Origin of the sequence: Paraburkholderia tagetis (assembly GCF_022213065.1) — a bacterium.
Classification (GTDB): domain Bacteria; phylum Pseudomonadota; class Gammaproteobacteria; order Burkholderiales; family Burkholderiaceae; genus Paraburkholderia; species Paraburkholderia tagetis.
In genome coordinates this window covers 1-56,665 of the sequence record NZ_JAKLJA010000025.1, presented here as the reverse complement: position 1 = coordinate 56,665, position 56,665 = coordinate 1, and the positions used below count along the sequence as shown (strand labels likewise).

At 61.7% G+C, this 56,665-nt stretch carries 51 protein-coding genes and 9 pseudogenes (1 of these 60 cut by a window edge); 33 read left to right on the top strand and 27 right to left on the bottom strand.

What is annotated here, in order from left to right:
- Positions 1-13: the 3' portion of a DUF1003 domain-containing protein gene (locus L5014_RS24870; protein ID WP_238466480.1), read on the top strand. It extends 539 nt beyond the left edge of the window; 13 of the gene's 552 nt are visible here — the last part of the coding sequence; its start codon lies beyond the left edge, outside the window; the stop codon is at positions 11-13.
- Between the two features lie 150 nt (positions 14-163).
- A pseudogene (locus tag L5014_RS24865) lies at positions 164-379 on the top strand (glycosyltransferase family 4 protein); the annotation flags it as partial.
- A 629-nt stretch (positions 380-1,008) separates the two neighbouring features.
- Here L5014_RS24865 and L5014_RS24860 read toward each other — a convergent pair.
- A pseudogene (locus L5014_RS24860) lies at positions 1,009-1,251 on the bottom strand (transposase domain-containing protein); the annotation flags it as partial.
- 282 nt (positions 1,252-1,533) lie between these two features.
- Here L5014_RS24860 and L5014_RS24855 point away from each other — a divergent pair.
- The 4 genes from L5014_RS24855 to L5014_RS24840 are packed head-to-tail and all read left to right on the top strand — an operon-like array spanning position 1,534 to position 2,522.
- On the top strand, positions 1,534-1,737 hold the full coding sequence (locus L5014_RS24855) for a hypothetical protein (protein ID WP_238466479.1): 204 nt from the start codon (positions 1,534-1,536) through the stop codon (positions 1,735-1,737).
- On the top strand, positions 1,724-2,020 hold the full coding sequence (locus L5014_RS24850; RefSeq protein WP_238466478.1) for a hypothetical protein: 297 nt from the start codon (positions 1,724-1,726) through the stop codon (positions 2,018-2,020). The genes L5014_RS24855 and L5014_RS24850 overlap by 14 nt, the downstream gene beginning before the upstream one ends.
- A complete protein-coding gene (locus tag L5014_RS24845; protein WP_338019325.1) occupies positions 1,965-2,246 on the top strand; it encodes a recombinase family protein in 282 nt (93 codons plus the stop codon). The genes L5014_RS24850 and L5014_RS24845 overlap by 56 nt, the downstream gene beginning before the upstream one ends.
- A gap of 54 nt (positions 2,247-2,300) precedes the next feature.
- Positions 2,301-2,522 carry a recombinase family protein gene (locus tag L5014_RS24840; RefSeq protein ID WP_238466477.1) on the top strand — a complete coding sequence of 74 codons (222 nt, stop codon included), beginning with the start codon at positions 2,301-2,303 and terminating at the stop codon, positions 2,520-2,522.
- A 39-nt stretch (positions 2,523-2,561) separates the two neighbouring features.
- Here the strand turns inward: L5014_RS24840 and L5014_RS24835 are convergent, their stop codons facing one another.
- Positions 2,562-3,281, bottom strand: a complete 720-nt coding sequence (locus L5014_RS24835) for a Crp/Fnr family transcriptional regulator (protein ID WP_238466476.1) — start codon at positions 3,279-3,281, stop codon at positions 2,562-2,564.
- A 689-nt stretch (positions 3,282-3,970) separates the two neighbouring features.
- Here L5014_RS24835 and L5014_RS24830 point away from each other — a divergent pair.
- From L5014_RS24830 to L5014_RS24820, 3 genes are read left to right on the top strand one after another with little or no spacing between them, the layout of a single operon-like run.
- Positions 3,971-4,147 carry a CsbD family protein gene (locus L5014_RS24830; protein ID WP_238466475.1) on the top strand — a complete coding sequence of 59 codons (177 nt, stop codon included), beginning with the start codon at positions 3,971-3,973 and terminating at the stop codon, positions 4,145-4,147.
- Position 4,148: 1 nt separating this feature from the next.
- The gene (locus L5014_RS24825; protein WP_238466474.1) at positions 4,149-4,322 is read left to right on the top strand and encodes a hypothetical protein; all 174 of its coding nucleotides are present in this window, start codon (positions 4,149-4,151) and stop codon (positions 4,320-4,322) included.
- Positions 4,319-5,539 carry a DUF2252 domain-containing protein gene (locus L5014_RS24820; protein ID WP_238466473.1) on the top strand — a complete coding sequence of 407 codons (1,221 nt, stop codon included), beginning with the start codon at positions 4,319-4,321 and terminating at the stop codon, positions 5,537-5,539. Before L5014_RS24825 ends, L5014_RS24820 begins: the two co-directional genes overlap by 4 nt.
- Before the next feature lie 268 nt (positions 5,540-5,807).
- Here the strand turns inward: L5014_RS24820 and L5014_RS24815 are convergent, their stop codons facing one another.
- Together L5014_RS24815 and L5014_RS24810 are read right to left on the bottom strand one after the other, a co-directional pair.
- Positions 5,808-6,125 (bottom strand): chaperone modulator CbpM, encoded by a 318-nt coding sequence (locus tag L5014_RS24815; RefSeq protein WP_238466472.1) that lies wholly within the window; start codon positions 6,123-6,125, stop codon positions 5,808-5,810.
- Positions 6,122-7,096, bottom strand: coding sequence for a DnaJ C-terminal domain-containing protein (locus tag L5014_RS24810; protein ID WP_238466471.1), 975 nt, complete (start codon positions 7,094-7,096; stop codon positions 6,122-6,124). The genes L5014_RS24815 and L5014_RS24810 overlap by 4 nt, the downstream gene beginning before the upstream one ends.
- A 483-nt stretch (positions 7,097-7,579) precedes the next feature.
- On the opposite strand from L5014_RS24810, the gene L5014_RS24805 reads away from it, so the two are divergent.
- Positions 7,580-7,927, top strand: coding sequence for a Spy/CpxP family protein refolding chaperone (locus tag L5014_RS24805; RefSeq protein ID WP_238466470.1), 348 nt, complete (start codon positions 7,580-7,582; stop codon positions 7,925-7,927).
- A gap of 130 nt (positions 7,928-8,057) precedes the next feature.
- Positions 8,058-8,357, top strand: coding sequence for a hypothetical protein (locus L5014_RS24800; protein WP_238466469.1), 300 nt, complete (start codon positions 8,058-8,060; stop codon positions 8,355-8,357).
- Between the two features lie 241 nt (positions 8,358-8,598).
- On the opposite strand, the gene pgm is transcribed toward L5014_RS24800, so the two are convergent.
- The 3 genes and pseudogenes from pgm to L5014_RS24780 form a co-directional block, all read right to left on the bottom strand.
- Positions 8,599-10,272: a phosphoglucomutase (alpha-D-glucose-1,6-bisphosphate-dependent) gene (pgm, locus tag L5014_RS24795; protein ID WP_238466468.1), complete on the bottom strand. Its 1,674-nt coding sequence runs from the start codon at positions 10,270-10,272 to the stop codon at positions 8,599-8,601.
- A gap of 71 nt (positions 10,273-10,343) precedes the next feature.
- Positions 10,344-10,529, bottom strand: a pseudogene (locus L5014_RS39035) (hypothetical protein); the annotation flags it as partial.
- Between the two features lie 15 nt (positions 10,530-10,544).
- Complete coding sequence (locus L5014_RS24780) at positions 10,545-10,910, bottom strand: BON domain-containing protein (RefSeq protein ID WP_420800128.1); 366 nt, start codon at positions 10,908-10,910, stop codon at positions 10,545-10,547.
- Positions 10,911-11,389: 479 nt separating this feature from the next.
- Here L5014_RS24780 and L5014_RS24775 point away from each other — a divergent pair, with 479 nt between their 5' ends.
- Positions 11,390-11,860, top strand: a complete 471-nt coding sequence (locus tag L5014_RS24775) for a DUF3096 domain-containing protein (protein WP_238466467.1) — start codon at positions 11,390-11,392, stop codon at positions 11,858-11,860.
- Between the two features lie 92 nt (positions 11,861-11,952).
- Positions 11,953-12,399, top strand: coding sequence for a carboxypeptidase-like regulatory domain-containing protein (locus L5014_RS24770; protein WP_238466466.1), 447 nt, complete (start codon positions 11,953-11,955; stop codon positions 12,397-12,399).
- A 55-nt stretch (positions 12,400-12,454) separates the two neighbouring features.
- On the opposite strand, the gene gor is transcribed toward L5014_RS24770, so the two are convergent.
- Positions 12,455-13,867, bottom strand: a complete 1,413-nt coding sequence (gene gor / locus L5014_RS24765) for a glutathione-disulfide reductase (protein ID WP_238466465.1) — start codon at positions 13,865-13,867, stop codon at positions 12,455-12,457.
- A 217-nt stretch (positions 13,868-14,084) separates the two neighbouring features.
- On the opposite strand from gor, the gene L5014_RS24760 reads away from it, so the two are divergent.
- Positions 14,085-14,324 (top strand): hypothetical protein, encoded by a 240-nt coding sequence (locus L5014_RS24760; RefSeq protein WP_238466464.1) that lies wholly within the window; start codon positions 14,085-14,087, stop codon positions 14,322-14,324.
- Between the two features lie 528 nt (positions 14,325-14,852).
- Here the strand turns inward: L5014_RS24760 and L5014_RS24755 are convergent.
- Both L5014_RS24755 and L5014_RS24750 read right to left on the bottom strand, forming a co-directional pair.
- A complete protein-coding gene (locus L5014_RS24755) occupies positions 14,853-15,299 on the bottom strand; it encodes a hypothetical protein (protein ID WP_238466463.1) in 447 nt (148 codons plus the stop codon).
- A 516-nt stretch (positions 15,300-15,815) separates the two neighbouring features.
- Entirely contained in the window at positions 15,816-17,108 is a 1,293-nt protein-coding gene (locus L5014_RS24750) for an NRAMP family divalent metal transporter (RefSeq protein ID WP_238466462.1), read from the bottom strand.
- 1,001 nt (positions 17,109-18,109) lie between these two features.
- Here L5014_RS24750 and L5014_RS24745 point away from each other — a divergent pair.
- Positions 18,110-18,385: a hypothetical protein gene (locus L5014_RS24745; RefSeq protein WP_238466461.1), complete on the top strand. Its 276-nt coding sequence runs from the start codon at positions 18,110-18,112 to the stop codon at positions 18,383-18,385.
- Positions 18,386-18,593: 208 nt separating this feature from the next.
- On the opposite strand, the pseudogene L5014_RS24740 reads toward L5014_RS24745, so the two are convergent.
- From L5014_RS24740 to L5014_RS24725, 4 genes and pseudogenes are all read right to left on the bottom strand, one after another.
- Positions 18,594-18,911, bottom strand: a pseudogene (locus L5014_RS24740) (DUF1840 domain-containing protein).
- Positions 18,912-19,017: 106 nt separating this feature from the next.
- Complete coding sequence (locus L5014_RS24735; protein ID WP_238466460.1) at positions 19,018-19,176, bottom strand: DUF3309 family protein; 159 nt, start codon at positions 19,174-19,176, stop codon at positions 19,018-19,020.
- Positions 19,177-19,290: 114 nt separating this feature from the next.
- Positions 19,291-20,070: pseudogene (locus L5014_RS24730) on the bottom strand (slipin family protein); the annotation flags it as partial.
- Positions 20,071-20,073: 3 nt separating this feature from the next.
- Positions 20,074-20,880: an IS5 family transposase gene (locus L5014_RS24725; protein ID WP_238466459.1), complete on the bottom strand. Its 807-nt coding sequence runs from the start codon at positions 20,878-20,880 to the stop codon at positions 20,074-20,076.
- A gap of 526 nt (positions 20,881-21,406) precedes the next feature.
- On the opposite strand from L5014_RS24725, the gene L5014_RS24720 reads away from it, so the two are divergent.
- Entirely contained in the window at positions 21,407-21,550 is a 144-nt protein-coding gene (locus L5014_RS24720) for a hypothetical protein (RefSeq protein WP_238466458.1), read from the top strand.
- Positions 21,551-21,582: 32 nt separating this feature from the next.
- On the opposite strand, the gene L5014_RS24715 is transcribed toward L5014_RS24720, so the two are convergent.
- On the bottom strand, positions 21,583-22,848 hold the full coding sequence (locus L5014_RS24715) for a cation:proton antiporter (RefSeq protein ID WP_420800129.1): 1,266 nt from the start codon (positions 22,846-22,848) through the stop codon (positions 21,583-21,585).
- Positions 22,849-23,188: 340 nt separating this feature from the next.
- On the opposite strand from L5014_RS24715, the gene L5014_RS24710 reads away from it, so the two are divergent.
- Positions 23,189-23,449, top strand: coding sequence for a hypothetical protein (locus L5014_RS24710; protein WP_238466456.1), 261 nt, complete (start codon positions 23,189-23,191; stop codon positions 23,447-23,449).
- Positions 23,450-23,569: 120 nt separating this feature from the next.
- Here L5014_RS24710 and L5014_RS24705 read toward each other — a convergent pair whose 3' ends face one another.
- The gene (locus L5014_RS24705) at positions 23,570-32,287 is read right to left on the bottom strand and encodes a GH36-type glycosyl hydrolase domain-containing protein (RefSeq protein WP_238466455.1); all 8,718 of its coding nucleotides are present in this window, start codon (positions 32,285-32,287) and stop codon (positions 23,570-23,572) included.
- A 313-nt stretch (positions 32,288-32,600) separates the two neighbouring features.
- Here L5014_RS24705 and L5014_RS24700 point away from each other — a divergent pair, with 313 nt between their 5' ends.
- The 3 genes from L5014_RS24700 (at position 32,601) to tkt (ending at position 36,212) form a co-directional block, all read left to right on the top strand.
- Positions 32,601-33,188, top strand: a complete 588-nt coding sequence (locus tag L5014_RS24700) for a BPSL1445 family SYLF domain-containing lipoprotein (protein ID WP_238466454.1) — start codon at positions 32,601-32,603, stop codon at positions 33,186-33,188.
- Between the two features lie 61 nt (positions 33,189-33,249).
- Positions 33,250-34,074 (top strand): PRC-barrel domain-containing protein, encoded by an 825-nt coding sequence (locus L5014_RS24695; protein ID WP_238466453.1) that lies wholly within the window; start codon positions 33,250-33,252, stop codon positions 34,072-34,074.
- Positions 34,075-34,133: 59 nt separating this feature from the next.
- Positions 34,134-36,212, top strand: coding sequence for a transketolase (gene tkt / locus L5014_RS24690; RefSeq protein WP_238466452.1), 2,079 nt, complete (start codon positions 34,134-34,136; stop codon positions 36,210-36,212).
- Positions 36,213-36,296: 84 nt separating this feature from the next.
- Here tkt and L5014_RS24685 read toward each other — a convergent pair whose 3' ends face one another.
- A complete protein-coding gene (locus L5014_RS24685) occupies positions 36,297-36,443 on the bottom strand; it encodes a DUF3096 domain-containing protein (RefSeq protein ID WP_175198220.1) in 147 nt (48 codons plus the stop codon).
- Positions 36,444-36,725: 282 nt separating this feature from the next.
- Positions 36,726-36,866: a glycine zipper 2TM domain-containing protein gene (locus L5014_RS39030; protein WP_175198219.1), complete on the bottom strand. Its 141-nt coding sequence runs from the start codon at positions 36,864-36,866 to the stop codon at positions 36,726-36,728.
- 624 nt (positions 36,867-37,490) lie between these two features.
- Between L5014_RS39030 and L5014_RS24680 the strand changes: the two genes are divergently transcribed.
- Both L5014_RS24680 and L5014_RS24675 read left to right on the top strand, forming a co-directional pair.
- Entirely contained in the window at positions 37,491-37,808 is a 318-nt protein-coding gene (locus L5014_RS24680) for a hypothetical protein (protein WP_213309014.1), read from the top strand.
- A 612-nt stretch (positions 37,809-38,420) separates the two neighbouring features.
- The gene (locus tag L5014_RS24675; RefSeq protein ID WP_213309015.1) at positions 38,421-38,594 is read left to right on the top strand and encodes a CsbD family protein; all 174 of its coding nucleotides are present in this window, start codon (positions 38,421-38,423) and stop codon (positions 38,592-38,594) included.
- Between the two features lie 826 nt (positions 38,595-39,420).
- Here L5014_RS24675 and L5014_RS24670 read toward each other — a convergent pair.
- Complete coding sequence (locus L5014_RS24670) at positions 39,421-39,618, bottom strand: hypothetical protein (RefSeq protein ID WP_238466451.1); 198 nt, start codon at positions 39,616-39,618, stop codon at positions 39,421-39,423.
- A gap of 82 nt (positions 39,619-39,700) precedes the next feature.
- Positions 39,701-40,228, bottom strand: a complete 528-nt coding sequence (locus L5014_RS24665) for a type II toxin-antitoxin system HicB family antitoxin (RefSeq protein WP_238466537.1) — start codon at positions 40,226-40,228, stop codon at positions 39,701-39,703.
- A gap of 131 nt (positions 40,229-40,359) precedes the next feature.
- Between L5014_RS24665 and L5014_RS24660 the strand changes: the two genes are divergently transcribed.
- The 3 genes and pseudogenes from L5014_RS24660 to L5014_RS24650 form a co-directional block, all read left to right on the top strand.
- Positions 40,360-40,947 (top strand): BPSL1445 family SYLF domain-containing lipoprotein, encoded by a 588-nt coding sequence (locus tag L5014_RS24660; RefSeq protein WP_238466450.1) that lies wholly within the window; start codon positions 40,360-40,362, stop codon positions 40,945-40,947.
- Between the two features lie 69 nt (positions 40,948-41,016).
- Positions 41,017-41,865, top strand: coding sequence for a PRC-barrel domain-containing protein (locus L5014_RS24655; RefSeq protein WP_238466449.1), 849 nt, complete (start codon positions 41,017-41,019; stop codon positions 41,863-41,865).
- Between the two features lie 27 nt (positions 41,866-41,892).
- Positions 41,893-42,419 (top strand): annotated as a pseudogene (locus tag L5014_RS24650) (Crp/Fnr family transcriptional regulator); the annotation flags it as partial.
- Between the two features lie 68 nt (positions 42,420-42,487).
- On the opposite strand, the gene L5014_RS24645 reads toward L5014_RS24650, so the two are convergent.
- Positions 42,488-42,718, bottom strand: coding sequence for a hypothetical protein (locus L5014_RS24645; RefSeq protein WP_175198212.1), 231 nt, complete (start codon positions 42,716-42,718; stop codon positions 42,488-42,490).
- Between the two features lie 693 nt (positions 42,719-43,411).
- Between L5014_RS24645 and L5014_RS24640 the strand changes: the two genes are divergently transcribed.
- The 3 genes from L5014_RS24640 (at position 43,412) to L5014_RS38670 (ending at position 45,823) form a co-directional block, all read left to right on the top strand.
- A complete protein-coding gene (locus tag L5014_RS24640; protein ID WP_238466448.1) occupies positions 43,412-43,717 on the top strand; it encodes a hypothetical protein in 306 nt (101 codons plus the stop codon).
- A 725-nt stretch (positions 43,718-44,442) separates the two neighbouring features.
- Positions 44,443-44,709, top strand: a complete 267-nt coding sequence (locus L5014_RS24635) for a DUF1488 family protein (protein ID WP_238466447.1) — start codon at positions 44,443-44,445, stop codon at positions 44,707-44,709.
- A 979-nt stretch (positions 44,710-45,688) separates the two neighbouring features.
- Positions 45,689-45,823 (top strand): hypothetical protein, encoded by a 135-nt coding sequence (locus L5014_RS38670; protein ID WP_274389498.1) that lies wholly within the window; start codon positions 45,689-45,691, stop codon positions 45,821-45,823.
- A 364-nt stretch (positions 45,824-46,187) separates the two neighbouring features.
- Here L5014_RS38670 and L5014_RS24630 read toward each other — a convergent pair whose 3' ends face one another.
- From L5014_RS24630 to L5014_RS24615, 3 genes and pseudogenes are all read right to left on the bottom strand, one after another.
- Positions 46,188-46,610, bottom strand: a complete 423-nt coding sequence (locus L5014_RS24630) for a hypothetical protein (protein ID WP_238466542.1) — start codon at positions 46,608-46,610, stop codon at positions 46,188-46,190.
- Positions 46,611-47,193: 583 nt separating this feature from the next.
- Positions 47,194-48,399: pseudogene (locus tag L5014_RS24620) on the bottom strand (DesA family fatty acid desaturase).
- A gap of 475 nt (positions 48,400-48,874) precedes the next feature.
- Positions 48,875-49,594: a Crp/Fnr family transcriptional regulator gene (locus L5014_RS24615; RefSeq protein WP_238466446.1), complete on the bottom strand. Its 720-nt coding sequence runs from the start codon at positions 49,592-49,594 to the stop codon at positions 48,875-48,877.
- A 595-nt stretch (positions 49,595-50,189) separates the two neighbouring features.
- Between L5014_RS24615 and L5014_RS24610 the strand changes: the two genes are divergently transcribed.
- From L5014_RS24610 to L5014_RS24600, 3 genes are all read left to right on the top strand, one after another.
- Positions 50,190-50,522: a hypothetical protein gene (locus L5014_RS24610; protein WP_238466445.1), complete on the top strand. Its 333-nt coding sequence runs from the start codon at positions 50,190-50,192 to the stop codon at positions 50,520-50,522.
- A gap of 71 nt (positions 50,523-50,593) precedes the next feature.
- Complete coding sequence (locus tag L5014_RS24605) at positions 50,594-50,860, top strand: hypothetical protein (RefSeq protein ID WP_238466444.1); 267 nt, start codon at positions 50,594-50,596, stop codon at positions 50,858-50,860.
- Between the two features lie 27 nt (positions 50,861-50,887).
- The gene (locus tag L5014_RS24600) at positions 50,888-51,145 is read left to right on the top strand and encodes a hypothetical protein (protein WP_213309025.1); all 258 of its coding nucleotides are present in this window, start codon (positions 50,888-50,890) and stop codon (positions 51,143-51,145) included.
- 933 nt (positions 51,146-52,078) lie between these two features.
- Here the strand turns inward: L5014_RS24600 and L5014_RS24595 are convergent.
- Entirely contained in the window at positions 52,079-52,390 is a 312-nt protein-coding gene (locus L5014_RS24595; RefSeq protein ID WP_238466541.1) for a hypothetical protein, read from the bottom strand.
- Between the two features lie 52 nt (positions 52,391-52,442).
- A pseudogene (locus tag L5014_RS24590) lies at positions 52,443-52,808 on the bottom strand (helix-turn-helix domain-containing protein); the annotation flags it as partial.
- 160 nt (positions 52,809-52,968) lie between these two features.
- Between L5014_RS24590 and L5014_RS24585 the strand changes: the two are divergent.
- Positions 52,969-53,991: an IS110 family RNA-guided transposase gene (locus L5014_RS24585; RefSeq protein ID WP_238466536.1), complete on the top strand. Its 1,023-nt coding sequence runs from the start codon at positions 52,969-52,971 to the stop codon at positions 53,989-53,991.
- 558 nt (positions 53,992-54,549) lie between these two features.
- Here the strand turns inward: L5014_RS24585 and L5014_RS24580 are convergent.
- The gene (locus L5014_RS24580; RefSeq protein ID WP_238466443.1) at positions 54,550-55,647 is read right to left on the bottom strand and encodes an IS5 family transposase; all 1,098 of its coding nucleotides are present in this window, start codon (positions 55,645-55,647) and stop codon (positions 54,550-54,552) included.
- A gap of 168 nt (positions 55,648-55,815) precedes the next feature.
- Between L5014_RS24580 and L5014_RS24575 the strand changes: the two are divergent.
- Positions 55,816-56,544: pseudogene (locus L5014_RS24575) on the top strand (IS701 family transposase); the annotation flags it as partial.
- Between the last annotated feature and the right edge of the window lie 121 nt (positions 56,545-56,665).

Genomic DNA, 56,665 nt, shown 5'->3' with positions numbered 1-56,665 from the left:
TGGCAGGACGTGAGCGACGGGGCATCTGGGTCGCCAGCATCGTGAAACGACGCGATCGAGACGCGATCGAATTGCGAACGACGCGGCCCGGCCATCCATGGCGACCGCCGGTCGTTTCCGCCGACCGATCTATTTTGGGGGATCGCTGTACAACGGGATGTGGCAGGCGATTGACCAGGGCAACACGGGTTATATCTGCGAAGACGTGCAGAGTGCCGTAGGTGTGCTGCAATGTCTCGATGAGCTGTCACGTCCGGAAATCCGCGCCCAGTTCGAACGCCGCTTCAGCGCCAGAACGATGGCGCAAAGGTACGTCGACAGCTATGCCTCACTGCTCCAGGCGGCACGGCATCCGCTATTGCGACGTGCCGCCGGTTGATCTGCGCCATGACGGCTTTCCATTGCGAAGCCGTGGCATCGGTCATGATGATGCGTGCCAGAAAGACGCTGACCGGCGATTTTTCATGCGATGAACGCAGCCAACTTACCATCCTTCCTGTTGCCCGGTCCCATGCGCCCCCTGGTCATTGGGATGCCAGGAATGATTCATGTGGTCGCCGGAGGTTCGGCCTTGATTCCACCCGCTTTCATGACCGCCACCATACCCGCCGCCATACCCCCCGTTTCGATCACCACGATAGCCGTCACCGGGTACCCAAAGGCATCCGGCGAGCGCGGCCGTAATAGCCGCAACACAGATATAGGTAGACGTACGCATATTGCTCTCCTTGCCAGTCGCACACAGGCGTGATGCTTCGCTTGATCGACCGGAGACGAATGACAGAATCATTCTCCACTGATTTGAACCACGTCGATGATCGTGAAAAGATCACGCGCGAATGGAGGGTGGCAAGAGACATCCTCCCGTCAACGAGATCGCGTGTCTGTACGCTGTCGTACTGCATCCGCAGCCGCCCTGGCGTAGCTTCAGAGTAAGCGATCCATTAGCGCCGCCCCTCTGAGTAATGGACGGGCACCGTCGACTCGTACGATGGATTTGACTGCGGTTCAGCTCAGGGTTGTGGGCATCTTCCAGGGCAGGAGTGCATCGTAATCCTCAACGGTCTTTGCAAGAGGAATATGCTCGAACAGCCAGTTCAGATAGCGGTACGGATCGATACCATTGGCTTTGAAGGTTTCAACGAGACTATAAAGATTCGCGCTGGCATGTGCGCCCGCAACCGTATCGGCAAGCAGGAAGCCCTTACGTGCAACGGCAAGCTCGCGCTCATTCTGCACATATCGGGCAAGAAGTTGAAGTCCATTATCGCTGGTATCCGTTGTATGGTCACCGCGTCAAGGTTCGAGACGTCGAGCAACGTAGCGGCGGCAGTGTGGTGCATGTCGAAGCCGCCCCTGACGTAGTGAGGGTGGTGGCGGCGTGGATGCTGGATCGCGCCGTGTGTTCGGCCATGGAGCTTGGCGAACCAAGGGTCACGGTAACGGTGTTGTGCGATCGGCATCGTTTGCTTGTCGATCGGCGCCTGCGCGCACACTCTCCGGACGGTTCCAACATCGTCCGGGAGAAGCGCAATGGAGAAGCTAACAAAGGGCGTTCCCACACGAACGCAATCGCCAGTGGTGACGCCGCGCCAGATGAGCATGCGGTTCGACAACGCCGAGCTTCAGGGAATGAGCGTAGAGCAGCGCGCAATGGCAATCACGCGTCTTGCAAGCCTGCTGATACACGCCGCCGACGGCACCACCGGGAAGGAGTGTGACGATGACGAACGCTGATCGTCTGCCGGCGCCCCTTCTCAAGCGCAAGGCGGTGGTTTATGTCCAGCAGTCGACGCAGGCCCAGGTGCAGATGAACCTCGAGAGCAAGCGCCGCCAGTACGAGCTCGTGGACGAAGCAAAGCGTCGCGGGTTTCGCGACATCGAGGTCATCGACGACGATCTGGGCCGGTCGGCGAGCGGAGCGGTGGCGCGGCCCGGCTTTGACCGCCTCGTGGCATTGCTTTGTGCCGGTGAAGTCGGGGGCTGTCCTTTGCCTGGATGCATCACGTCTTGCCCGTAACGGGCGCGACTGGCACCATCTGCTCGAACTTTGCGGTCTCGTCGAGGCGAGCGTCATCGACCTTAATGGCGTGTATGATCCCTGCCGGCCGAACGACCGGCTATTGCCAGGCATGAAGGGTAGCATCAGCGGGTTCGAGCTCAACGTGCTTCGAACGCGTATGCTCGATGCCGCGCGTGCCAAGGCTCAGCGCGGTGAATTACGCATCAGCGTGCCGATTGGCTAGCTCTGGCATCGTGATATCGGGCTGGGTCTTGATCCAAACCAGCGACTGCAGGAAGTGATACGCCTGATCTTTACTCGCTTTCGTGAACGGGGTAGCGCGCGACAGACCTTCCTGTCGTGGCGATCCGAGCAGGTCCACTTCCCGCGCCCGACTGATCGCACGAGCCTGACACACTTCGACTGGACGCTGATACGTTACCGTAACGTGATCTCGGTGCTCAGGAATCCGTTCTATTCTGGAGCCTATGCTTATGGTAAGCACCGGCAGCCGCGGTGAGCGAGGCTCGTCAGCGCGCTCGTGCAAATAGCACGTTATCTATAACGCTTTCAAGTCGGGCAACAGGCGGTCGAATTCCCGCTTCACCACGCCGTAGCATTCGCACACGCGCTTTTCGAGCCCCGGTCGATCCAGCACCTCGATGTGACCGTAGCTATAGCGGATCAGGCCTGCATCCTGAAGCTTCATTGCTGCTTCGGTGACACCGGGCCTGCGCACGCCGAGCATGTTGGCAATCAATTCCTGAGTCATCTTCAGCTCGTTGGACGGCAGACGGTCGATACTCAGCAGCAGCCAGCGGCACAACTGCTGATCGATCGAATGATGCCGGTTGCACACTGCGGTCTGCGCCATCTGCGTGATCAGCGCCTGGGTGTACCGCAGCAGTAGCCGCTGCATCGGCCCGGCTCGATGGAATTCCTCCTTCAGGATTCGGGCATCCAGCCGGTACGCCTTGCCCGCGCTCTGCACGACCGCGCGACTGGGCGTGGTTTCGCCACCCATGAAGAGTGCAATGCCGACCACCCCTTCGTTGCCGACAATTGCAATCTCGCCAGACGCCCCGTCCTCCATCACATACAGCAGCGAGACGATTGCTGTCGACGGGAAATAGACGTGGTAGAGACGGTCGCCGGATTCGTAGACGACCTGTCCCAGTGGCATATCCACCTCCACCATATGTGGGCCGATGCGTTCCCACTCCGCTTCCGGCAAGACCGAAAGCAGGTGGTTGTCACGAGGCTGATTTGCGTTCGACATGGGACACTCCCCGATATCCTGAAAGAAGCGGCGTCGTATTCGTTAAGTTGCGACTAAAAAGATGTGGCGTCAAGCGCCGTTGGATGACCGTTACGAGCGGATTATCGCATCGCCATACGAACTGGCCCCAGTGGCCTCTACCCATCTTCCCTATTATTGTCTATCCCCCGAAAATTGAAAATCTTCCTGTCACTCCTGCCGGGACAGGCTTCAGGGGGCATCCGTCTGCGCCGGAACAGCCGGATCTGCAGCTCCGGTAGGATTCGACTCCACCAGTTCGGATCGGCGTAAAACGCGGCCAACGCCTCGATGTCGAGGCTCGAGTCCGCCGGGCGCAGTTTCTGGACGGCCTGCCGAGGAGCGACGATGAAGAACGAGGATCATCCGAGAGAAAATTGCGCATGCAAGCAGCGAAGGGCTCCAGACGATAACCCCTGCAGTACTCCTGGGAGTCTCGATGTACACGACCGTACCGACTGCGCGGCAAATCAAGTTCAATCTCACTCTACCGGGCAGATCTGTCCTGAGCATTGTGCTTGTATTGCGGCTTCTGGACAGGATATAAGCGCAAACTTCCTGTCTGAATGATCCCTTCTCAGGTAGCCGTCGTCGGGCTCATCCCATCAGAAAACGCGCGGCCCCCAAGTGTCAGTACGCTCAGTCATCCGGCATTTTCAAGGAGCAATGTCATGAACAAGGATCAGGTGAAGGGCCGTATCAAAGTCGCAAAAGGAAAGTTGGAGGAAGTGGTCGGCAAGGCCACGGGAAATAAAACGACCAACTTGAAAGGCAGAGTCGAACAGGTTGTCGGCAAGACACAAGCCGCGTACGGTGATGCGAAAGAGCAACTCAGGAAGCAGCCGTAGGGTGCGCGCGCGAACAGGCTCAAATCGTCAATACAACCTGCACTCGCTGATCGATGCGTGCAAGGTCATCGGTGTCGAGTCGTATCGCTATCTCATCACGTCGTGCAGCGCGTTGCCGCTCACCACGATCGCCGACAACGAGGCATTGGTGCCGTGGCCACTCGATCTCCCTTGAAGACCGCTTACAGACCCACGCCTTCCAGCGGGCGGCAGGCAGCACTGATCGCGCTCCGGAACTTGAAGATGGCGCGCTCAGCACACGCCTATGTTCGGGGCAATACCATCAGATTCTACCAATGGCTTGAAAGCCTGGAGAGCCACACGTTACCTGATGGCCCCCCTATCTGGATTTGCGGCGACTGTCACGTAGGTAATCTGGGGCCTATCTCGAACGCACAGGGCCACGTCGAGATACAAATTCGCGACCTCGACCAAACGGTTGTTGGCAACCCCGTCCATGACCTCATCCGCCTCGGATTGTCGCTGGCTACTGCGGCGCGCGGCTCCGATTTGTCGGGTGTGGTTATCGCGACCATGATGGAACAGATGATGGAAGGCTACGAGCGCGCCTTTGACACTGCGTGTGAGGACGCCGGTGGATCCATTGAAAGTCCGGAGTCCGCCCGGGTGATAATGCGGCAGGCATGGAAACGGACGTGGAAGAATCTGGCCAGGGACCGTATCGAGAACACCAAGCCCACGATTCCTTTGGGCAAGAGCTTCTGGCCCCTGTCGAGGGAAGAAAAACGCGCGGTCAAGCAGCTGTTTGCAGATGAGATCGTTGCACGCCTGGCCACCTTGTTGCGCTCGCGCGACGAAGGCGCGTCGGTCAAGGTGCTTGACGCCGCTTACTGGGTAAAAGGCTGCAGCTCACTTGGCCGCTTGCGCGTTGCGGTACTGCTCGACGTCGGACGTGGGTCTTCCAGCGGCGATGACCTTTGTCTGATGGACATCAAAGAGGCCATCCAGGCCGCCGCTCCTCGATACCCGGCAGTCAGGATGCCGCGAGACAACGGCGAACGCATCGTCGAGGGAGCTCGCCACCTGGCGCCATTCCTGGGCGAACGCATGCGCGCGTCGCGCTTTCTCGACCGATCCGTGTTCCTGCGGGAACTGCTTCCTCAAGACCTGAAAGTGGAAATCAACCAACTCACACATGACGAAGCAATGAAAGTCGCACGATTCCTGGCGCTGGTCGTCGGAAAGGCGCACGCCAGGCAAATGGACGGGTCAACGCGCGAGAGCTGGCAGCGGGAACTGCAGCGCAATCGCTCAAAAAAGCTCGATGCGCCCACCTGGCTGTGGACCAGTATCGTCGAACTCGTGAGCAGGCACGAACGGGGCTATCTCGAGCACTGCCGAAGGTATGCAATGGACTCCGCAACAAGATAGGCCGGACAGAACAGCGCTACCGATCGGCATGGCTGCCGGCATCTGCCGACTCAGTCCTCACGGACCACCTCCCACCCTACGGCCATGCGCGAGCAACGAATACGGAGAACCCAGCGCTACCGTCGAAGAAACCAAGGCAGCCACGGAGCGCACGACAGCCTCCATCGATGAAGCCATGGAACCCATCGAGGCAAGCGAGGAGCGCAATGCTGTCATGGGAACCGAAGGTATGAGGGGACCCAAACGTTGAATCGCATATTCAACGCAGTCAATGTTTTTGCACTCGCCGCAAGCGAGCCCGTAACGTATCGATTTCGTCGAGCAGATCGAGCGCAAGTGCAATGCCGGCCGCATTGATCTCGAGGTCCCTTGTCAGGCGTTGCGCAATCCGCACGCGGCACAACGATGGGCCATCGAATCGCCACGCCTGCGGCCCGGCGCCTTGCGGTTCAAGCGCGCCTTCCGCTGTCCAGAGCGCGAGTTGTTCTTCCGATGCGCCGGTCGCCCTGCATAGCTCAAAGAGCGTGAACTCAACCTCTTCCTCGACAATCGGTCCTGCGAGCCAGATCGAATGCGATTCGTTCATGATGATTCACTCGCAAAGTGTGCACGCGGATCAAAGGCAAACGCTTGCCGCATCGACTCGTAGCTCGCGCGAGCGCTGTCGCTGTCGGCTGGCGGCAACACGATGTTCAATTGCACGTATAGGTCGCCCGGCGGGGTCCCCGGAATCCCCTTGCCCTTGAGCCGCAAGCGCCGCCCCCCGCCCGAGCCCTGTGGCACCGTGATTTCGACGGTGCCGTCCGGGGTCGGCACCATGATGCGCGCGCCCAACGCGGCCTCCCAGGGCGCCACCGGCACGTCGATCGAAACATCGCGTCCGGTGACGCGAAAATGCGCATGATCCCGAAAGCCAATCTCCAGATAGAGGTCTCCCGCACGTCCCTGCCCGATTCCGGCGCCCCCCTGCCCGGCAAGCCGCACATGCTGCCCTTCCCGCACCCCCTTCGGAATGGACACGTTCAGCGTCCGCGAGTGCACCGTGACACGCCCCTTCGTATCGAGTACCGGCGTGTCGAGCGTAATCGAACGCTGTACGCCGTGATAGGCATCCTCCAGATCGATCACCATTTTTGCGTGGTGGTCGTGTCCGGAAATCGCGTAGTGCGTGTCGCCGCGAGCGCTGCCCCGGTCCTGCCTCATCCTCGCGTCGCGATCGACGCCGAACAGCGACTCGAAGAACTCACTGAACTGAGCCTGTTCACTTTCGTCGTGACTCGCCCCGCGGAATTCGAAGCCCTCGTCCCACTGAGGCGGCGGCTGGAAGTCCTGGCCGTTGTGCCACTGGTCGCCGATCCGGTCGTATGCCGCGCGCTTCTCCGTTTCCTTGAGCACCTTGTAGGCCTCACCGACTTCCTTGAAGCGCTCCTCGGCGTTGCCTAGCTTGCTGAGGTCCGGGTGATATTTGCGGGCGAGCTTGCGATAAGTCCTCTTGATTTCATCCTGCGTCGCGGTGCGCGGCAGTCCCAGCGTCTCGTAATAGTCCTTGTATTTCATTTCAAAGGCCTATCGACAAAGTGTGAAACCGCCGCGCCTGGTCGAGAATGGTTGCTCTGTGTGCGGCGATCTCGATCGACTGAAAATCGAAGTTTCAGAGCCTTAAAAAACACCGTGCGCGCGGCGGCAACAAAAGTCGGTACGGTGCCGTACGCCACGTCGAACGCAGCACTGACTGCGCCGATGAGCGCATGAAGTTCACAGCGGAAGACCAGGTACGCGAACGTCCGATATCGGACAGATGCCACTCGGGAAAGGATGCACAAGTGATCTACTCAATCGAACTCGCCCGCAGCGCTAGTCATGTGTCGGCGATTCGATTTTTCGTCGAATCGTCGTGGAGACAAACCATGAAACCCGTCAATACCGCTTGCCAATCGCGAACTGCCCCGCATTGCAGCAGCACTCGTTCTCGGGATTGCAGTGCTCGCCAATCCGGCAAGCGCCGCGTCCCCAGTGCAGACTCAAGCGAGCGCGCATGTCATGACCGTTGCGGCTCACACCCCGATCGAAACACGCATCAGCAGCCTTCACACGAGGCTGCAGATCACTGCCGCGCAGGAATCGCTCTGGCAACCGTTCGCGCAGGTCATGCGCGACAACGCCGGCAAGATGGATTCGCTCATCCAGTACCGTGCCGCTAACGCCAACAGCATGAACGCGGTCGACGATCTGCGCTCCTATGGCCAGATCGTCGATGCTCATGCAGATGGCATCAGGAAACTGACGACAACCTTCCAGGCGCTCTACGACAGCATGTCCGACGTCCAGAAACGCAATGCCGATCTGATTTTCCGGAGCGACCACCATCACGCATCGAAGAAAGGTTGATTGGGGCTCGGCCCACGCGAGCCGCAGCGAGCCGGCGCTACGGAAAGCAGCACAGGTTCCAGTTCGACAGCTTTGCATGGGGCCGGAGTAAGCGCTGAAGCGCTAACTCCGGTCGACACAGGAGAACACCATGAAAACCTCAACCACGCGCACGCCGGTCAAAGGCTCGATGAGGGCTAGATGCGCGAGCGCATTCGGCTTCGCCCTGGCGATCGGCTGCATCCTGACAACACCACCACTGCGGGCAGAAGACGCCCATCGAGGCGGACAGCAGCATAGCCAGCGGCACGCCCCGCGGCAGCAGGTATATCGACACGAAGACCAACGCCATGGCAACAACTACAACAATCAGGACTATGCCTACGGGGCGCCACCTGTCGTCTATGCGCCGGCGGTCGTACCAGGAATCAGTCTATTCGTGCCGCTCTAGCGTCGATAGAGGAATCAGCGCCTCGGCGCGCCGCGCATTCCGCGAGAAGCGCGGCGACAAACACGCCGAAGCGCAGGGCGAAACCGAAGTTGGCCCGCGAAAACGGACACCTATCCTTTTGATGAGGAGGTGTCGAAATGGGTAGGCATCGTACCCCTACCCTGTGGAATTTCGGGCCCACATGGTCGAGCCGGTGTGCCGGGCCAAGCCTCACGTCACCGCTCTCACGCGCTTTTGCGGTTCACTGAAGGTCTCCGCCACGCTCGGCCGTCTGTGCCTCGAGCGTGTCGTCGACCATCGCCTCGGCCTCGTCGACGATGCGTCTCAGGTGAGCCTCTCCGCGGAAGCTCTCCGCATAAATCTTGTAGATATCTTCGGTTCCTGAAGGACGCGCGGCGAACCATCCACTCTTCGTGATGACCTTGATGCCGCCAAACGCGGCGTGATTGCCTGGCGCGCGGTCAAGCACGTGCTCGATCTTTTCGCCGGCCAGTTCGGTATGGGGAAACTGCGCAGGTGAGAGCCGCGCCAGCAGAGCACGCTGCTGCGCCGTCGCCGCGGCTTGCAGACGACGTTCGGCCGGCTCGCCCAATCTCTGGGTCAGATCCCGGTAGATTTCCGCGGGATCGCGGCCGATGCGAGTCGTGATCTCGGCTGAGAGCAACGCGGGCACGATGCCATCCTTGTCCGTAGTCCACGCCGAGCCGTCGAGCCGCAGACAGCTGGCGCCCGCGCTCTCTTCACCCGCGAAGCCCAGCGAACCGTCGAGCAAGCCGCCCACAAACCATTTGAACCCAACCGGCACTTCGTAAAGCGCGCGACCGAGCTTCTCGGTCACACGATCGATCATCTGGCTGCTGACGATGGTCTTGCCCACCGCCGCATGGGCGGGCCACTGCGGGCGATGCGCATACAGATAGTCGACGAGGACCGTGAGATAGTGATTCGGCGGCAGCAGCCCCGCGTTGCGCGTGACAACACCATGCCGGTCGTGGTCGGTGTCGCACGCAAAGGCCAGGTCGAAGCGGTCTTTCTGGTCGAGCAGCGTTTGCATCGCAAACGGCGATGATGGGTCCATGCGAATCCGCCCGTCCCAATCGACGCTCATGAAGCGGAAGGTCGGGTCGACCTCGTCATTGACCACGGTAAGGTTCAAGCCATAGCGATCGGCAATCGGCCCCCAGTAGTGCACGCCGGCACCGCCGAGCGGATCGACTCCGAGGCGGATCGGCGCGCCGCGCACCACATCCATATCGATGACGTTGCAGAGGTCGCCAACGTAAGCGTTGAGGAAGTCATGCCGGTGCGTCGTCGTGGCGCGCAGCGCCTTTGACAGCGGCACGCGCAGCACACCGTCAAGCTTGCCTTCAAGCAAAGCGTTCGCTGCTGCGTCGATCCAACCGGTGACGGTTTCATCCGCCGGTCCGCCGTTCGGCGGGTTGTATTTGAACCCGCCGCTCTCCGGCGGGTTGTGCGAAGGCGTCATCACGATGCCGTCCGCCAATCCCGCAGGGCGGTCGCGGTTGTACGCCAGAATCGCGTGTGACACCGCCGGCGTGGGCGTGTATTCGCCGATTTGCGCAATCATGACCTCGACGCCGTTGGCGGCCAGCACCTCAAGCGCACTCGCGAAAGCGGGTTCCGAGAGCGCATGCGTATCGATGCCGAGAAATAGCGGGCCGTCGATACTCTGCTGCTTTCGATAGCGGCAAATGGCCTGAGTGATGGCGAGCACGTGCCACTCATTGAAGCCGCGCTCGAATGCCGATCCGCGATGCCCCGAGGTGCCGAACGCGACCCGTTGCGCCGGGATCGCAGGATCCGGCATATCGGTGTAGTACGACGTGACAAGCCGGGCAACGTTGACCAGCATCGCATGCGACGCGGGCTTGCCTGCGAGAGGGCTGATGTTCATTGCGGCCTCTATTTCCAGTCGAGACTCATGACGGCTCGGCCTGCGAACGGTGGTAACGCCGGATCCATGTGTTGGTCGAACGAATCGATATTCCAGATAAGCGCTTGTTTGAAAGCACTGTGTTCGTAGAGCGCGATGAGTTGTCCCGGCGCTTCCGGAGTCAGGCTCCAGACCGCAAGCAGCCCCATCAGCACCGGCAGGTTGCGTTCGGACGGGCTCGTGCGGAAATGCAGGTCCATCGCATGTGAGCCAGGAAGCGTCGGCACATACCGTTACCGGGCGATGACCAAGTGGTTCTCGACCGACTTGACGCCGTTGACGCCCTGAGCCACATCCGTTGCCGTGTGCTTTTGGCTCAACGACGGTACAGTACCGGTCAGGCGTACCACGCCCTCCCGCGTGCGGACCCCGACGTGCAGCGATGCAAAGTTTTTCTCGGCGAGCAAGCTCGCTTTGACTTTCGTGGTGATCACCGTGTCGTCCATGCCCTGGCTCATCGACTCATGAGTCGGATTGATGGACGCCGATGGCGCATCCGGGTTATTCGAATCGGAATGGGTTCCCTGAGCGTAGAGGTTTAGCGCAAGTGTCATACACGTGGCACCGACGGCGAATTTAATAAAGTTGACGGCTTTCACGTTGCTTGTCCCAGTTCAAATCGGTTCTTGAAAATGCACGGGCGATCCGCTGTCCGAGCTGGTCCCCTATTCAAATTCGCGCGCTCACAATTGCGTCACGGGCGCACGGCGCCACGATGCGAATCCGCGCGCCGAAGTGCGTCCATCGTGAAGCCGCTCTTGTGCACAGCGATCTCCATATTGTGTTTGTCGGTGTCTTGACAATTGAAAAATATTTCACAAACCTCGTGATGTCTGTCCGATAACGGACATGGACAAGCGAAAGTTCATTGGCTGATCACAATCGGATTCCATAGCGACGCGATAGCCGGAGCAATATGCCGTAGCAGTCGAACAGGAATACGACATCATGCTCCGCGGGTCTCCTGCTCTCGCACACGACTGTGTCCGTAGCGAAGCAGCGAGACGCCAAACATCATGAGCATGCCGATCACGATGCCCCACATTGCGTTTGTCATAGCGTGACCTTTAGTCGGCTCATGATTCAGGAAAAAAATCATCCGATAAACCCGTCCGCACGTCTGTACGCTAAAGGACTTTTTCGGCTTCCGACTATCGGGGCATCGCCTCCGGATTGCTGGAGAGAATGCGAAATACGGGCAATTGGTACGGTGTCGTACCGCATCTTCATCCGTTCTGACGTAGCGTCGACAGCATCATCAGATCATCAGGATGAGAATTATGCTCAGACGAACATTCATAGGGTTTACTACCGGAATGCCTCGGACGGAGATACGTCTGTTGCAATACAAAAGGTCGGCGCGAGCGGCAACGTCGACACGAGCACCGCAACCGGGCAACTGGATGCGTTTGTGTTGGCCAATGATGGCTTGATGACTGGCACGACGATCGAGGGCCCGCTGGTTTCGCTGGTTGCCGGCATTCTGATTCTCGCGATGCCGCGTCTGTTGAATTACATCGCAACGGATAGCAGGCGGCCGATTCTGTAGCACTTCTACCCAATGTCAACGATGGAGTTCGCCTGCCATGTTTGACGGGCTGCGCCTTCTTATCCGAAATCCGTCGTAACAGGAGCAATTCCATGAAACTACAAACGAACAACTGGGTGTTGGCCGCGGCGATCTTCGCCGCGTTCGGCACGGGTCTGGCGAGCGCAGCCTACGCTGTACAGAGCGACGACAGCACGGGCATGCCGGCAGAGCAGCATCAGGGCAACGTGACGTTCGTGTCGGGCGGCATCGGTCTCGACGAATCGCACGTGCTGCGTGCCGACGCGCGCAACTGGCCGCTGGAACTACAATTCACCGGGCCGGGCAGCGACTATCTCGCCGACGTACATGTGAGCATTACCGGTCTGCACGGCGCCGAGGTCCTGCAGGCCGACTCACATGGGCCGTACATGCTGGTGCGGCTGGATCCCGGCCGTTACGTCGTGCATGCCACCTACAAGGACACGGATCAGACCAGGGCGGTCGTTGTTGCCGGCGGCGGTCACGCCACCGTGTCGTTCCGCTGGAACGAACAGTAAGCGTTGCCGGCTGAGTTTTGCCGGATAACGGAGAGCCACGGCGCTTGCCGTGGCTTTAACTTTTCTGTAACCCGGGATCGCCGGACACCGGGCATGCTGGCGAAGCGGGCGGCGCCCACGGTTCCCTCATCGTCACGAATTCCTCGGCCGAAGTCGGGTGAACGCCGACCGTCATGTCGAACTGCGCCTTGCTCGCGCCCATCTTCACGGCGATCGCGATACCCTGGATGATTTCGGCCGCATCGCGCCCCACCATGTGCGCGCCCACCACTCGCTGGCTCGCGCGCTCGACGACCAGCTTCATAAAGGAGCGCTCGTCGCGCCCGCTCAGCGTGTGGCGCATCGGCCGGAACGACGTTTTGTACAGGTCGAGCTCGCCGAACGCAGCGCGTGCCTCGGCCTCGGTCATGCCCACGGTGCCGACTTCCGGCTGGCTGAATACCGCCGATGGCACGTTGTTGTGATCGGCCGGGGTTGGCCGTCCGCCGAACAGCGTCGCCGCCAGCGCGGCACCTTCACTGACCGCGACGGGCGTCAACGGCACCCGGCTGGTCACGTCTCCGATCGCGTGGATCGACTCGACGCTGGTCCTCGAAAACGCGTCGACCACCACTGCGCCCTTGGCATCGAGCGCGACGCCGGCGCCCTCCAGCCCGAGGCCGCCGCTGTTCGGCGCTCGGCCGGTCGCGAACAGCACCGCGTCATAGTCACCGCAGCCGCCGGAATCGAGCGTCGTATGCAACGTGCCGTCGGTCGCCTTGTCAAGTGCGAGCACGCTGGTCCGGTTCCGGATCGCGATGCCTTTTTTCGCCATCTCGTCCGCCAACATCTGCCGCACGTCGTCGTCGAACCCGCGCAGGATCTGCTCGCCGCGATACAGCAGGTCGACCTGCGAGCCGAGCCCATTGAAGATGCCGGCGAACTCGACCGCAATGTAGCCACCGCCGACCACGGCGATGCGCCGCGGCAGCTCGCGCATTTCAAGCGCTTCGTTCGACGTGATGGCGTGCTCGATGCCCGGAATCGACGGTAGTGCCGGCCATGCACCGGTCGCGACAACGATATGGCGGGCAGTAATGCGGCGCCCGTCGTGTGCGATCACCACGGTGTGCGGATCGGCAATGACGGCGCGGCCGGGGCAGAGCGTGACGCCGGCGGTCTCCAGCATCCCGACGTAGGCCGCGTTCAGCCGGTCGATCTCGCGGTTCTTGCGCTCGATCAGAGTTGCCCACGAGCAGCCTCTCGTCTCGACTTGCCATCCATAACCGGCGGCATCGACCAGGTCCTCGCCGTAGCGGGACGCGTAGACCAGCAGTTTCTTCGGCACGCAGCCGCGGATCACGCAGGTTCCGCCGACGCGGCTTTGCTCCGCGACCGCCACTTTGGCACCGCTGATGGCAACCATCCAGGACAGCCGGATGCCGCCCGATCCCGCGCCAATGACAAACAAGTCGTAGTCGAAGTCCATGGCAATCCTTGATGATGGGATCGGCTGACATTCAAAACGTTGTTCTCGTCCGAGCACGGCGGTATGCCAATATCCGTCGACCGAGTGACGTGCCGCCACCGTAGCTACACAATCTGGCCACTCCTGCGTCCACCCGCCATGAGATAGTACATCAACGTTTCTAACGCGCAGGAATTATGCCGGGGCGACATAAGGTGATGTCGCTCATGAATTCGCCGTGCCGCGAGCGAACGTACAGTTTATCGGCGAAATTATCGAGTATCAGAAAACGGCGTTACTGCCTGGTGCAAATGTGCTGCCGTTTCCGATCACCAATCCTGTCGAGTATTTCGATCTGCGAGTGCTCACCGGGGACCCGGATTCGGCAGCGGAACAAACCGGAACACGGCTGCACCCGATGGCGCTCATCCCGGTAAGCCAGCGAACAGAAATTGAAGCGCTGAGCCAAGAACGTTGATCGCTACCGTACAGACCTGTCTTGCCGCAGGTGAGAACGTAGCGTCACAACCTGCACGCACTGGACATTCCGTGCTTGCCGCTGCAAGGCTTGCATGCGCGGAACAGTCAGTCACTGGAACAATTCAGCAGATCTTCGTTGAGACAGAAAGCTGGATGTACAGGAGCGTGTCGCCTGTGGGCTGCGCCCCACGCGACGCTAACTGCTCGGGTTGTGAACTTATAAGGAGCGCGTCATGTACAACATCGTCTGGCTTGTTGGAGCTGTAGTCATCGTTTTGTTTGTGCTGGGTTATTTCGGATTGAGATAAGACGTGGGCAGGAGGTTGAAAAGCTGGCCGGCGGAGTTCCGTCGGACCACTTTGCGAATACTCAGCGGCCCCTTGCCGGACCGAATCAGAAAGCGTCGTGGTGTTGATGGTTCGATCTGGATTTGCACGGCTTTCGACCGGACAATCGGGCTCGATCCTGCACAAAGGAGAATCACGCAGGAAAACATTGCGGGCGAAACACAGGTGAGGGTTCCGGTTCAATGGCCGCCGCAGAAAACGGCTGTAAGCAGAAGTGGAATCACTTCATGAATAATGGCGTCGCTACCCGCTTGGCGCACACGTGCCTTGACTGCCTCGGCAGGGCCGCTTACTACCACTCCGTATGCGGAGGCCGTAATCGGCTGGCCGCTTCCCTGTTTGAATATCGCATCGTCTTGTTCATACCCAAAGACGGCATAGACGCGAAAACCGAATGCCGTCAAATTACTGCTGTGTGCTGGTCGAAATGCGTTGATCGAGTTCGCTTCAATGCGCATTGGCTTCCTGTCGATAGACTGGTCTTGCAGAAGCGGCGCTATGAATTCGTGCGCGCTCAATTTACAGTCGAGTTGTGGATCGAGCGCATAGGCATGGCACAGGACTGAAGGAAGTCCCACGCTCAACGCCGTGAGCACGGTTAGCGTGTTGAAGGTGGCCTTTTTCATCGTAGTCGCGCAAGTGCTTCTGTCAAAGTTCATCCTCGCACGTCCAGCATCCAACGTCGGTACGCTGGCGGCCAATGTCCTTGACACGACGTGTCAGGCTGCGGCGCCTATTGCGTCAGGGGATCGATGTTGCCAGTCGTCCCGTGCCGTTTGTCTGGACGCCGGCTTCCCGATAGTCAACAGTCGTCGAGGTCTACACGCCGGCGATCTGTCTTTCACGTTGCATTCGGCCCACTCGCGAACTGCGGCTGCGAAGCGTCGCAGTGCCGTTGGTGGATGGCGTCTTCTCCCATCAGGATCCGGCAATTGTCCAGTGGATGAGCGAGAGGAAGTTGGACGTGTAGGGCCTCACCTGATGCGAACTTGTCGAATACACGCTCTGCGCCCTCGTGATATGGCCGTTCCTTTATCGAAAGCGGCCGTTTCCTGGGGACAAGCGGCCGCCCCCATCGCGGGCGGCCGCGACGCCGATATCTCAGACACCGGTATCGCGATAGCGCGCCCTCCGGCCGATTGCTAAACCGCCAGAAGTATCAACATTCCTGCTACCGCCACACCCATCACGCCGGTCGCGAGCCAGCCCACCAGCCGGAGGCTGCCCGACACGGTAAGCTTTCCCATCACATCCTTATGGCTGGCCATCTTCATCATGAGCACTATGATCGGGACAGCCGTCACGCCGTTGATGACGGCACTCCAGAAGAGCGCCTTGATCGGTTCGATCGACGTGAATCCGAGCGCGAGGCCCACCATGGTGGCAAGCACGATGATTGCGTAGAACCCCCTGGCAAGCCGTGGTTCGAGTTCCAGGCTGTTTCTCCACCGGAACGCTCCCGCCATCGCATAGGCGGCCGATCCCGCAAGAACCGGCAACGCAAGCAGTCCCGTGCCGACGACGCCAAGGCTGAAGAGCAAAAAGGCAAATTGCCCCGCGATCGGTTTGAGTGCAGAGGCGGCCTGCGACGACGTCTGGATATCGGTCACGTTATGCGCATGCAGGGTCGCGGCGGTGGTGAGAATGATGAAGAAAGCTATCACGTTCGAGAAGGCCATGCCGATCCGCGTATCGGAGCCAATACGCCGCAGGTTCACCAGGGCTTGCCAGGGCGCCTTCTTCAGCGCATGTTGATCGGGCGCCGCCTGTAACTCCTCCACCTCTTCCGAGGCTTGCCAGAAGAAGAGATAGGGGCTGATTGTCGTACCGAACACCGCGACGACGGTCGTGAGATAGACACTGCTCCACGACAGATGAGGAAGCACAGTCCGGATCGCGACGGTCGGCCAGGTAATCCTGACGGCAAACACGACGCCCACATACGCGAACAGCGCGAGCGTGAGCCACTTGAGTACCCGGACATACACCTTGTAGGGGACGAAAACCTGCAGGACAAGGGAAAACACGGCGAGTCCGACCGTACACAGACGCGTGGGGCCGCCCACGATCAGATTGACGGCCGCGCCCATGGCGGTGAGATCGGCGGCAATATTGATCGTATTGGCCACGAGCAGCAGTATCACCGCGCTGTAGAGGAGCCACACGGGATAGTGACGCCGGATGTTGGTCGCGAGCCCGTGGCCGCTGACCCGTCCGATCCTCGCGCTGATGCTCTGGATAGCGACCATCAGCGGGTAGGTGAGCAAGACCGTCCAGAGGATGTTGTAGCCGAACGCCGCGCCAGCCTGCGAGTAGGTGGCAATGCCGCTCGGGTCGTCGTCGGCTGCACCCGTGATCACCCCGGGTCCTAATTTCTCGAGCCAGGGGCTGGCCTTGCGAACCGGCACGGACGGGGGCGTGAGGTTGGTTTGCATGTGAACTCCACTGCACAGGGCTGGATGGCACGGTTCGAACGAGATGTTTGACTATCTTCTGATTGAAGAAAAGCTTGCCGATCACGTGTGTTAGTACGGTTCTTTTAGCCGCGCATTAAGGTAAACAGGCATCGCGCCCAAGCCGTCTGGCAGGAGTTCAACGCACGCCAACGGGCAAGCAATTCGGAAAGCCCGAATACTTCGCAAGGTAGTCATCCGCGCCGACGTCGAGACCCCGGACTGGGTCCACCGTCCTGGCGGATCCGCTGATTGATCTCCGCGGCGAAGTAGTCCATATTCAAGGCAACGCTTTCTTCCACCATCCGGTAATCCGCGATATTCGGCACCGATTTCGTGCCACCTCATCACCCGCTGCGATGCGCCCGCAGACAGCGGCAGTCGTCTGAATCTATCGAAGTTGTAGCCTTCCAATGTTCAATCAACCTCGCCGAGGTGACCCTGATTCGCGGCAGTGTCCCTGCTGTGGGACCAGGCTCACTGGGTCCATGAAATTTTGTCCGGAGTGCGGCGCGAACCAGCAGGCCGAGACTTCTCGGGGAGCGGCATCAAGCGAAGCTGCCGCGCATCACTCGCTAACGCCCTACTATGCTTTCTGCAGTGCGGCCGTGTTTGCGCTCGTATTCACCGCGTACGGGATCTCGCATCACGATCAACGGGAACGGACCCCCGAAGTTCAGGTGTTCCAGGGGCCCGTGCTCGGGCAGCCGCAAGTGCTTGCGGCTCCGCCAGCCGACCAGCTTGCGCAGAGCACCGCGCAGCCGGCGGCCGCATCCATGCCGCCGCATCATTCGTTGCCGGCGTCTTTCAGCGCGGCACATCGGCATAGTGCCGGGCAATACGCCGCTACCCAAAGCGATCTTTCCGACGGCGCCTATGCGCGCAAAAGCAACACAAGCGCGCGCACCGACGTAGCCAGAAGTCTCGCCCGTGCGCGCGCAAGCCTCGACAGGAACAGTCTTTGGCCGGCACGCAGGGCCATCATGGCCGCACTTGCCGAGCAACCCGGCAACGACGAGGCGCAGCAGATACGGGCCGAACTGGCTACGCGAGAACAGGAGCGTGACTCGCTGCTTGGCAGCGCACGGCTTTGCGCGCGCGAGGGACAATGGGCTTGCGCGTGGAATAGCGCGGGTCACGCTCTGAGCGTCGACGGGTCGAGCCGCGAGGCGCGGAAGTTGCGCTCGCGCGCCCTCGCCGAGCACGGAGCGGACTCCTCAGGGAGATTTGATCCAGCCGGCGCCGACGGCGACCTGTAGTCCTTTTGCGGGTTGCGGTGCAATTTTGGCGCAAATCCGCCGTCATCCTCACCGCGACAGAGCCGCAACGACTCCAGATTGATTGAAGGCGCAAGCGGGAACCTCATCGAAGCACCGCAGACGTACTCAGTTCAAGCGCAACGGACGAGGTACTGCTCACCGCACGCCGCACGCCGCACGCCGCACACCGCACACCGCAACGCGGCGTCTACGGCCCCCAGATGATGTCTTCATTCTGTTTGCGGGCTTCACGCAGCATGTCGAGAAACGGCCACGCTCGCTGCGAAAGTCCACTGCGCGATTCCTAGCCGCGCTCGTGGAAGTACTGCAACGATTCGAGCGCAATCTCCGCTTTTTTGTCGTCCGAGATAGCCGCTTCAAGGCGGCTGATGGCACAAGGCAGTTCGTCATGCAGGATTACCCCGCGTGTATCAAGCCGCTTGCCAACGAGCCCCAGCAGATACTGCGCGAGATCCCTGAGCATCAGGACATCAGCCGAGGCGGCCGATTGAAACGAGACCAGAATGATGGCTCCTTGCTTTGATCGGTATTGCACGGTCGCACCAGACACGATCCGGGCGCTACGGCCATCCGCCCCGTGCCTTGTCAACAGGCAAGCAGCATCGTGCAACTCACAACCGTCCCAACAGCAACAGGACGACCACTACGACCAGCGCGAGTCCCAGAAAGCCGCTCGGGCCATAACCCCACCCGTTGCTATATCGCCAAGTTGGGAATGCGCCAACCAGCAACAGGACCACAATAACCAAAAGTACGGTTCCTAATGACATTTTTCGCTCCTCGTTCCACAAAGCACGTTTAAGCACGATTCACTTGTGAAGATTTCAGAGATTCAACGGGATCGCGCTAGCGTTGGCCCTGATCGCGTCGACCGGCCGCTCTGGCTACGCCGCAGTCTTCAGCGGCATCACAGGCGCCCCGCCAAGATCACGTCCGGCAATCGCCACCGCCAGCGCGGGATTCAGACTGTCGACCATCGACGTCGGCATGAGAATGGTCGCCCCGCGTTCCTTCGTCGTCTCGTAGATAATATTCATCGCCCGAAGCTGTAGCGCGCCCGACTGTGATTCGTACACTCTCGCGGCTTCGACAAAGTTCGAGGCGATCGCGGCCTCTGCGGACCCCAGAATGACGCGCGCCTGCTTTTCGCGCTCGGCCTGTGCCTGACGAGACATCGCATCCTGCAACGCAACCGGGATCGCTACGTCGCGAATTTCGACCGAACCGACGGCGATGCCCCATTGGGCTGTCTTGGCCCCGATCTCATCTCTCAGATGGGTGTCCGCTGCCGTTCGATCGGAAAGTAGCGTAGCCAGCATCGAGGCACCGATCAGCTCCCGCAACGTTGTCTGAGCGACGCGATCGATTGCCTGGCGATAGTCGGTAATCGCCAGTGCTGCCATTTTGGCGTCGCAGACGTGCCAGAAGATGATTGCATCGACATTGACCGGCACCGTATCCTTGGTCAGGGCCTGTTCGGCGTTGAAAGCGGTCGTCTGGATGCGTTCGTCAATGACTGCAACGATGTTATCCAGAACAGGGATGATCATGAAGAACCCCGCTCCCTTCACGCTCTGCAGTTTCCCAATACGCAGGATGACGAACTTCTCCCATACGTTGGCAACCCTGACGGACATTGCGATCAGGACAGCAATGACTAGAAGGTGTTATGCACTTTTGCTAAGGGCTGCAAAGTGGACGAGCATAAGCACGGAGAACACGACGAAATGCAGACCAGCCAATGTTTCGGGCAATCGCTCGTAATCTCTGGCCAGTCGGCGGAAGCGGTTGAGCCAGCCGAAGCTGCGCTCCACCACCCAGCGACGCGGCAACAGTACAAAGCCCTTTTTCGCCTCCGGCAACCTGACCACCTGAAGCTCGATGCCTTCATCGCGCGCGGCCTCTGCAGGCTCTTCGCCGGTGTAGCCCTGGTCAGCGAACGCGATTCTCACTGTCTGCCCCGTCGCCTGCTGGACCTGTCGCGCCAGTTCTCCGACCTGTGCACGCTCCTGTTCGTTGGCCGGCGTCACATGAACCGCAAGCAGTTGCCCCAACGTATCCACCGCCATGTGCACCTTGCTGCCTTTCTTGCGCTTGTACCCGTCATAGCCTGCGCGTGGACCGCTCTCGCACGTCGACTGCAGCGTGCGGCCGTCGAGGATGACTGCACTGGGTTGACCCCGGCGATCCTGCGCCACCCGGATAATCGAACGCAGGTCATTTACCATGGCCTCGAAACAGCCTGCCTGAATCCAGCGCTGCGTCTGCTGGTAGACCGTCTCCCACGGCGGAAAGTCATTGGGCAGCAGACGCCACGGTGCACCCGCGCGGACAATCCAGCGCAAGGCGTTGAACATCTCGCGCAATTCGTAGCGACGCTGAGGCGCGTCCTGGTTCATCAATGTCAGGTACGGAGCGGCGAAGTACCACTCTTCATCCGATACATCCGTTGGGTAGGGCCTGCGTTTCTTCATCCCGCCAGGGTACCAGGTCTGGCCGAAAGTTCATAACACCTTCTAAGAGGCCGATGCCGATATACAGGTTGACGAACGCGCCAGAGGCAATCGCAGCGAGCAGGAAGACGGTGGACAGAAGTAGTGTGACCGGACTCATGATGGTAATGCCTCCACGAACTGCGCAATGTCATTTCGGACAATTCGGCTCGATCAATCCACACTCGGCCGTCGCAACACCCTGATCGCGAGAGCCAGGGATACACAGCAAACGATGCGCGTGATCGCATTGAGCGTCGGTACGATACCGTACCGCGTTGCCGGCATATTGGCCGTGCGCGCTCAGCACCGACGACGACGTGAGATACGTCGGCGAACGCTTGCCGAAAGAAGCCGCCGGGGGCGATCCCTCCTCGATAACGCGCCGGTCCGTCGGACTACGCCAGTCCCGTCGTCTTGACAAAAATAGATAGCGACAACGTCCTCCAATGCGCCCAGAATAGCCGATATGATAGTTGCTTTCCGCGACTGAAATAACGGGAGAAATATGATGGCAAAGGGTCAATTACGCGGTAACCGTGAAGCAAGAAAACCGAAACAGCCGAAAAAACTGCTGTCCCCAGTTGTAGAAAGAGCATCGGCGGCAACATCGAAAATCACGCTGACCCACAAACCCGAAAAGAAGAAATAGGACGCTGCCGATCGCACGGATCGGTGCCGGCATCACCCCTCCAGCGACGCAGGGCGCCGCCCATACCATTTCATCAATGGCCGTATCGACATCCCGTGCGCAAAGATGGACGCAGAAACCATCGCGAGCGTCAGCGTGATCAACTGCGTTGCCAGCGGTTCGCTTACGCCGTGACGAATCGCGAACATCAAATAAAACACGGAGCCGATTCCACGTATTCCGAACCACGACACCATCGCGCGCGCACGTCCCGCGCTAGCCACACCGAGCGTTCCGACCATGACAGCGGCAGGACGCACCAGCACGAACATCATCGGAATGAACCACCATAGCGCGCCCCACGCGATGGCATAAGGAAGCAGCGCACCGACCAGCGAGACGACCGTAAGCTCAGCAAGGCGTTCGAGTTGAGCGTTGAACGCCCGCACCGCGCCCGTCATGACTGCGCTGGCATGATGCGAGTGCGTCGCTCTCACGCCATACGCATGACCTTCTGCACCGGGCGCGGCACCGAGGGACACTGTACCGGCCTGAGGCTTGTCCTCCACCCGCTGAAAAGCCAGGCCCGCAGCAAAAACGGCCAGAAACCCCGAGGCGTGGCACAGTTGCGCCACGCCATAGGCGACGGCGATCACGCCGAGCGACAGGAATTCATCCAGGCCGACGGCCTGAGAATGCCGCGTACGCAGATAAACGACAAGTCGGCCGATGAGGGCGCCGAGCACTGCACCGACCAACACCCCGCCCGCGCTCGCCCATATCAGGTCCAGTGCCAGCCAGCGCCAGAGACTGAACGAGGCGCCGTCATGCCGCGCCAGTAACGCCAACCCCAGCGTCACGAACGGAAACGCGGTGCCGTCGTTCAATGCCCCTTCGCCAGCAAGGCTGAAACGCAATTGATCCGGATCCGTACCGCGCTCGGTCTGCACGCCGGAGGCGAGAACGGGGTCCGTGGGCGCCAGAATGCCGCCGAGGAGCACCGCTGCGCCCAAAGGCAATCCCAACCCCCACATTCCGAGCGCTGCGATCAGGCCCACCGTAATCGCCATCGAGACAAACGCGAGACGCAACGGAACCATCCATCTTCGGTCGAGGATCGGAACGCCCATGCGCAGCCCGACGGTAAACAGCGAAATCAGCAACGCGACTTCCGCGACCCGACCGATCACATCGGCATGATGCAGCGGGTCGGGCACGATCAGATTCAGACCTCCTGGGCCCACGACGTAACCGACGCACAGATAGATCGTCGCGCTGCTCACCAGCAGGCGTGCAAGCGTGGCCCCCGCCACCACCATGGTGATGAGCAGCAGGCCGGACAGCAGATACCAGACGGAATCTGACATGGATTGCGCAAAGGGAGATATCGGATGTCATGCGTGAGAATAAGGCCCAACGTGAATCGCCACGCACCGAACGGGCCGCGTCCGATGAGCCTGACATCCGGGCTCGCCGCAGTCGGTACGGTGGCGGACAGCGCTACGCACAGACTTCCGCTAGATTCGGGCATCCAGCTGCTTCGCTCTTCGCCTCGAATGACCGCCGGCAAGCGCATCAATACGATAGCGTGCCGACAAGGGAATCCGGGCAGAACACAATCCAGTCGATCAGCTGACTCACCGCCCTGGGGGATTGGCCATGCTGCATCATCAATTCGAAAAAGAACTCGCGCATCTCGAACTGATCTTCCCGTTACTGGCCGAGGACGGCGCTTTCGCATTGTCCTATTGGCGGAGCCGGACGACGGCGTTATTGGCCGACCAAAGTGTCATTCCCTCGGGAGCGCGACGCATAGTCTGGCTGCTCGATCTGCTCGACAAGATCGAGCAGGAGGCCCTCGCCGCACCGCCTCGTCGCGCAAAATTGATTCACGCGCAAAAACAGGTGCCGGTTCGCTAAACCGCTATCAACTTTCGATCATGCCTGCGCGTTGCAGGCGAGCGCCGTGTCGACTGCGGCTGAAGTCCATGACTGGGCCCGTAACGCGCGGACACGCTCCACCACAAAGGAACCCTCCGCTCACCGGCTTCTGAATGCTGCCTCGCTATCCGGTGCCGCCACCGGCTCGACATCGAGGGGCTCGCCCAGCGTCACCGTCACCTGGTGGCGGGCGCCGTCGTCCACGAGGTGCACCGACGTGTTGCCGGGTGCGAGCGCGACGCCGTCCACAGCAATGCCGCGCACGCCGCGGCTGACCCCGTGCGGATTGTCCACGGCGATGTCGTACCGAGCCGCGCCGTGCCGAAACACCGCGGTAAAACCGGGCCATCGCTTCGGCACGCAGGGCTCGATGGACAGCTCCGCGCCCTGCCTGCGCAAGCCGAGCAGTCCCTCGATTCCGGCGCGATACATCCACCCGGCCGATCCCGTATACCACGTCCACCCGCCGCGCCCCACGTGGGGCGCGGCCGAGTAGACGTCGGCCGCCACCACATAGGGTTCGACCTTGTAGCGGTTCGCTCCGCTTCGTATCCGGCTGCGATTGACAGGATTGAGGAATGCGAACAGATCTGCGGCGCGATCGCCGTCGCCCATCTTCGCGAAGGCCAGCACCGACCACACTGCGGCATGCGTGTACTGGCCGCCGTTTTCCCGGATGCCCGGCGGATATCCCTTGATATAGCCGGGATCGGGTGCCGCATGATCGAACGGTGGGGTGAACAGCAACGCGAGGCCGTCCTTGCGGCGAATCAACCGTGTGTCCAGCGCCGCCATGGCGCGGTCGGCCCGCCCCGCATCCGCGGCACCTGACAGCACACTCCACGATTGTGCAATGGCATCGATCGAGCATTCGTCGTTGCCGGCCGATCCAAGCGGCGTGCCGTCGTCGAAGTAGCCTCGCCGATACCACTCGCCATCCCATCCCGCGCTTTCGAGCGCCTCGCGCAGGGCTTCGGCACGCGACAGCCAGTGGTCCGCCCGCTGGCCGTCGCCGCGCGCGCGAGCGAGCGGCGCGAAGGCCAACAGCGTGGCGTGAAGAAACCAGCCGAGCCAGACGCTTTCTCCGCGCCCCGCCTCGCCAACCCGATTCATGCCGTCGTTCCAGTCGCCGGTGCCCATCAGCGGCAAGCCGTGCGCGCCGAACAGCTCGAGACTTTGCTCCAGCGCGCGCACGCAATGCTCGTACAACGGCGCGCGGGTCTCCGATACGCCCGGCGTGAAGTAAGCGTCGTGCTCGCCCTCAGCCAGCGGCCGGCCTTCGAGAAACGGCACCGCCACGTCGAGAATCGCCCGGTCGCCCGTCACCTCGACGTACTGAGCCACGGTGTAAGGCAGCCACGCGCGATCGTCCGAAATATGCGTGCGCACGCCGGCGCCGCTCTCGGGCAGCCACCAGTGCTGCACGTCGCCCTGCGCAAACTGCCGCCCCGCTGCCCGCAGCAGATGCTCGCGGGTCAGCGCGGGCCGCGCAAGCGCGAGCGCCATGCCGTCCTGCAACTGATCTCGAAAGCCGTAGGCGCCGCTCGCCTGATAAAACCCCGCGCGCGCCCAGATCCGGCAAACAAGCGTCTGGTACAGCAGCCACCGGTTGAGCAGCAGATCCATTGCGCGGTCCGGTGTCTTGACCTGAACGGTTTCGAGCGTGTCGTCCCAGAAGGCCGTCACGGCTGCGAGCACCGCGTCGAGATCGGCGTCACGATAGCGGACGATCAGTTGCCGGGCGGCCTGCGGCGATTCAGCCTCCCCTAACAGGAACACCACCTCGGCCACACCGCCCGGTGCGAGCTCGATCCCGGCTTGCAGCGCCGCGCACGGATCGAGCCCCGCGCCGACCTTCCCGGACAACGGCGCGGCGGCCAGCCCGGCCGGATCGCTCAAGTGCCCGTTGCGGCCGATGAACTCGCGCCGGTCGGCGCTCCACGCGTGCTGCCTTCCGCCCAGATCGGCGAAAGCCACGCGTTCACGCGAGGCCTCGGGCCGGCCGTTGCTGGCAAACATCGCCCCCGTCTGCGCGTCGATCGCGGTGCGGGTATGCGGCGCGGCAAGCGCGCGCGACGCACCAAGCGCCCACTCGGCATAAGCCGTCACCGAAAGATGGCGTATCCGGCTCGACAGGTTGCGCAGTGTCAGACGGGAAATCTTGATGGGATCGTCGAGCGGCACGAATTGCAGCAATTCGAGCTCGACCTCTTCGGCCGCATGCGCGAAGCGGCTATAGCCCTGGCCGTGACGTGCGATATAGGGCGCGGCACCTGGCGAGGTGTCGCGCACCGGATTCGCCTGCGGCCCCCACAACACGCCGCTATCGTCGTCGCGAACGTAAAACGCCTCCGCGGGCGGGTCGCTCACCGGATCGTTGGACCACGGCGTCAGCGGGTGCTCGCGGCTGTTCGACGCCCACGTGTACCCGCTGCCCTCGGCCGACACCAGAAAGCCGCATAGCGGGTTGGCGATGACATTGACCCATGGCATTGGCGTGCATTGCCCGGCGGCAAGGATCGTCACGTATTCCCTGCCCTCGTTCGCAAAGCCGCCGAAGCCGTTGAAGCATTCCAGTCCGGCGCCGGGCTGCGCCGGTGTCGCCGGCACGGGCACGGGCACCGTTGTGGGCAAAGGCAGCGGCCTGGCGCGCGGCGGCGGCGGTGCGTTGGCCAGGCGCCGCAACTGGTCCGCCAAACGACCGTTGCGCGCCGCCAGCACGGCGCGCGCGGCCACCGGAAAGAGCGCACGCGCGGCGCCCGACATCAAGTCCGCCCGCAACACGAAGATGGCGCCGCGCGCAGCACCCGGGAGCGGCGGCCGCCCCTGCCCGGAGCGCACCAGCGCCTCGAGCGCGGCCTGCAAGTCCTGGACATACGACGACGCGCGCTCGTTGATGATGACGAGATCGACTGCGAGCCGTTTCATGCTCCAGTACTCGTGGGCATGCACCAGTTGCCGCACCAGCGCCATGTGTTCGATGTCGTCGATGCGCACCAGCAGGATCGGCAGGTCGCCCGACACGCCGTGCGCCCAGAGCGGCGCGACACCCACGCCGCCCGCCGCGGCCACCGCTGCCGCGCCTCGCAGCAGCGCGTCGGAACCCGGCCGCAGCGACGCATCGTTGTACAGCATGTACCCGGCCATCCGCTGGAACAGCGCCGCCTCGTCGGGACTCACCCCGTTATGACGGAGTTGCACCTGAGCCTGGGTCCACGCAAGCATCGCCGCCCGCGCGTACGACGCCCCGTCGCGATGCTTGTCGACCAGATCCAGCAACTGCCCGCGCGAATCGGCGACGATGGTCCAGAATGCGATGCTGCCGGTCTCGCCGGGCCTGATGCGCAAACGCTGGCGCAGCACGAACGCGGCGTCGAGCACCACGCCGGCTGAATTGCCGAGCGTGCGCGCGCCCACGAGGGCGCGCGGCGAGTGCACGCTGCGCCCCCGGCCGATAAAGCGGGCACGGTCGGTTTCGACTTCGGCGGCCCCGACGGGATTGCCCGCGATTTCCGCCAGATGCGCGGCCCAGACCTCGGGCTCGTTCGTCTCGCGGCGGCGGCGCGTCGCCAGAATGGCCGCCGACCCGGGCAGATACTCGGTCTCGACGAACAGCTTCGCGAACGCCGGATGCGCCTCGTCGGTGGCCGGCGGGGCTAGCACGATCTCCGCATAGGACGTGAACTCGATGATGCGCTCGCGCGCGCCGCCATTGGTCACCGACACTCGCCGCACTTCGGCGTCCTCCTCGGGCGATACCACGACGTCGAGCGAGGTCGTCAGCGTGCCATCGCGCCGGACGAATTCCGCGCGGTCCTCCGTGAGGTTCACTTCGTAGCTGTCCGGCACCACGCCGGCCGGCTGCCATGCGGCCGACCACCATGCGTCGCTCGCGACGTCGCGCAGATACAGGTAGCTCCCCCAGTCATCGCAGGTGGCATCCTCGCGCCAGCGGGTGACGGCCAGATCGTCCCGGCAGCTGTAGCCGGAGCCGGCAGACGTGAGCATCACCGTGTAGCGGCCATTGGAGAGCAGATGGGTCGCGGGCGACGGATCGCCCGCCGACACCAGGCGCCGCACGATATCCGGGCCGCCGCCGCGTATCGGCCCGACGCTCCGCTTCTCGTCGACCCGCAGATGCGCAGCCGCCACCCGCCCCGGCATACGCTCCTGCAACAGCAGTTCGGTGGCCTGGATGGCCGGCTCCGCGTGAAAGAACGCACGAATGCGCCCGCCGAGGAGCACATTGGCGATTGAGACGATCGACATCCCCTGATGATGCGCCATGAACGCGCGCACCACCGCGACCTGCTGGCCTTCGGGCACGCGCGCGGGCGTATAGTCGAGCGCCTCGTAGAAGCCGAAGCGGCCACTGCCGCCCGCCGCGCCCAGGCACTCGAAATTGCGCGCGGCCGCGCCGGGCGCGACCATCGACGCGAGAGCCGTCGCATACGGCGCGATCACGGCGTCATGGCCGAGACCGCGCTTGAGGCCGAGGTCAGGAACGCCGAAACTCGAATACTGGTAGGTGAATTCAAGATCCCGCACGTTATAGGCCGATTCGGAGATGCCCCACGGCAAGCCCAGCGCCGCTCCATAGCTGATCTGCTTGCGCACGACGAGGTTACTGGTGCGCGCAATCAGGCTGTCGGCCGGCGCGCGCATCACCAGCGACGGCATCAGGTACTCGAACATCGACCCGGACCACGAGACCAGCACGGCACCGCCCGCCACCGGCGTCGCGACGCGGCCCAGCCGGAACCAGTGGCGCGCGGGAATGTCGCCCTTGGCGATGGCCACGAAACTCGCCAGCCGCGCCTCGGACGCCAGCAGATCATAGCTGCCCGGATCGAGCCGCCCTTCGGCAACCGCGTAACCGATTGACAGTAGACTGCGTACCGGGTCCAGCAGGAAGCCGAACTCCATCGCATTCGCCATGTGCAGCGCCGTATCGGCGAGCGCGTTCAGGCGCGCGCCCAGCGTCGCCGATTCCGGCGTGCATGCGCTATCGCGGCAATGGCTGTGAATCGCCTGTTCGAGCGCATCGGCCCAGAACAGCACGTCGTCGCCCGCGCCGTCCTGGGCGTCACCGGTTTCGTCGACCAGGGCGCGCGCGATGTCGGCTACCGTTGCGGCCGATAGCTGGATCGCCGGCCATGCGGAAGGCGCCGCGGCCGCGGCGCCACCGGACGCGGCCGTGCCGGCCGGTCCAGGGCCAGGCACCGCGCCCTTTAGCGTACCCTGCAACGCGCCCACCGCCTGCTCGAATTCGCCATGCAGGGCGCCGCGTGGATGCGTCCCGGCGTTCTGGCTCACGGCGGCGCAGAGCAGCGCGAGGCTGTCGCCGATACCCTCGAGCGCGCACGGCTCCACGCCGGGAGGCTCGGCCGCCCACGCGCGGCAGGCATTGGCGAGCGCGATCAGATGGCCGGCAAGGTTGCCGCTGTCGACCGACGATACGTACTTCGGCTCCAGCGGACACAGGTCCTGCGTGGCGTACCAGTTGTAGAAATGGCCACGATAGCGCGGCAGGCGCCCCATGGCGGCGAACGTCGTCTCCAGTCGGTCGACGGCGTCGAGCGTACCGAGCCAGGCGAACTCCCGCGCGCTGACCGTCGCGAGCAGATAAAGCCCGATATTCGTCGGCGAGGTGCGATGCGCGACGACGGGCCGCGGATCCTCCTGAAAATTGTCCGGCGGCAGCATCTGGTCGGCGGCCGTGACGAAGGTCTCAAAATAGCGCCACGTGCGGCGCGCATGAAGGCGCAGTTGCCGGGCATCCTCCGGCGTGACGGCGAGATCGCCCGCCGCTCGCGGCGCGACGCTCGACCGGTGCGCGACGGCAGGCGACGCCAGCCAGCCGAGCACGAACGGAATCCCCGCCCACGCGCCATGATTGCCGGATCGCCATGCCACCCACGCACTGGCCGCCGCACCAAGCAGCGCAAGCGCGATGCCGCCGCGCATCCGCACGAGTGTCTGGTAAAGCGATGGGCGCTCGCGCGCGCCGGCTTCGGCCGCCGTCGTCCATTCGAGCAGATGCCGTCGACTGACCATCACGCGAAACGTTGTGCGCGCAATGGCATCGCTCATCGACGCCGCCTGCTGCGCCAGAAAGATGATCGACAAACCGGTTCGGGCCAGTGCGAGCCTCAGGTCCGCCAGCCAGACGTAGAGCAGGCTGCGGGTCGTCATTTTCACCTGCGAGCGTCTCCAGCGCGGCACGAGCGCGCCCAGTACAGGCAGCAGCACGGGCAAGCCGATCGTCGCCACCACGAAGGCGCTCCAGAGCAGCGCGGCCGGCAGCGGCAAGGTCCAGCCGGCCAGCAGCGCGACAAAGGCTGCGGGTGCCGTGAGCGTGCGGCGCAGATTGTCCAGCATTTTCCAGCGAGCCGTGGCCCGCAGTGCCAGATCGGGCCGCAGGTGCACCGAGGCCAGCCAGGGCAGCAATTGCCAGTCGCCGCGCGCCCAGCGATGCTGACGGGCGGCGGCAACGTCGTAGCGGGCCGGAAACGCTTCGACCACCTCGATATCCGAGGCAAGCCCCGCCCGCGCGAAAACGCCTTCGAACAGATCGTGACTGAGCATCGTGTTCTCCGGCACCCGGCCGGCAAGAGCCAGCTCGAAGGCGTCGACATCGTAGATGCCCTTGCCCGCGTACGAGCCTTCGTCGAGAAGATCCTGGTAGACATCCGAGACGGCGGCCGCATAAGGATCGATCCCGCTCTGGCTCGACCAAACACGCTGAAACAGCGAGCCTTCGGCACCGACGGACAGCGAAGGCGTCACGCGCGGCTGCAATACGCCGTAACCTTCGACGACGCGCTGGCTGCGCGGGTCGAAAACCGGCCGGTTGAGCGGGTGCGCCATTTTTCCGATCAGACGGCGCACCGTATCGCGCGGCAAGCGGGTGTCCGCATCGAGCGTGATCACGTAGCGGACCTGCGGCGGCACGGCAGGCAGGCGGGTGTCGCGCGCGACGAACGAGGTGTCCGACGCACCGCGCAGCAGCCGGTTCAGCTCGTGCAGTTTGCCGCGCTTGCGCTCCCAGCCCATCCACACGCCCTCTTCCGCATTCCAGGTGCGCCGCCGATGCAGCAGCAGGAAACGCGGCCCCTGCGGCGCGGCTGGATAGCGCCGATTCAGTTTCTCGATGCCCGCGGCCGCGGCCGCGAGCAACGCGTCGTCGCCGTCGGCTTCGGCGGCGGGCGAATCGGTCCAGTCGGACAGCAGCGCGTAGTAAAGTTCGCCGCCCCCGCTGGCGAGATGATGCACCTCCAGCCGCTCGATCTGCGCGGCCAGTTCGGCTTCGGTGGTCAGCAGCGTCGGCACGGCCACCACCGTGCGCAAGGCCGCGGGAATGCCGTCACGCAGCGCGAGACCCGGCAGCACGACCGCGCCGACCTCACGCATTACCCCCCGGTTGACAAGCGCCACGGCTACGTCGAGCGCGGGCAGCAATCCGGCAAGACCGAGCCAGATCCACCCGCGCGACAACGGGGCGAAGCCGGCGAGCAGCATCAGCATACCGCCCAGCAGCAGCGCGGCGAACAACACGATGCGGCCGACGTAACCGCCGAGACCGGCATGGCGCGTGAACCGGCGCAGCCATACCGCCGCCGGCGGGCGATAGCCGATCGCCGTCTCGAACGCGCGGCGGCCCGCAGCCAGCAGGTGATAGCCGGGATCGGCGGCACGGTCCGGCTGCGCGCCGGCGGCCGGTGCATCGGCCTGAGTGGCCTGCGCGGCGGCGACGGCACGACGCGCGATATCGGATTCGCTCAGCGACGAACCGCGTGCCAGCGTTTCGATTGCGCCGCGGTACAGGTTGCGCGTCGGAAAGTCCATGTCGACGAAGCCGGGACAGGTGCGCAGGATCTCGTCGACGGGACTGATGCGCTCGAACAGATCGCTCCAGTCCACATCGGAGATCAGACGCAGGCTCGTGATCACATTGCGCACCGTCAGGCTGGCCGCGCCCTGCTGCTGGTGCACCGTGGTCACGATCCGCTCCGCCGTAGTGTGCTGGGCGGCGAGATGCGCGCGCAGCCACGTCACCGCCGGCGTCGTGTCGGGGTCCTGATCGTGTAGCCGCTGGATAAGCTGCACCGCGAAGGTGTCGCACAGCGCCGAGCGTGCGTAGCGCGCCACGAGCACCTCGACGGCTTCGGGCGCGTGTCCGCCCGCGCCGAGCAGACGATCGGCCATTGCGTCGGCGTCGAGCCGCGCGATGCGCCCATCGGTGATCTCGTCCGCGAGGCGCCGCAGGTTCTCGATCAGCACGATGCGCAGCGTGATCGCCACGGCCCACAGTTCACCGATCGTCAGCGGCTGTACGCTCTGGTAAGCCAGCACGAACCGGCACAGCAGATCGGGATCGAAGCGGCTGTCGGTATGAGCGACGAATGCCCACGCGAGACCGAATACGCGCGGATAGCCGGCAAACGGGCCGGCGCTCAGCTTGGGCAATTGCCGATAGTAGCTGGGTGGCAGGTCGTCGCGGATCTGCCGGACCTGCTCTTCGACCAGATGATAGTTGTCGAGCAGCCACTCCGCCGCCGGCGTGATCGTTTCGTCGCTCTCCGCCGCCACCACCGTCGCTTCGTAGGCTCGCAACAGATGGCTCGCGTTGTCCCTGAGCCTCGCGGCAAGCGAGGGGCCGGCAGACGCTTTCTCCGAGATCGGTTGTGCGCCGGCGAGGCTGCGCGCATGCTGCGCGAGCCGCTCTTCGCCGAACAGTTGCTCGCGCACCGGCGTGGTGCTGTGCCATGGAGATGACGCCGTGCGGCGCCGCAAGCCGTGTGAGAACCGAATCATCGCACTATCCCTTCTTAGCAGAGCCCCGTAAGGCGCTTCCACCGTATCGCCTGGCGTCGGCTAGACCAACGTACAAAGGATATTGCATAGGAATCCTTTAGTATTGCGCGTTCGGCATCGGTGCCCAACCGCTATCTTCCGGCCTGTGCGACCACGTGTCTGTACGGTGCGAGACCGTCATCGCCGCCCGCAACGAAAGGGCCCCGGTTTGCAGAAACGGATTCGGAAATGCGCAGTTTGTACGCTGTCGTACCGCATTGGCCGTCACGACAGCGTAGTGTCGAACACGTCGTCAATTCACCAGGAGAGGATCGTGCAAAGACGAACATTCATATGGAGCACGCCCGGGTCGATCCTCGCACTCGGCCTGGCGCTCTCCGGCTGCACCACTACCAGCCCGTCCGACGTCAGCAGTGACCAGGCCGCCAAGCGCCATGGCATCGACGCGGGCGTCGACTCCACCCTCTCGCGCCTCTATGGCGCGGCAAACGGCTCACGGGAACTCGTTGAAAAGGCGCGCGGCGTGCTGATTTTCCCGTCGGTCATCGATGCCGGCTTCATTGTCGGCGCAGAGTACGGCGAAGGCTCGCTGCGCGTGCACGGGCGCACCGTCGGCTATTACAGCACGACAACCGGATCGATCGGCTGGCAGATCGGCGCGCAATCGCGTGCAATCGTCTTCCTGTTCATGACCGAGGACTCGCTCGCCCGGTTCCGCAGTTCCGACGGATGGTCGGCAGGCGGCGACGCGTCGGTCGCGGTACTGAAAATCGGCGCGAACGGCGCTATCGATACCAGCACCGCAACGGGACAGGTGGATGCATTCGTGCTGACCAACAGCGGATTGATGGCCGGTGCCTCGCTTGACGGCACCAAGGTCAATCGGCTCAAGTCGCTGTAACCGCCAGCCGCATGGGGCATGGCGTGCATCCCTGCCCCGCTTCGAATTGCGAGGAGAATTCATGTTACGCAGCATCAAGGACCTGCACGGCTACACGGTTGGCGCACTCGACGGCGACATCGGCACGGTCGAACAGGCTTACTTCGACGACGAAGCGTGGGGCGTGCGCTATCTGGTGGTCGAAACAGGCAACTGGCTCAGCAATCGCCCAGTTCTGATTTCTCCGTATTCGATCAAGCGCGCCGACGCTGAATTGAACATCATCCCTGTAAACCTCACGCGGCAGCAGGTGCGGGACAGCCCAAATATCGACACGCACAAGCCGGTGTCACGTCAGTATGAGATCGAGTATCTGCGCCACTACAGCTATCCGAACTATTGGGGCGGCCTGAACCTCTGGGGCATGGACGCTTTGCCGGCGTTCAACGCGAACGACGCCGCAACGGGCCTCGCGCCGGAGCCATCCGCGCACACCGGCCAGCCACACGTCGATCCGCCAGCCGACCTCCATCTGCGCAGCACGGATGAGGTGAAGGGCTATCACATCGAGACCGTCGACGGCGGCATCGGCCACGTCTGCGACTTTATCTACGACGATGAAGCGTGGGTCATTCGCTACCTGTGCGTCGATACACACAACTGGTGGCCCGGCGGCAAGGAAGTGCTGGTGGCCACACAGTGGATCGCGCTGGTCGACTGGTTCGCGTCCACCGTGTCCACCACGCTGACCCGCGAAGCCATCCGGCACAGCCCGGCGTACAACGGCAAGACGCCCGTTCCTCGCAGCTATGAAATTGGGCTCCATGAATACTATGGCAAGGAGGGGTACTGGTCGCGCGACGATCCGGAATCGTCTGCCGAATCCATGCGCAACGCCGGGCGGTAAGCTCAACACGGCGTAATGCGGCGCGTGCCGCCTGTCAGCAACAACCCGGGAGAGTGCATATGCGTTCAGCGGCTTCCCCCTCGCCCCCCGCTTCTGCGCTGGACGACCTGTGTGTCAATACGCTGCGCTTCCTGTCGGTCGATGCCGTACAGAAAGCCAACAGTGGCCATCCCGGCATGCCGCTCGGCGCAGCCTCGATGGCCTACGTGCTGTGGACCCGCTTTCTCAAACACAACCCGGCTGATCCGGCATGGTTCGACCGCGATCGCTTCGTGCTGTCCGCCGGGCACGGTTCGATGCTGCTATACAGCCTGCTTCACCTGACGGGCTACGATTTGCCGCTCGAACAGATCCGACGGTTTCGCCAATGGGGGAGCCTCACGCCGGGGCACCCGGAACGCGGTCTCACGCCGGGAGTCGAGACCACGACGGGACCGCTCGGCCAGGGGTTTGCCAACGGGGTCGGCATGGCGATGGCGGAGGCACACCTTGCGGCGCGCTACAACCGGCCGGGGTTCGGCATCGTCGACCACTTCACCTACGGCATCGTCAGCGACGGCGATCTGATGGAAGGGGTGGCGTCCGAGGCTGCGTCCCTGGCCGGTCATCTGCAGCTTGGCAAACTGATCTATCTCTACGACGACAACCAGGTCACGCTTTCCGCAGGCACGGACATCACGTTCACCGAAGACCGCTCGCGACGGTTCGAAGCCTATGGCTGGCACACCCAGCGCATCGACGACGGCAACGACCGGCTCGCCGTCGAACAGGCGCTCGACAACGCGCGGGCCGAAACGCAACGACCGTCGCTGATTCTGGTACATACTCATCTAGGCTACGGTTCGCCGGACAAGCAGGACTCCTACAAGGCGCATGGCTCGCCACTCGGGGAAGAGGAAGTCCGTCTGACCAAGCAGAACCTCGGCTGGCCGACCGAGCCGGCATTCCTCGTCCCGCCGGCCGCGCAGGCGCACTTTCATCGCGCGCTGGCAGAAGGACCGTACCGGCAGGCCGAGTGGAACACCCGCTACGCCGCTTACACGCGAGCGTTTCCCGAGCTGGCGGAGGAACTGCTGAACGCGATGAGCGGCGAATTGCCGGCCGGCTGGGACCAGGATATCCCGCTCTTTCCCGCCGACGCCAAAGGCATCGCCACGCGGGTGGCATCGGGCAAGGTGATGAACGCCATCGCGCCGCGTCTGCCGTCGCTGATCGGCGGCTCCGCCGATCTCGATCCGTCCACCTTCACCGCGCTGTCCGGGCTCGGCGATTTCGAGGCGCCCGGCGGCAGCGCGCGCGACCGGCAAGGCTCGGAGGGAGGCGGATGGAGCCGTGCGGGCCGCAATCTGCACTTCGGCGTGCGCGAGCATGCCATGGGGGCGATTCTGAACGGGCTGGCCGCTCATGGCGGAACGCTGCCGTTCGACGCGACGTTCCTGATTTTCTCGGACTACATGCGCCCGCCGATCCGGCTCGCCGCGCTCATGCATCTACAAGTGATCCACGTCTACACGCACGACAGCCTGGCGCTTGGAGAAGACGGCTCGACGCATCAGCCCGTCGAGCAGTTGGCAAGCCTGCGGGCCGTGCCGAACCTCAACGTGATTCGCCCCGCCGATGCCAACGAAACCGCGATGGCCTGGCGCGTGGCGCTCGAAACGCGCGACCGGCCGACCGTGCTTATCCTGACGCGCCAGAACGTGCCGACTTTCGACCGCACCCGGTTCGCAGCCGCCGACGGCCTGCGGCGCGGCGGCTACATCCTGGCGGATGCGCCCGGCGGCGGCGAGCCTGCGTTGATCCTGATCGCCACCGGTTCCGAGGTCGCGCTTGCCCTGGCCGCGCGCGAGCAGCTGCTGGCACAGAACGTTGCAGCGAGCGTGGTCTCGCTGCCCTGCTGGTCGCTGTTCGATGCACAGCCTCAAGCGTATCGGGATGCGGTGCTGCCGCCATCGGTCGGCGCACGGCTGGCCATCGAGGCCGGTGTGCCGCAAGGCTGGCATCGCTATGTCGGCGGGCGCGGCGAGGTGCTCGGCATCGAGCGTTTCGGCGCTTCTGCTCCGGCCGAAGTCCTGCTGCGCGAGTATGGCTTCACGCCCGAGAACGTCTGCGCGCGTGCGCTGGCGCTGCTGCGTTAGTCATCGAGCAGCGTGAAGTCATGACTGATGCGTTGCGATATCCCTCCATCATTGCGGCTCATGATGACGCCGCCAATGCATGAGTCAGCGAATATGGCTGCCGAAAAGTCCAAGCAGTCCGATGACAATCAGGTAGATCGCAACGATGTAGTTCAGCAGGCGTGGAACAACGAGAATCAGGATCCCCGCAATCAACGAAACCAGCGGACCTGCGCTTGTGAGCATTTGCATGACATCCTCCTTGGGACAACCCTGAAACGAGTACGATGTAGCGCGGGCTGCGCTTCGCTCGAGGCCGTTCACGACACGACGCTGGAGACTGCCCTGACGCCGTACGTCAGCGTACCCAACGCGCTCCGACGGGCGTCGATTTAGCCTGCGCCAGAAACCGCCCACAGCCATGCGTGTTCCTTGACGTGGTAGCGTGCTGGCACGGTGTGCCGTGCGGTCTACGCCCAGCGGAGAATTCGGCGAACAGAATCTGCGCGCCGATCCGCACAGTCGGAACCGGGATTACTTTCCGACCTGATTGCCAATGACGCCGCCAACGGCCGCGCCACCGACCGTGCCCAATGCGCTACCGCCCGTCAGGACGGCCCCCCCAACGGCGCCGACTCCGGCGCCGACCACGGTGTCCGTACTCCTGTGAGACATGTCACCACATCCGAGCATAAGAACCGTCACTACCGGTATGACCGCACGGGCAAAGATGGTACGAATCTGTGTCATTTTGATACCCCCTGAGAACTGATGTGGCAAGCCGGCATAGCTAGCCAGGCAGGACTGGCGGATACCCACACCACCACGCTCCGAAGCCACCTGTATCCTGCATCGAAAAGACCGTGCTGTCGGTCCGACACCGTACGTGCAACGCCTCTCTGGCCGGTTGCTGCCAAGGAAAAGCGACACCTGCCTTTTTACGGCCATTGTCCCGGCTGGCACCGGCTTAAAAGGCCGATGCCCTCGAGAGCGAAAAGGCAAAGCCCTTTGCCCTGAAACGCGGTACGGCACCGTACCGACTTCATTCGAACTCGCGCGCACCGTGATTCTATGCCTGAATATCTTGCACAATGCCAATGCCGGTAAGCGGCGGGACGAAACCGATGCCGAAACCACGCCACTTCGCGACCCGGAGAACTATTCAATAGATCATCAATATGTCGGAGTGCGATGAAATATTGATGTGCGAAGCGCCGGCCGACTCACGGAGCGGAAATTGACGTCGTCCAGCTGAAAAGGCTCTACACGCGAAATAGCACCAACTCAGAGAGCACTACCATGACCGACGCCAATCCCCAAAACACTTTTCGCGCTCTTCCCCTGACTCCAGATCAAGACGCGGAAATCAGGCATTACATAAGAAGTAAAACCAGGCAGGGCGCTCCGTGGGACACCCCGGAGCTTGATTCCATGCTTGCAGATATGCTTACCCCCCCGCGCAACGAAGACGGCGAATCTGGCGCCACCGTCGACGAAGCAAAGGCAGCCACGGAGCGCGCGGCAGCTTCCATCGATGAAGCCATGGAACCCATCGAGGCCAGCGAGGAGCGGAATGCGGCCATGGAGACCGAAGGTATGAGAGGGCCCAAGCGTTGAATCGCGTGGCGCTACACCCACGCGCCGGCAAGGCGGCCTCGGTGGCTCGCAAGACTCGCGCGCGGCACCGGTTGCGATGTGCGTATATTGAGTGAGCAGGTAACGTCAAGTTAGCGCTTTGAACCGGTACGGTGCCGTACTGAGTTCGGTCCAATTTTCAGGCATTCTGCGCAAAGATGCGACGAGACACCTGTCGCGACATGGCCGAGACGATCGCACCGGGAATAGTCATGTCGCTGTGGCTGTAGTCGCCCCGACACATTCAGGCAACTCAAACTTAAGGATACCTGAACACACGCAAACTGCGTGAACGGAAGCGTGGATCTACGCCGTACAAGGTGGGATAACGCGGATGCCTGCGCGAATCATACAGAAAGGAACGGACATGAAAAGTCGAGCACTGATATGGGCACTGATCCTGCTGTCACTGATTACCAGCCTGAGCGCATGCTTCTTTCCCGTCCGAGATGACAACGACCACCATGGCGGGGGCGACTACCATGGCGGAGGCGACTACCAGGAACACCGCGACTAGGAGATAGAGGACAACCTCGCCTCGTCGTGTCGTGCCGGATTGCCCTCTCGAGCATCAATTGTCATTGGAGATTCACCATGAACAAGGATCAAGTCAAGGGAACTGCAGAGAAGGTAAAGGGCAAGGCGAATGAAACCATTGGCCGGATCACGGGCAACACGAAACAGGAAGTCAAAGGCGATATCCAGCAAGCGGCCGGCCAGGCGAGAAAGAGCCTGGGCGACGCAAAGGAAGCTATCAAAAAGTCCTGACGGATCACGATCTCGTCACAGACGCCTATCCCAACAAGGTCGACCCGGGCCACCCACTGCGGCGGGAATCTACCCGCCGCAGAAATCGTTCGTACCCGCAATCCCGGTTAGCAGCCAACCCACAACGGCAAGAGCGAACACAACATCGACAAAGCCGTCGAGGGCAGCTTTGCAGTTATCAGTGGCGTGACAAGAATCAACCAAGCTGCGATGCCGGCGAAGCGCCCCATATCTGCGTCGAGTTGCGGAGAAAATTACCCGGGATCTGAAATGCTTTTTTTTTATGAGAAGTGTCCGCCCATCGCGCGAGCGTTTCTTTCACAGCCCCCTCTACCGGTAAAGACAGCAGACCCCGGACGTTCCTTTTCCTCGACACTGCGCCACGGCAGAAAGGTGTGCGATCGAGAGGACGAGCCCAGCGCTGGCTTTCTGACGTGCACATCAACTCTGCGGGCGCCAGCGCGGGCACCGCTTGCGTGAGATGCTTCGTCTATGGCCGCGTTTTCGCAGTACCCTGCGAAGGCCGGTAACGCCATTTCGTCGCCGCGGGATCGATTGCAGTGGCGTCTTCGCTGCGTTTCTTCTCGCGTGCTTCGTCGGCACGCCCATACTCCACGCGTCTATCCTGAGCGGGTTTTCGTGCATCGAGGGGGAGCGACATACGACCTCCTTGAATTGTCTGCGCAAGCGATGAACGTGTTCATGATGTCGGGTCGGGGCGCGGCCGAGGGTCTGCCCGATGGCCGCGCCGATACAACGCGAAGCCGATCATCAATGCCATTCCGGCGATAATTCCCCACGGCGCGGATGTCATGTTCTCTCCGTCTCAGTCCACATCCATCGACGGGTGCTGCGCGTGAGCACTCAGTGATGGCTGTTGAGCTTTTCGGACACCGGCAAGGTCTTCATCTTGATGTTTCGTCACTTGATGCCGATGCACGGCCCAGTACCGCAACATCAGATAGATCGCGACGAATACCGCAGCTGCAAAGCCCACCGAATAACCCATTAGCGTCTGGCTCATTTCGCCCTCCCATGAGGTCGGATCCCGATAGATAGACAATGCGCCCTGGCTACGCCTTCGCTGGGCCAGACCCGCGAACTTTTTAAAAGCGCCGAAGCGCTCCTGCATCGCCCGCGTGCGCCAGTTCATGAAAACAGGCTAGTGCGATGTAAGCCGACCTGCCGATATGGCGCTGTTGCGCAGCAAGGTCGATCTCCTGCAGCACGCTCCTGCGAAGGGAAATCTGCAAGAACACGGAGTTCGACTGGACGTTCGTCAAGTCGATATCGACGAACATCCACAGGCCTTCTCCATCGTCCATATCGAGCGCCTGCAGTGCCGACATGTCGCTGGTCGGAGCGGGAAGGATGTGCTCGCTGCGGTGATACATGCGTTGCACAAGACGTTCGGCGTTTTCCGCCAGATCGTCAAACGTGCGCCCTTCCACTTCGACCCATGGAAAATCCGCGAACACGCCGCGATAGCCTTGCCCGTCACGTCGTTGAACATACAGGGGATAGTGCACAGTCGTCTCCGCGCTGACCCGAGAGAAGTCTCTCGTGTGATTACGCATTTTGCTGTCGATGCCGATGCGCGTCTGTACGGTGCAGGACTTTCGTGCGTCCGACATCAAGACGTGTAGCGCGAATGTTCCGGCACGTGACGCGGCACATCGGAGAACGAATTTGTACGGTGTCGTACCGCATCGGCATTCAATCGGGCGTAGCGTCAGAGGCATCGTCCCATACCCAGGAGAGGATCATGCCCAGACGAACATTGATGTGGAGCTTGCCGGGCTTCGCCCTCGCGCTCGCACTGGCCGGTTCCGGCTGCACCACAACCAGCCCGTCGAACGCCAGCGGCGAGCAGATGGACAAACGCCACACGATCGACGCAGGCGTCGACTCGACCCTGTCGCGTCTTTATGTCGACGCAAAGGGCTCACGTGAACTGGTTTCCAAAGCGCGGGGCGTGCTGATATTCCCGTCCGTGATCGATGCGGGCCTCGTGGTTGGAGGGCAGTACGGCGAAGGATCTCTGCGCGTAAGCGGTCATACCGTCGACTACTACAGCACTACGACCGGATCGCTCGGCTGGCAGATCGGCGCCCAGTCGCGTGCAATCATCATTCTGTTCATGACCGACGACTCGCTCAGGCGGTTCCGCAGCACCGATGGCTGGTCCGCGGGCGCAGACGCATCGGTCGCCATCCTGAAGATCGGCGCGAACGGCAACGTCGACACGAGCACCGCGACCGGTCAGGTCGATGCGTTCGTGCTGACGAACAACGGGCTGATGGCCGGCGCGTCCCTCGAAGGAACGAAGGTCACGCGGCTCAATTCACTCTAATTGACTTGACCCTCGCGGCCGGTGCGTCGAATGCCATCGAGGTGCCGGCTTCGACATCATGGAGGCGTCATGTTGCGAAGCATAAAGGATCTGCACGGATGCACCGTACGTGCCTCGGACGGCGACATCGGCAGCATCAATCAGGTTTATTTCGACGACGAGGCATGGGGCATTCGTTACCTGGTGGTCGACACCGGAGACTGGCTCCATGACAGACAGGTGCTCGTTTCTCCATACTCGCTCAAGCACGTGGACTGGTCATCGAACACGGTTCATGTGAATCTCACGCGGCAGCAGGTACGTGACAGTCCGACGCTCGACACGCACAGGCCGGTATCGCGTCAACACGAAATCGAGTACCTGCATTACTACAGCTATCCGACCTATTGGGGCGGGCCGAATCTGTGGGGCATGGGCGCCTGGCCCGCGTTCGATACCGTTGCGCCGGAGTTCACGGCGCCCGCCCCGGCACGCCCCACCCTGCACACCAACCGGGCGTTACCGGACGTCCATTTACGCAGCACCGACGAGGTCAGGGGCTACCACATCGAGACGATAGACGGAACCATCGGACACGTTTCGGGTTTCATCTTCGACGATCGGGCGTGGGTCCTGCGCTACCTGAAGGTCGATACGCGCAACTGGTGGCCCGGCGGAAAGGAAGTCCTGATCGCCACGCGCTGGATCGAACTGGTCGACTGGTTCGCTGCAACCGTGTCGACCTCGCTCACGCGCGATGCGATCCAGCGTAGCCCGGCCTACGACGACTCGGTACCCGTTCATCGAAGCTACGAGGTGGCGCTACACGAGTTCTACAACCGCGAAGGATATTGGTCGGAAACTGAACAACTGCCCCGCCGCCTCACCGGCGATCCGGATGCCGACTCCCCGGACAGGTACAGGCGACGTTACGAGTAAGTGTCTTGCACGCCCGCTGGCTGGCACATGGAAAACGGCGCATCGGCAGGAATCGCCGTGGTTGGTAACGATGGCCTGCTCGGAGTTGCACTTTTCATGGGCGGCGAAACCATGCCAAACCGGGCCATCGTGCAAAGCGCGGGTGAAGCCTTCCGCCTGAGCGGAGAGATCGTAAAAGACGAGTTTGCCCGTGGTGGTGCGGTACAGTGCCTTTTCCTGCGCTACACGCAAGCGCTCATCACGCAGATGGCGCAGACGGCCGTCTGCAACCGGCATCACCCGATTTCGCAGCAGTTCTGCCGCTGGCTGTTGTTGAGCCTCGACCGGCTGGACTCGAGTGACGTCAGAATGACTCAGGAACGGATTGCCAACATGCCCGGCGTGCGTCGAACTGGCGTGACAGGGACACGACGCGGAAACTACCGGACGAAGGTGTTATTCGCCATACGCGCGGACTCATCGAAGTACTGAACCGCCGCGCACTCGAGGCGCCGGTTTGCGAGTGCTACAAGGTGGTCAAGCGCGAGAGCAATCGCCTTCTGGAGCGTGGTTGATTCGGTCGCCGAATCGCCGGGCGACACGGCGAAGTCGGCGAAGTACTTCTGCGCGGAAGAACGTCGCGTCAACGCTGGCGTCGCACCGGCACAAGCACCATGCCGCCACCGTCGATTCCGCTTCCCTGGCGCCAGACTGCCTTGCCGAGCGCCGTCAGTTCGCCGCAACTGTGTTGCGCGTCCGCTTCAGTTCCGGCTATCGCCATGTCGCCGCCAGCCTGCTCCTGCGCTGCCTGCCGCTGTCCCGCGCGTGCGGCCACTGCGTCATCGTGTGACCTTCCCGCATAGCATTGCGTCATCTTTGCGAACTCCTCGTGAGTGATGCTGACAAGTTATCAGTGGTCTCCACCGCGCTTATGCGCTGACGCTTCGCCTGCCGACGGCAATCCCGCCACCGGTCAGTGCGTGCTGTCATCGCATGCCGTCATTCTTTAGTTGTTCTCCACGAAAATGCCCAAGCACCTCCGGCCTTTCCGCTTTCGTCATTGCGACGGATCGCCTGCTCGGCCTGGGATCAGACGCCGCTCATGAATCCATCATGTTCGTCACGGCCCCCAACCTTCCCGGGTCCTTCCTTTGCCTCCGATCCCGCGTATCGCTGCGTTGCTGGCCGGCCACCTCACGCAAAGGTCCGTCTTCCGGCGCATTGCGCATGCCGTCGTCCGCTGCGTTGCTAACGTCGAACGCCAGCCTTCTGCATTCTGCCAGCACGTCCGCGTTCACACGGTTAGTCCTCATTTCATGCTCCTTTTGCCCACCGACTTCGGCGATAGAACATCTCAAACGCCAAGGCCGGTTTCGCGCATTGATGCGCGTACCAAAGCTTCATCGTTCAACCATTCGGGAAGCACGTCTGTACGCCATCGGACTATTGCCATGTCTGCCACCGCAGATCACCGAAAGATCCCGTATACCGGTACGTCGATCTTCGGGCAGCGCCTCGGTACGCTAGCGTGCGGACAACAAATGCCGGTTCGGATACACTCGCGCCGATGGCATCAACAGGCCTCGGCGAGGGTGAAATGCAGCATCAGCAATTCGAGAGAGACCTGGCGCATCTGGAACTGATCGTTTCACTACTAGCGCGCGGCAATTTCATCGCGCTCTCGTACTGGCGACGCCGCGTTGCCGAGCTAGCGAAAGAACAACATCTGATTCCATCAGGGGCGCTACGGGTGACCCGGCTACTCGGCTTGCTCGATGACATTGAATACGCAACAAAACGCCTTGAGTCCGCGTCTCTGCTGGGTGCGACGGCGGTTCAAGTCCTTCCTGCTTCGTCACGATCACGCCTATAGCCGCCGTAGCCGGAACACGAACTCCTCCTATCAAGGAGCATGGCGAGAGGCAACTGAAACAGCGTTTTCGCGATCTCACTTGCATCGCGTTGAGAAAAGGCGCATCCTTCTTACGTGCAATGTGCTGCCGCCGCCAGTTCGACATCGACGCCCTGAGATTACTTCGGTCGTCAGACTCCCCAGAAAGTACACCACAACGATGCCGCCATCGAATATCGTGGCGACAAATTTCGTGCGACAGTCAGTCCGGGTTTGCTTCGTTTGCGCTTTGTGCGTGTCAAGCGCTCGAGGCAGTTCTCCAAACAATGTCTGAGCAGGGCCGATTGCAATGAGCTAATCGGCTCAGCACTATTCCGTGACCTGAACGAGCGCGGGCCCAGGCAGCGCCGTCATGCTCGCTCCGCTACTCGGGGCGCAGGAGAGGGTGTATTCGCGGCACGCTCGTAAACTCCCGATCACGCCGCTGATTTCAGGTGCTGCCGACGACAGTCCGTCGCTGCGTCGGCGCGGAAATTATGTAGTTTTTTATTGGAACTGGTATGCCAAATCCAATCAGAATGCACTCGACCTCGCCTGTGAGCCACAGCGACTACGTTATCCAGGAGAGGGCCCGCGTCTCTTCACGGGAGAAAGCAGAAAGCGAACGCGCCCAGAAGCGGCTCGAGATGGACGCTCGCATCAATGTCAACGCGAGCAAATGGCGATATATCCGTCCCGGTGAGTAGATGGAAAAAGGCAGCGTGGTGCTCAACTTTCCCAATCCCAGTCGAATCTACGACGCTTCCAGACGCTCCGTGTGCTTCTGGGGCAACGACAAAGCTCGCGAGATTGTCTTTCTGGTCGACGATGCGATGCTGACGAAGCCGAACCCCAGTAGCGTTTCTGACGAGTCCTCGTTGCTCGCAACTTTCGACCGCAACCGCGACCAGATTCTGGAAATCGCCCGAACCCCCTATAAAGGCGGCCCCCGGAACAGGTACACAATCTCGTGAATGATGAGGTCTGTTGGAACCGGAGACCATCATCGATGACGCGACGCTTGTCGGGATCGATACGGATCGCTACTGCGCCTACTGGTGCAGACGCAACGAGAATTCTTCGAGCGCCTGCATGCCGCTGTACTCCGCCGATCGAAGCCTGACCGCCCATCGGTGTGTCGCCTTGACGCGCACGGCTCACAAACCTTCAACCCAGATTATAGAAGGCGCGTGCCGGGCTGCACGGTGCCCAACTGTCCCCCGCCCGCGCTGAACGTCGACACCGTTACGCCAAGCGATCGCGCAATTGCCTTCATGACTCCACGGTGCCTTCCCACGCCGCGGGCGGTTGCGACTATCGTCTGACGGCACTGGGCAAACAGAGCGAAGATGTTCCCTGGCGGGCAGCCCAAATCGTGTTCCGGGCTCATACCCGTGCCGCCAGAATCCTCAGGATCCCGCCGAATCGGCTTCCTGAGCGCTGCTACGGGGACTCGTGATCCCGGTGTCTATGCTCGTGGTCGACTGGAATGGGCTCCATCGAGCGCCCCTGTAGAAACAGGCGTCTACTGGACCTATAGCGCGACCGCAGGCCTCGCCGACGTGGAACTCACTACCGGAACGCTCATTGACCGGGCCGACAGATGACAGGGGAAAGTCACGATCAAGAAGCGGCGGAACTCACCGACGCGATTCGCCCCCTCTGTCAGTCTTTTCGGTGCGGGGGAGAGCCATTTCCCGAAAATGCGGGGCATAGTCGGCAGTGGCGTGGCGCACCACGGGAAGACCCGCCATTCCAGGGCCCTGAACGCGCCGGGGTTACTGCGTGAGTGCCCGTTTTCTCGCTGACCCAACCCGCAGAGCCCGCAGCCTCAGATCGAGGTGTGGCGGGCACCAAGCCCCGGCCCAACCCTCCGGGGCTTTTTCTTGTAATCCAGCGTGCGGCGCAACGCCAAGCAGTGACGAATGCCCCACAAGTCAACCGAGATACGACATGAAAAAGACCATATTTTCCCTGGTGATCGCCGCCGTCGCGATTGGTTCGATGTCTTCCGCATTTGCGGATAACCACCATCGATGCCACAAGGTGAAGGTACATCACCACCGGGAAACACGCTGCCACCACTAATCGAAGCGTTCTGAAACCCCGCTCACGCGGGGTTTCACTTCTTTGTCCTCTCATCGCATTCTCGGCGCCCCATCCCACGTCTCGGGTACGGCCTGGGCTCGCCAAAGCTGGGCGCCAACGTGAACAAGCGCGTCCCCGTCGCCCGCATTCATCGTAGCATGCTCGCGAGCGAGGAAATCGGCCAGCCACAGCAGGGAACCAGCGGGTGCGAGCGAGCCGGGAGGCTCATCGGCGGTTGAACGAAACAGTTCGAGGATCGTTTCGACTGTGATGTACGGCCTGTTCATGGCGATCTCCCCTCGGCGGGCGCCATTAGCGGGCTGCCCACCGCACGCGCCGTTTTCGCTTTTATAACAGGAACCGGCTAGTGCTTGCGATGCATCCACCGCATGTGATGTGAGTCCATCCACTGGATCACACTTTCGTCCGGATGGTCAACCATGTACCGGCGCACCAGTGCGAACGCGACGACCGCGAGGACCACCAGACCAACAACAAAACCAATCATCGACTGAGACATGGAAGCCTCCTCACGGATCGCCCGACCCATGACCCAATTGTAGGCGTCGCAGGAATACGCGGGGCCCGTCGCCCGATCCCGCGCCGTCTGGCCCGTTGACGCCATAGCTGTGCCGGGATCGGAAAAGCTATGCGACCCCGTTTTGGCGGTGGTATAGAACGGCGCCTTTTGGGCCGAGCGTGTCCGTGTGAATCTCTCACGCATAGAGGGGCCGCGCTGGATCGAACTCGTCGACTGGTTCGCAGCAGCCGTGTCGACCTCGCTCACGCGCGATACGATCCAGCGTAGCCCGGCCTACGACGACTCGATACCCGTTCATCGAAGCTACGAAGTGGCGCTACACGAGTTCTACAACCGCGAAGGATATTGGTCGGAACCTGGACCAGTGCATCGGACGCACCGCGGCGAAAGCGCTCAAGATGCGGATCAGCGGACGAGGAAAGACCCTCCAGGCCGCGCCAGCCACGCTACGAATAAGCGCGCGGCATGCCCGCTTGCAGGCCGGGCGGGTTGGAACTCCGTCATGCGCGTACCAGGCTGGCTTTGCGCGCTCGAAGATAGCCCGCGACGGAGACCGACGCACTCGAAGCCACGATCCCTGCCATTGCGTGCCGTCGTGCTTCAGCGCATTCGTCACATACTCTTCATGAAAAAGCCGACGCTTCGCCGGCCTTCCCGTTTCCGTCTTTCAGGACGGACTGCCGACCCTGATTGAGTTCCGGCATTGATCAAAATTTCATGGCATCCGATGCGTCTGCCATGAGTCAATCATTCCGCAAATCGGCACGCGCCTCTGTACGGCATTGGACAATTCCGGCACCTCGATGCGGAAAAGACAATCGTGTGACCGCTACTGCGCGTACTGGCGCAGACGCAGCGAGAATTCTTCGAGTGCCTGAATGCCGCTCTGCTCTGCCGTGTGGCACCACGCCTGCAACTGCTTGAGCAACTGTTCCTGTGACGCGCTGGAGCGTCCCCAGATAGCCGACAGTTCCTGGCGCAGTTCGACGCAGGTGCGCAGCGTCGAGTTGTGGTCTCAGGCGTCGGCAAACGGCAGCACCTGGCCCGGCTTGCCGCGGCGCACCTGCGCCTGCTGCCGGAGCCACTGGCGCACGCCGCGCCGAAGACGAAGCTTCTGGCGACAACTGAGGTGCCGCGCCCTCGCCAACTCCTGCTCGCATCCGATTTCGGCTGACCTCACATAGGAAGCCATGACCTCATGACGATGGAAAAGTACCGCTCGCAGCGTAGCGTCATCGACCGTCCTCTTGCCTTCGATCAGGTACGGCGCCAGCGCCACCTTCCTGATTGTCGCAAGCCTCAGCACCTCCAGGGCCCGGATATACATCCAGCCCACATCGAGTTCGTACCATTTGTTCGACAGCTTCGCGGACGTGGGATACGCATGGTGGTTGTTATGCAGTTCCTCGCCGCCGATCACGATGCCGAACGGAATCACGTTCGTGCTCGCGTCGTCGGTATCGAAGTTGCGATAGCCCCGAAAATGGCCGAAGCCGTTGACGACGCCGCCCGCCCAGAACGGAATCCACATCATCTGGGCCGCCCAGACCGACACGCCGACCACGCCGAACAGCGCGACGTCGATCACCATCAGCAAGCTCACGCCCAGGTTCCGGTACTTCGTATAGACGTGTCTCTCGAGCCAGTCCTTCGGCATGCCATAGCCGAACTTGCGCAAGGTCTCCTCGTTCCTGGCTTCCGCGGTGTACAACTCCGATCCCTCGAAGACGACTTTGCGGATGCCCAGCATTTGCGGACTATGCGGATCATCGGCCGTCTCGCACTTCGCGTGATGCTTGCGGTGCACCGCTGCCCACTCGTTGCCCGATATGCCCCTCGTCATCCACAGCCAGAACCGGAAAAAATGATGGACGGCCGGGTGAAGATCGAGCGCGCGATGCGCGCGGCAGCGATGAAGATAGAGCGTCACGTCAATGATCGTAACGTGCGTCATGACGAGCATGGCGAGTAGAATCTGCCACCACGAAAGCGCAAGCAAACCGCTGGAGAGGAATGTGAGTAGATTGCCGAACAAATGACCTTCTTTCTGCCCTGGGCGGGAGCCGTCCAGCTCGATGCTGTGGCACGACAGATGGAGGATTCGCGCTTTCAAGGCACGTCCCGAATCCTCAGCCGCGCGGTGCAATCCCCACCCACTCGCTTGCCCTGCCACAAAGGCCGCGAGATAACCCGGCGTGCACTCGAGCGCCGTCGTACTGAAGTTCCGGCTACGGGATTCGCGGGTGACGCTTCATCGGTGCACCACGAGGTGCTCGAGCGCGCCTCTTTACAATGGGGGTACCTGACGGCGCTGTCGGTACGCTACCGTGCAGACGATGCACCATCTACACGGGCTGGCTGTCGAGGCATCGACCCGCCTCCGGAACGCGCAATGCTGTATCAGAAATTCGAGACCAATCTGGTCCGCCTCGAACTGATCGTCTGGCCGCTGTCGAGAGGCAATGCTGACGCTCTGCTACTGGCAGCAGTCGAGCAGCGTTCCTCGCCCATCACAGCGCCTTCAGATCGGGCAGCAAGCGGTCGAATTCACGCTTCACCACGCTGTAACACTCGCAGACGCGCTTCTCGAGCCCGGACCGATCCAGTACCTCGATGTGGCCGTAGCCATAGCGGATCAACCCGGCTTCCTGCAGCTTCATCGCCGCTTCGGTGACACCCGGTCTGCGTACGCCCAGCATGTTGGCGATCAGCTCCTGGGTCATTTTCAGTTCGTTGGACGAAAGGCGGTCGAGGCTCAACAGCAGCCAGCGGCACAACTGTTGATCGATCGAATGATGACGGTTGCACACGGCGGTCTGTGCCATTTGCGTGATGAGCGCCTGGGTATATCGCAGGAGCAGCCGCTGCATCGGACCACCACGACAAAACTCCTCTTTGAGCAGGCGGGTGTCGAGACGGTACGCCTTGCCCGCGCTCTGGACGACCGCGCGGCTTGGCGTCGTTTCGCCGCCCATGAAAATGGCGACGCCGACAATCCCTTCGTTGCCCACAATGGCAATTTCCCCCGATGCGCCATCTTCCATCACGTACAGCAGGGAGACGATCGATGTCGTTGGGAAATAGACGTGGGCGAGGCGGTCACCCGATTCGTAGACAACCTGCCCCAGCGGCATGTCCACCTGCACCAGATGCGGCGAGAGGCGTTCCCACTCGACCGCAGGAAGGACCGAGAGCAAGTGATTCCCGCTCAACCGCTGTTCGTCCGTCATGTCCTGCTCCAGGGTATCCGTACCGGAACCCGCGACCCCGAAGGGCGTATCGCGTGATCGCTCCAGGTTTCGGGAAAAACTGCCAAGCCGCCCGTCGGCGTGCCGCCTTGATGCGCACGCCCCGCCCAGCTGCATCTCAAATTATAGGGGGCGCATCCATGGCTGATGCTGACGCGCGGCGGCGGCGGCGGCGGCGGCGGCGGCGGCGGCGGCGGCGGCGCAACAAGATAACCGCACCGTCCGATGCCGTACCGACTGCCGCGCAGATCCACCTTATTCTAACCCTTCGGACCGGTGCATTCCGGTCGGAGCGCACTTCAGGAATTAACCCTCACCGAAGCTGCCCGACGGGCTTTGAGCCTCCGGCTTCCACCCGAATCTGGTTGCCGGGCCCTTCAGCAATATTCGGATCGTCGATGAGGAGATGCGACTGCCGGATACGACCAGTGAGTCCCGGAAGGCACTCCTCCAAGTTCAAGTATTCGCCAGACTGACATGGCAACCGGCCAGGATAGCCGGACGAGATTTTTCACCAACATTGCGCGACCGGTTCACGCCTGTCCCAAACGACAGCAGATCTCGGATGGGGGTTTTTATGGCCAGGCAACATCACAGGGACAACGTCCATCACGCGAACAACAACACAGCCGAAGCGACACTGGTGGCACTGACAACACAGATCTGCGGATTCGTCCACGAAGGGGCCCTCGATAGCCGCTGTGCCACCAAGCTCGTCAGGCGGCTCAGAAAGGAGGCTGAGACGATCTCGGAGGCCGGCAGGATGACGAAGTCCGGTCAGAAAGATCTGTTACATGCTTTCAACGCAGTCGACATGGTTCTACACGCACACGACGCGGGGCTGCTGGTCGCGGCGAACACGGCGCTGCGCTCTACCGCCGGAGCACCCGGCACCACGGAATCAACCTGACGACCGCGTCCGCAATCGGCTGAGTCGTTCAAGACCGCCGGGGCGAGGTCGCATACTGAACGGAGTCGGTCATGAACTGTTTCTCGATGGGTCTATTCGACGTCTACGTCGACGTATTCGTCATCAACCGCGGCTTCGGACGTCCTCCAGGCGAATCCGAGATCTTCGGATTCTGGGGCGAAATTGTCCCGGGTGGTGGCAAGCGGACATTTTTGGGCGCGCATCATTTCCGCTCGGTTGAAAAGGAGGGATACCCGGACCGAAAGCAAGCGATCGATCGAGGTCGCAAGCATGCTGAAGGGTTATTCCGGTCTTGCGAGCGCTATTTGCCCGGCTAAACCCAATCGTACTATCCGGAGGTGACCATGCAACGGACGATTCAATACCGCGGTTGCGAAATCCATGTCGACCTCGTCCCCACGTCGGCGGACATGTTCGACGCGTCGTTTCGCGTCGAGTGCGCAGTATCGCCAAAACAGCTTTCCCCGACCGGGGCGCGCGTACCGGTCCGCAATGGGCCGTTCTCGCGCCGGTGGGCCTATCTCATCGCTGAGATCGCTGGCCAGTCTGCGGTTGACGGGATGCTCGGTCCACGTGATTCCCGGTCGCGCCACGTGATCTGAGTCACCGTCAATGTTCGCCGTCGCGAGCAGCTCATTGACCAGCGTGCAAACCGCTTCGCCGTTCGTGTCAACCAGCACGCGCCTCAATCGGGCATGATTCATCGATGTTTCCGGTTCGGCGTGACAATCGTCGCAAAGCGGACTTCACGTTCGAAGGGCAGACAGGACCGATCTCAAGCAGGGTCGGCTACCCGGCACACTGGCTCAGCCACAGTCTGCCCGCAGCCGTCATGTTGACGACACCACCACTGCGCGACTCGTAAGCAAACCCGACGCGCAGTAGTTCCTCGACGACAGCCCGCGGCAATCCTGCCTCGGAATCCGGAACCCGATCGAATGACTTGAGGGCGGTAGTGGCCTCAGAAGAGAGTGGGATGCACATGATGGCCTCCTGTTTTGCACATTACCCTATCGATCCCTCCTCGGTCCGTCTGTCCGGAAGCGACCATTTCGCCAGCATTTCTTCCGCACGCCTCCCGGGATTAGAGGCGGTTCGAAGTGTCAGGTAACGATGGTCGATCAGAGGGATGCGTTCCATTGTCGGAGCATTGCGCGACATCGCTCGGCTTACGTGATGCCGCGTGAGCCTCTGAGGTGTCCACTTCTCATAGTCGACAGCAGTCACCAGCGCGTCGCGTCGCGTCGCCGTGCCAGCCTACAGCTCGTTCGACGCGTCTTCCGGTTGGGATGAGTGATGCCCGACATCGCCGGTGGAGTGGACGTTCGAACGCCAGCGGTCACGATTCAATCGTCTACAACATCGGATTCCTGATCGTTCGTCGTGGGCCGCCAACGTCCCGCATTGGATAGACCTCACGCGAGAGTCGAGGTACAAATGATCTATTTGCTGAACTCGTCCGTACGTTTCCCAGCTCACGACCGATCCGACTCCTCGCCGAATATCCCAATGGGCTCCATCATGAAACATAGCAATCACGCCTTGCCGCAAAGCCGACGCCTGGTTTGCTCGTCCAGGAAGTACTGTGCGCCTGAGAGGCTATTCTGATGAGTCAATGCGCCCTGCTGCCGCATGTCGCGTAGCGGTGGCAGCGCCACCTTTGCGCGGCGGCCAGTTCCGCGGCGCGCGAGGCGCCGCACATGGGCGACAAGCTCGGCACGCACCTCGCCGGCCACCAGCACCAGCGAGTACAGCCGTACCCCGTCGGGCCCGGGTTCGGGCCGGGCGCGCAGCAGAATGCGCAGGGCCAGGCGCCGCGCGCGGTCGAGCAGTTGGTCGCGGCTCATGCACGGCCAGCAGGCAGCGATATGCGCCGAGACAGGTGGCGGAAGCGATTCGGGGGCGCTGTCGACGCGGGATCCACAGGCCTGCGCTCGTCATGAGCTTCCTGATCGTTTCCTTCGCCAGGCGGATACCGTGGCATTCCCTCAGCTTCTCGCACGCCAGCGTCGGCCCAAAATCGGCGTAGCGATCCCGGATGATCGCGAGTGCACGGTCGGCCACACCAGCATCGAGGCGGCGGTTCCCTGGGCGCGTCTTATGGCCAGAAACCAGGCCAGTTGGCCCGCGCTCCCGCAGCCGCGCTACCAGCCGGCGAATCTGCCGGATCGTCAGCTCGAGTCGTTGCGCCGCACGCCACGGCATGAGCTTGCCGTCCACCACGTCCTGAATGACCTTGAATCTGTCCAGCTCGCGCATCGTCATCGTTATCCGTTCTGTTGCTGCTGCCATCGAAGCTCCCGAAGCTGGATCTCCAGCGGGCGGCAAGCTTACGATGAACTCGAAGCGGACATAATGAGATGGTCGCCCCCACCTTAACGCGTAGGCTATGCTGTCAGTTCTCTTTGCGCCGGAGGCGGTTATCGTGGAAAACGTCACGCTGATTGGAGTCGATCTGGGGAAGCACTCGTTCCACCTCCACGGGCAAGACAAACATGGGAAAGCCGTGTTTCGCAGGAAGGTAACTCGCAAGCAGCTCGTCGAATTTTTTGCCACGTTTCATGCCTGCGTGGTGGTCATGGAAGCGTGCGCCGGCGCTCATTGGATGGCCCGCAAACTGGCCGGTTTCGGGCATCAGGTCAAACTCATTTCGCCGCAATTTGTGCGCCCCTTTGTCAAGAGCAACAAGAACGATTTCGTGGATGCCGAAGCGATCTGTGAGGCGGCTTCACGCCCGTCCATGCGCTTTGTCACGCCGAAAACTGAATCGCAACAAACGCTGTCGGCACTGCATCGGGTCCGCGAATCGTTGATTCGCGACCGCACGAAGACGGTCAACCAGATGCACGGTTTTTTGCTTGAATTCGGCATCAGTCTACCGATTGGCCACGCAGTCATCACGCGCTTGCCGACCGTGCTAGCCGAACATCAGTTGCCGCCGCGCCTGATTGCTATCCTCGAACGCCTGCATGCCCACTTCAAATACCTTAGCGAACAGCTCGGCGAGATCGACAAGGAGATGGGCCGTCAGCTCGCCGACGATGAGCTTGGCATGCGCCTGTTAACTATTCCGGGTGTTGGCCAGGTTACGGCAAGTGTGCTGGCCGCCGAAATGGGCGACGGAAAGCAGTACGGCTGTAGCCGTGACTTCGCCGCGTCAATCGGACTTGTACCGCGCCAGTACAGTACTGGCGGCAGGACTAACCTGCTTGGCATCAGCAAGCGAGGGAACAAGAACATTCGACGCCTGTTGGTCCAGTGTGCACGCGCGTTCATGCAGCGCCTTGATCATCAGACAGGGCGGCTCGCCGATTGGGTCAGAACTCTGCTGACGCGCCGGCATTCCAACGTTGTAGCGTGCGCGCTAACCAATAAGCTGGCCCGCATCGCATGGGCGTTGGCCGTGAAGCAAAGCTCCTTTGACAAAGGAATTGCCGTACCGGTGTAAGCAGCGAGGCATTTGAAGCATCAGAAGCACCATCTGGTTTTGCGACGACTGAAATTTTGATGACGTGAACGGCACAGTGGCCTGGCAAGAAACCTGGTAGTTCAAATGGCTCTCGAAGCCGCGGACATTTAAGGGTTTGTCAGGCGCGATTCTCATCGTGGCGCGGAGAGCAATCTCCATAACGACGCCGGATAGATTTAGGCAAGCCAACCACAAAGTCAAAGATCAGGGTTGCAAAAACGGGGGCGACCATAGATTTGAACTTAGCCACAACATGTAAAAAATTTGATCATTCGCTTTATGTTAAATTGCGCCCGGGTTCCGATGACGGGAGTAAGCAAAGCCATCGCCGCATCCCTTCATCGGCAGCGCCGCGCTGTTCGGGCACACGGCGCTTTCCTTAACAGACTGCTGAAATACACCCCGGCTGAATCAGCCTTTCTGCGCTTACGCGGTTCTCGCTACACGTTTTATCGCATTGTGCAATTTCAACGGTGATTCCACGCTTGTTTGGCGGTTTGAGGCCAATTTCCGGCCTCATGTCCGCGTTTGCCATCACTATGGACGGACCTGTACCAAGGATCGCAGGCGCACGAGGTTGTAGGCGGCCATGTTCAACACGAACATCTGGTCCACCTTCTTCAACCCGCGCACCATCACCTGGCGCATGCGCCCCACGGTTTTCGCCCAGCCGAAACCTTGCTCGATCAGCTTGCGCTTTTGCTGCGAAATGGCGTAGCCCACGCTCGAGGCAATCGTATCGGGCACTGCCGAACGCCGCCCCGCAGTATTTTGCGCAACGTGCGGTGTGACCTTCATGTCCTGGCAGGCCTCGATGAATTCCTGTGCGTCGTAACCCTTGTCTGCACCCAACGTGATCTCTGCGCTCGCATCCTGTACCGCTTGCCGCGCATCGTTGATCATGATCTTGGCCGCCTCACGCTCGGCATGTCCGTCAGCGTATGTCACGCGCGCGTTGACCACCAGGCCGTGCCGGTTATCGGTCAGCGTATGGCCCATGTACCGCAATTCGCTGGCCGTCTTGCCTTTGCGATAGAGCCGCGCATCGGGATCGGTCGTGGACTGATGCGTCTCGTTGCTGCGCTTCTCGCCTTTGAAGTCGCCTGCGCCGCCGCCGTCGCGATCCTGATCGTCACTGTTCTTGGGCACGAAGCTCTTGTGCCCGGCCCACGCCTGGATCAGTGTGCCGTCCACGCTGAAGTGCTCGCCCGAGAGCAGGCGCTTCTTCTCCGCGATCGCCACAACTTCGTTGAAAAACTCGATGACCGCATCGTGCTTGATCAGACGTTCGCGATTCTTCGTGAAGACCGTCGGCACCCAGACCTCGTCATCCATGGCCAGGCCGATGAACCAGCGAAAAAGCAGGTTGTATTGCACCTGCTCCATCAGCTGTCGCTCCGAGCGGATGCTGTAGAGGACCTGGATCAGCATGGCTCGCAGCAGCTTCTCCGGCGCAATGCTCGGCCGCCCGCCCTTTATGTCCGCTTCGTACATCCCTGCAAACAGTCGATCCATCTTCGCCAGCGCTTCGTTCGCCATCACGCGGATCGATCGCAACGGATGCGACTTCGGAACGAACTCGTCCAGCTTGTGCATGGAAAACAAACTCTCGGTGAATGTGTCTGCGCCGCGCATGATCTCCAGGGGGCAAGTGGGGTCCTTCCATCAACGCTTCAGGGGCCTTCCGCGATGACGTTACCGTCGGTACTTCAGCAGCCTGCTAGTACCACTGTGTCACAAAAAGATGTTTGCAGCAAAGTGATACCTGGTAGTATTGAATAATACAAACTTTGGGCGACCGTGATGAAAGAAGACGTCGACGAATTTGACGCGTATCTGAATCATCTGGCGCAGGCGTTGGGGCACGCCGATCGCCATTCCGGCCTCAAGGGTTACTGTTCGGGCTTGGTAATGCCGTTGTCACGCAAGAGCGTCGAGCCGATGGCTGCGCATATTGACCCCCTTCACGCGAGTGCGAAACACCAGTCACTCCACCATTTTGTGGCCAAGGCAGAATGGTCTGACCGGGCGGTCCTGCAGCGGGTACGCGAATGGGTGATGCCCGCGTTGGGCCTGCACGCTGCCGAAGAGGCTGGCTATTACTGGATTATTGACGACACGGGCTTCCCGAAGAAGGGCAAGCATTCAGTCGGCGTAGCGCGGCAATACTGTGGGCAACTCGGCAAACAGGACAACTGCCAGATCGCCGTGAGCCTGTCGATCGCGACGCAACGTGGCAGCCTGCCAATTGCCTGGCAGCTGTATGTCCCCAAGGAATGGATTGACGACCGGGAACGTGCTCGTCGCGCTGGCATTCCCGACGAACTGGTTTTTCAGACCAAGCCACAGATTGCGCTGGCCCAGCTTCGCGAGGCTATAGCATCCGGCGTTGCACCGGGCATTGTGCTTGCCGATGCCGGGTACGGCGACGAAACCGCTTTCCGGGAAAGCGTAACTGAACTGGGTTTGTTGTATGCGGTTGGGATCCGGCCGGGCACCTCTGTGTGGGCGCCCGGTACGGCGCCGCTGCCGCTGTTACGTCCCGAACTATTTGAGTTTTAGCGGGAGGCGTTTATCTCGCGAACGTCGGGAACGATTTTTTGAACTTCACCGCGCGAAGCGCGGGACACGAGGGGCGTAAAGAAGGCCGGTG

What these genes read in the sequence shown, in the direction of transcription:
- L5014_RS24855 (WP_238466479.1), top strand. Translation starts at nt 1,534, where the DNA reads ATGGAGAAGCTAACAAAGGGCGTTCCCACACGAACGCAATCGCCAGTG.
- L5014_RS24850 (WP_238466478.1), top strand. Translation starts at nt 1,724, where the DNA reads ATGACGAACGCTGATCGTCTGCCGGCGCCCCTTCTCAAGCGCAAGGCG.
- L5014_RS24835 (WP_238466476.1), bottom strand. Translation starts at nt 3,281, where the DNA reads ATGTCGAACGCAAATCAGCCTCGTGACAACCACCTGCTTTCGGTCTTG.
- L5014_RS24830 (WP_238466475.1), top strand. Translation starts at nt 3,971, where the DNA reads ATGAACAAGGATCAGGTGAAGGGCCGTATCAAAGTCGCAAAAGGAAAG.
- L5014_RS24815 (WP_238466472.1), bottom strand. Translation starts at nt 6,125, where the DNA reads ATGAACGAATCGCATTCGATCTGGCTCGCAGGACCGATTGTCGAGGAA.
- L5014_RS24810 (WP_238466471.1), bottom strand. Translation starts at nt 7,096, where the DNA reads ATGAAATACAAGGACTATTACGAGACGCTGGGACTGCCGCGCACCGCG.
- L5014_RS24805 (WP_238466470.1), top strand. Translation starts at nt 7,580, where the DNA reads ATGACCGTTGCGGCTCACACCCCGATCGAAACACGCATCAGCAGCCTT.
- L5014_RS24800 (WP_238466469.1), top strand. Translation starts at nt 8,058, where the DNA reads ATGAAAACCTCAACCACGCGCACGCCGGTCAAAGGCTCGATGAGGGCT.
- pgm (WP_238466468.1), bottom strand. Translation starts at nt 10,272, where the DNA reads ATGAACATCAGCCCTCTCGCAGGCAAGCCCGCGTCGCATGCGATGCTG.
- L5014_RS24775 (WP_238466467.1), top strand. Translation starts at nt 11,390, where the DNA reads ATGATTCAGGAAAAAAATCATCCGATAAACCCGTCCGCACGTCTGTAC.
- L5014_RS24770 (WP_238466466.1), top strand. Translation starts at nt 11,953, where the DNA reads ATGAAACTACAAACGAACAACTGGGTGTTGGCCGCGGCGATCTTCGCC.
- gor (WP_238466465.1), bottom strand. Translation starts at nt 13,867, where the DNA reads ATGGACTTCGACTACGACTTGTTTGTCATTGGCGCGGGATCGGGCGGC.
- L5014_RS24755 (WP_238466463.1), bottom strand. Translation starts at nt 15,299, where the DNA reads ATGAAAAAGGCCACCTTCAACACGCTAACCGTGCTCACGGCGTTGAGC.
- L5014_RS24750 (WP_238466462.1), bottom strand. Translation starts at nt 17,108, where the DNA reads ATGCAAACCAACCTCACGCCCCCGTCCGTGCCGGTTCGCAAGGCCAGC.
- L5014_RS24745 (WP_238466461.1), top strand. Translation starts at nt 18,110, where the DNA reads ATGGCCGCACTTGCCGAGCAACCCGGCAACGACGAGGCGCAGCAGATA.
- L5014_RS24735 (WP_238466460.1), bottom strand. Translation starts at nt 19,176, where the DNA reads ATGTCATTAGGAACCGTACTTTTGGTTATTGTGGTCCTGTTGCTGGTT.
- L5014_RS24725 (WP_238466459.1), bottom strand. Translation starts at nt 20,880, where the DNA reads ATGAAGAAACGCAGGCCCTACCCAACGGATGTATCGGATGAAGAGTGG.
- L5014_RS24720 (WP_238466458.1), top strand. Translation starts at nt 21,407, where the DNA reads ATGATGGCAAAGGGTCAATTACGCGGTAACCGTGAAGCAAGAAAACCG.
- L5014_RS24715 (WP_420800129.1), bottom strand. Translation starts at nt 22,848, where the DNA reads ATGGTGGTGGCGGGGGCCACGCTTGCACGCCTGCTGGTGAGCAGCGCG.
- L5014_RS24710 (WP_238466456.1), top strand. Translation starts at nt 23,189, where the DNA reads ATGCTGCATCATCAATTCGAAAAAGAACTCGCGCATCTCGAACTGATC.
- L5014_RS24705 (WP_238466455.1), bottom strand. Translation starts at nt 32,287, where the DNA reads ATGATTCGGTTCTCACACGGCTTGCGGCGCCGCACGGCGTCATCTCCA.
- L5014_RS24695 (WP_238466453.1), top strand. Translation starts at nt 33,250, where the DNA reads ATGTTACGCAGCATCAAGGACCTGCACGGCTACACGGTTGGCGCACTC.
- tkt (WP_238466452.1), top strand. Translation starts at nt 34,134, where the DNA reads ATGCGTTCAGCGGCTTCCCCCTCGCCCCCCGCTTCTGCGCTGGACGAC.
- L5014_RS24685 (WP_175198220.1), bottom strand. Translation starts at nt 36,443, where the DNA reads ATGCAAATGCTCACAAGCGCAGGTCCGCTGGTTTCGTTGATTGCGGGG.
- L5014_RS39030 (WP_175198219.1), bottom strand. Translation starts at nt 36,866, where the DNA reads ATGTCTCACAGGAGTACGGACACCGTGGTCGGCGCCGGAGTCGGCGCC.
- L5014_RS24680 (WP_213309014.1), top strand. Translation starts at nt 37,491, where the DNA reads ATGACCGACGCCAATCCCCAAAACACTTTTCGCGCTCTTCCCCTGACT.
- L5014_RS24675 (WP_213309015.1), top strand. Translation starts at nt 38,421, where the DNA reads ATGAACAAGGATCAAGTCAAGGGAACTGCAGAGAAGGTAAAGGGCAAG.
- L5014_RS24670 (WP_238466451.1), bottom strand. Translation starts at nt 39,618, where the DNA reads ATGAGCCAGACGCTAATGGGTTATTCGGTGGGCTTTGCAGCTGCGGTA.
- L5014_RS24665 (WP_238466537.1), bottom strand. Translation starts at nt 40,228, where the DNA reads ATGTCGGACGCACGAAAGTCCTGCACCGTACAGACGCGCATCGGCATC.
- L5014_RS24660 (WP_238466450.1), top strand. Translation starts at nt 40,360, where the DNA reads ATGCCCAGACGAACATTGATGTGGAGCTTGCCGGGCTTCGCCCTCGCG.
- L5014_RS24655 (WP_238466449.1), top strand. Translation starts at nt 41,017, where the DNA reads ATGTTGCGAAGCATAAAGGATCTGCACGGATGCACCGTACGTGCCTCG.
- L5014_RS24645 (WP_175198212.1), bottom strand. Translation starts at nt 42,718, where the DNA reads ATGACGCAATGCTATGCGGGAAGGTCACACGATGACGCAGTGGCCGCA.
- L5014_RS24640 (WP_238466448.1), top strand. Translation starts at nt 43,412, where the DNA reads ATGGCATCAACAGGCCTCGGCGAGGGTGAAATGCAGCATCAGCAATTC.
- L5014_RS24635 (WP_238466447.1), top strand. Translation starts at nt 44,443, where the DNA reads ATGGAAAAAGGCAGCGTGGTGCTCAACTTTCCCAATCCCAGTCGAATC.
- L5014_RS38670 (WP_274389498.1), top strand. Translation starts at nt 45,689, where the DNA reads ATGAAAAAGACCATATTTTCCCTGGTGATCGCCGCCGTCGCGATTGGT.
- L5014_RS24615 (WP_238466446.1), bottom strand. Translation starts at nt 49,594, where the DNA reads ATGACGGACGAACAGCGGTTGAGCGGGAATCACTTGCTCTCGGTCCTT.
- L5014_RS24610 (WP_238466445.1), top strand. Translation starts at nt 50,190, where the DNA reads ATGGCCAGGCAACATCACAGGGACAACGTCCATCACGCGAACAACAAC.
- L5014_RS24605 (WP_238466444.1), top strand. Translation starts at nt 50,594, where the DNA reads ATGAACTGTTTCTCGATGGGTCTATTCGACGTCTACGTCGACGTATTC.
- L5014_RS24600 (WP_213309025.1), top strand. Translation starts at nt 50,888, where the DNA reads ATGCAACGGACGATTCAATACCGCGGTTGCGAAATCCATGTCGACCTC.
- L5014_RS24595 (WP_238466541.1), bottom strand. Translation starts at nt 52,390, where the DNA reads ATGAGCCGCGACCAACTGCTCGACCGCGCGCGGCGCCTGGCCCTGCGC.
- L5014_RS24580 (WP_238466443.1), bottom strand. Translation starts at nt 55,647, where the DNA reads ATGCGCGGCGCAGACACATTCACCGAGAGTTTGTTTTCCATGCACAAG.